Source organism: Paeniglutamicibacter psychrophenolicus (assembly GCF_030812255.1).
In the GTDB taxonomy this organism is placed as follows: domain Bacteria; phylum Actinomycetota; class Actinomycetes; order Actinomycetales; family Micrococcaceae; genus Paeniglutamicibacter; species Paeniglutamicibacter psychrophenolicus_A.
Map to the genome: position 1 here is coordinate 1 of NZ_JAUSSH010000022.1, position 55,862 is coordinate 55,862.

Consider the following 55,862-nt stretch of genomic DNA (forward strand, 5'->3'; position numbering starts at 1 on the left):
GTGAGAGTTTCCTCGAAGGACCCACGGTGGCCGCGCCCGTTTCAGGAACGTACAGGTCACCGGTGGGTGTTACACCACTCTACGGGGCACTACTGCTGCTGGTCCCCATCGGCAATATCACTGGCCCCAAAAGTGTCGAATATTCACTGAGGTCGGTGCTGCGCCAGAGCATTTGAGGCGTTGATCTAACGGGTGCGGTCCTGGCTCATGGATTCACGGGCGTTCACCAGGATCCGCAAGCCCTAGCGGAAGAAGAATATGTACCCAGCGGAACGCACGAACTGGTTCCGGGACCCCGCGGTTAACACTTCCGAGTGCCCCGGACGGGGTTGAGGACCGCGCCGTCCCAGGCCACTGGGAAGGATGATTTAGTGTCCGGGCCGACAATCAATTGCACATCGGGACCCGGGTGGAGCGCACCACCCGGGTCGTCATGCTCGTCGACCTGCCAGTGGACCACAGGCCCGAATCCGTGCGCGACGGCAAGATCAAGACCATGGGCATCCTGCCGGCGCACCTGCGCGGATCGCTGGCCTGGGACCGGGGTGCGGAGATATCCAAGCACGAGGCCTTGATCCTCGCACCCAACATGGACATCTATGTCTGCGACTCGGCCAACCCATGGAAACGAGGCTCCAACGAAAACACCAACGGGCTGATGCGCCAATACTTCTCCAAGTGCACCGACCTGAACGTCCACGGACCGCAGGCACTGGAATCCGTCGCGAAATAGCTGAACGCGCGTCCTCGCAAAATACTCGGCTGGTGTATCCCCGTCGAGCGACTTCTTGATCTACCAATCGACACCTGACATCAGGTTTTGCATCGACTCTTCGGCTTCAAGTAATGGTCAGCCTTCAAGTAATGGTCAGCGGGGATTGCCGCCCATCGTCACTTTAGAACTGCCACGGACAGCGCTCGAAGCGGATTGACTCGTGCGCCCTCGCTTACTCCCGGGCTTCCGTGTCCGTTAGTGCGACCGCTGCGTCGATGAATCGTTCCGTCGCCCGGCCCAAGGCCGGATCCCCAAACACATTGTTGCGCAGGGACCGTTGATCCTTGAGGGGCCCCGACGTGCCCAGGGCAGCAATAGCATTCAGCAGAGCGCTACCGTGATCGTCGTCGAGCAACTGGCGTACATGCTGAGTGGCCAGCGCTTGCCCGGGTGTAAGCTTTTGCGACATCGTAGTCGGCGCATTGTGGAATAGCAGGAGAGCCACATCCAATCCTACGCAATCCATCGCTATCGCGGAGATATCGCAAAGCACGATGTCGGATTCCAGAATGCTGGGTGTTGAATCGCCGGCCGTGTCGACACGATGCCCCGCCTCGGGCGATGTGTGCGTGGCGACGGCAATGGCCTTCTCAATGTGGACCAGCGCGCTCCGGGCCTTCGCCGAACAGCTTCCAGTCTTGGGGTGCGGTCGGAATATGACCGTAAAGCGCTTGTCGTTCAGCAATTCCGAGACTAGACTCTCCCCGATCGCGGTAATTGAGCTATATGCCATGTTTTGCCCATCCCCCTCCCAAGTTGGGGCGTAGAGGACCCTAATGCGTGATGTGGGACGCTCCGCTGCGGCCCGCTCGCATTGAACATCGAGCTGGGGTCGGCCAATCTCCACAAGATTGGTGGGATCAAAGCGTGGGACGTTTGACAGAATTCGATTCCGGGCAGCCTGGCCGGCTATGAAAGCAAAGTCGTACGCCTTTAGCTGGTTGGAAACCATCGATGACTTCTCACTCTCACCGTGGCTTAAGTGCACATGTGCGGGACCATTGACCCGCAGCATCGTGAAGTTAGCTTGTGAATTGTTGACGTAGAAGATGCCTGCCGTTCCCCAAGAAAGTAGGGCGGTTTCAATTTGGTCCATGGAACGCGTTTGAAGTATCGGGAGGGCGGTCTGTTTGGCCAATTGCCGAGCGCTAAGCGCGTTCATTGCAATCAGGCATACTCCATATCCGCGATTCCGAAGGGCCTCGAACGGCGCCGTCCATTGATTGAGCTGATAAATTTGGCTTGGCCCATCTGCGTAAAAGACCACGAAATCGATGGAGTCCGTGGACTTTGGGGAGCCTTGGCGCAGCTTGCTGCGGAACGCTTTTTCCACGGCCAACGTCTGAAGCTTGTTGAACATGAGGCGAAACTGTCGTATCAGTAGTTCGGAGTTGGTCACGAGACCATCCTATGTCCGTCCCCTTGTGGATCGTGGACGAGTTGTCTTCGGCCATGTAGAAAACTGAATAGACTGTTTGGGTCTCCTATGTAGCCATTCGTGTGGAGAGCGATACTTTGAAGGATGTGACTATGGGTCTTCTACCTCGTTGGAAAAGCCTTGTGGGAGGACTTGTTCCACCCCGGTATTGGCGGCAGGCCATCGAACTTGCTGACAGGAAGACCCCTGCTTCGAGCATTCCCATGGCTGATCTTCGAGTTCTTCAAGTGGAGGCCTTCGAAACCGGTTCGCTCGGTTTTGCACTCAAAGTCCAGTGGGTCGGCAACGAGGCGCGGGTTTATGTCGACCCTCGCGACTCACAAAGAGTAACCGAGTCCCTAAAATCGCAGGGATTCGTTCTGGTTCCGATTGCCAAAGATTCCCTCGACCCTGCAGCTATTGCAGGCTGGTCCTGTGCTACGAAGTCTCAGGTTGGTGCCCGCATGGATCTAGTTGAAGCTATCGGGGTACGCCTTTTGGTGATCCCTGGAGGTAGGCGACCGGCAAAGCAATCCATACTTGACGTATTGGAACCAATCGATTTGGTCTATACGTGGGTGGACGGCGCCGATGAAACGTGGCAGGCCCGACGACGTGAATCCGAAGCCTGCATTGAAGGAGAGCTTCCACCAACTGCAAACGATGCTGCACGCTACATGTCCCACGATGAGCTGCGTTACTCGCTTCGATCGGTCGAGGCGTTTCTTCCTTGGGTCAATCACATTTACGTGGTCACGGCGGGACAACGTCCGGACTGGTTAAACGAGGACCATCCAGGTATTTCGGTGGTGGACCATGAAGCTATTTTTGAAGACCTTGACGCACTGCCTACTTTCAATTCCCATGCCATTGAAAGCCAAATCCATAGAATCCCGAATCTGTCGGAGCGTTTTCTCTATGTCAATGACGACGTCTTTTTCGGGCATCTACTGGGCAAGCAGGTATTCTATACGGCCGCCGGATACCCCAAATTCGCGTTATCGGAGGGGCGCTTTGACCTCGAGAAGACCGCAAATCTTCCGGTAAATATCGCTGCGCAGAACAACAACCGGCTCCTGGAATCGATGTTTGGGAAGGCAGCGGCCCACAAGTTTAAGCACGTTGCCCATGCCCAGCTAAAAAGCACGCTTGCCCGCATTGCAGTAAATCATCCAATTGAAACCCAAGAAACAGCCAGGGCCAAGTTCAGGAGCGAAAATGATCTGTCGATCCCGTCAGCGCTTGCACATTACTATGGACTGGCCCTAGGCGCCGCTTATCCCGGAGATGTCGACTACCGGTATGTCGATCTTGCGTCGGGAGACGTTCACCTGAAACTCACGAAGTTGTTCTTCCAGAAACGTCCTCAAATGTTCTGCATCAACGAGGTTAGTGACGAACTTCGTGACCAGATCGAACGAACGTGCGTGATTCATGAAATTCTGCAGCGATTGTTTCCCTGGCCCTCCTCGTTTGAAATGCTGGGGAAGCAGCCCAAATAGGCCGCCGAGAAAGACTCGCTCCAGATCCAATGAAGAGTCGAACCGGCTTCCGAGCAGGTCTAAAAGGGGTCCCCGCCAACATTGAACGTCAAAGTTCCAGTATTGGCCTATTGCGGTGAATCGGTGGCTAATCAAGAGATGGAATACGGTGGGTTGGTCTACTTTTGCGTGGTTGGCTACGTGGTGTTCCCATTTGGTCCCTACGTGTCAATCGTCGGGCACCTCGATGGTGTGTTGTTGACGATCATTCCTGATGCTGCCAGCAGACAGAACAGAGCCATCAGGCTGATCCATGCCTCGTATCAGGGCGACTGATGAAATCACCGGTCTCTGCAGGGGTCCATCCATGGGCTTCGTCTGCTCGCAGGATGCACAGCGTTAGCAGTCCACTACCTCATACACGTTAACCCCAATTTCCGAATCTTTCAGTGGGATGTCTGAACTTCAGCCCCCTCTCGCCCCCAACCTCAATCCACGGCCGCGGACAGCTCTGTTCGTTGATGCCAACAGGGAAACGTGGCTTATTGAACCCCGTATGGCCCACTCCCTTCCAGTGGGCCGTCGTCTCTTTCAGGATGCCCACGCCGCCGTCTAGGTGCCCCCAAAATCAGCCTGCCAGAGCTCCGAATAGGAATGACCCGAGTCCTTTCCTGTGGCCGTACGAAAGCTAACGGCAGGGGAGAGCCTTAGGATGAAATGGGCTGCTCTTCAGGAAAAAGTTCACCTCTGAAAACATTCCTGTAGCTCGCTGCTATGTGTCCTATGTCGATGGCTTGGATCCCATGCACATTCAATCGATTAGCCACGATCGTTCCTGCTGGTCCCAGCGCGATAAGCGCGAGGTCCTTGCCTGTTTCCAGCGTCTTCTCAACCACTCGATCGATATCTGCAAATGCGTGTGCCGGCAAAGACTCGATGGTTTCGAAGCCTGCCAAAGTATCGAAGAGCTGCGGGATTAGCTCAAAGCGCGACCCCTGGCCTGCCAGAACTGCTGCCTCGCGTCCCGCCCAAACGGAGCGCCAAGCGTCAACGCCCTCATGTCCGTGAAAAGAGAAGAAAAGAGGGCGCGTTACGTGACTGTCCCCAAAACTATCAACGGCAGGAAGGGCGGGGGCGATGAAGTGCCAAAGTTCGGCGAAAACTCCAGACCAATGGGCATTGCCGAATATGTGTGGCATTCCGAGCAATAGGTTCTGTGATGGTGTGGAAAGAACTTCCTGCAATTCCGCGGTGAGTCGAGCACTGTTTTTTTGGAATTTAATGTCAAATTCCGGTCTGAACATCAACCGTAGTTCACCGTCGCCAAATCTGGCAAAACTTAGACGCTGATCTCGGATTCTCTCTACGGTCTCCAGTAGGCCAAGCTGACGTGTGCCGATCAGACTGGCGATTTCCTCGCGCAGCGGGAGCATTGACGCCAGTCGAATGTTTTCGAGTGCTGCCTGCTGCGCGTTGACGACACGCAAAATCTGTCGGTTGACTTCGAGCTGCTGCTCAGCCGTTTGAAGTCCCGAACGCAGGATGGCGTTTTGCTCGTCTATCCGGCGTAGCACTCCTTTTCGAAATTTTGGCGTATTTGCCAACGTACTTTTCAGATTTTCAATGGCTGCCAAGACATTCATCAGGACTCCGTTGGTAGGGGAGCTGCAAACACAATAATGCATCGTCAGGCAGCTGCGATCGGCACAAGGAGCATGAATCAAGGCCAGATCGTTTGACGGACTGAATCCACTATCTCCGAAATTATGTTCATCATAACTCGCGAACTTAATTTACGTTCAACCCGGAAGTCGGCAGTGGTCCTTTGACTGCATGCGCTGTAGAGGGCATTTGTTCGCTGACACCATTTGCCACAGTTGTGATCAGGATCGAATTTCCGGCTGGAGGGCCTTGAATAGGGTGTGGGTGTGTCTCAAGGCTCTGGTTGCGCGAGTGCCACAGTTTCGTTAGATTCCTCATGGCTGACGGTGGATAAGTCCGGGCTGATCTGGCTCGTCGGATGGCAATCGCCCGCCTTGGAAGGGGTGCCGCTCCCTTTCAGCTAATGAAGCGTCCGTAGGCTTCGTTGTAACGAGTGCTTGTTATCTGCGAATCGAATACAGGTTCATATGCCCGCGGCGATCAGTGGACGATACATGAACGGTTGGCCCGCCGAGGCGATATATGACTACCACGACGTGGATGTTAATGGTCATCAGGGCGGGGTAGAAGCCCGTCAACTGGGCGCCCACAACATATTCTCGCTGCATACGCCTGCGCCCAAACGCCTGCACCGGCAGTGCTACCCTTGGCCAGTCTCTATGGCACCATCAGGTCCCCGATGCCAGCACCTGCGGCCATCACCACTACAATCAATTACTGTGTATGCTGCATCAGAAAAACAGGTCAACCCGTTTGTGTCGAAAAGATCTCGAGTGGTTGGTGAGGAAGTCCCACCCAAGATTTCAGTTGTATCTGCCGTCTACAACGTAGAAGACTACATCGGCGAGTACTTGGACTCATTGGATAGGCAGACTACGCCCAGCACATTCGAGGTAATTCTGGTGCTCGACGGCTCGACGGATTCTTCCGAGCGCATCGTCCGCGAGTGGGCCGAACAAACTGCGCTATCCCACTCCATCCTCACCAAAGTCAACGGTGGACAGGCGTCGGCCCGAAATGTGGGCATACGGGAAGCTCATGGTGAGTGGATCACTTTTTGCGACCCGGATGACTACCTGGCCGAAGACTACTTCGAGAATCTCACCGCATTCATGGAGAAGGATCCATCTAACCACGCTTCGATGTATGCAACACGAGTCGTTGGATTCGACGAAGCGAGCGGAACGGTCTCGGCATCACATCCACTCAACGGGCGGTTCCGCGACGGAAATCGCTTTGTGAGCTTGGAACGATCCCCTAGCTTCTTCCACATGAGCGGGGCGACCGCTGTGGTGAGGAGTAGCGAACTAAAGCGCCTTGGTCATGAGTTCCAGGAGGAACTCACCTTCAGTTTCGAAGACGCACACTTCGTAGCGGCGTACTTGCTGCAACAACCAGAACCCGTAATAGGTGTTGTGGCCAACAGCGACTATTTCTACCGGCGTCGTGCCGCAGGCAATTCCTCAGTTCAAACGTCCGCATTCAAGGAAGAGAAATATGGTGCTGTGCTTTCGCATGGGCACCTGGACCTCCTTGCTCGCGCCAAGGCCATATCTGGAAGAGTTCCAATGTGGTTGCAGCTCATGCTCATTTATGATCTGCTCTGGTACTACCGAGGGGATCGAAGGGTCGGGGCACCCTCGCGAAGGATGGATACCGCTGTCCTAGAGAACTTCCACAAGCTCGTTACGGAAGTTATGGGTGATATTTCAGAAATCGCCATCCACTCTTTCGAGGTCATGCCAACGGACAATGACTTGCGTAACGCTTTGATACTGGGATACAAAAAACCGGAGCACAGACCACAAGAAATTTACGTGGAAAAGCTCGATATTGATCAGCAGATGACCCTCCTGCATTATGTCTATTCCGGATCGATGCCAGAAGAGACTATTACGTACAAGGGTAAGCAAGTCATCCCACGTCATGCCAAGACGAGAACGATGACTTTCTTGGGGAAGACGCTTTTCTCCCACAGATACATTTGGATTCCGGCCGACGGGACTTTTGACGTGGCGCTCGACGGTGTGCAACGGCAACTTATAATTGGGCGTCCGCGCCGCGAGCATTATAGTCTCAGGCCCTACACCGTGAGTAAGGCCTTGGCCGGCGTGGACCTAACTAGGCCTACATCCATCCCAAGGACCACTAGATCTAAGTATCTGCCGGTTCGAGCAGTTCGCAAGGCTCAGCGTATTGGGATGGATTATCGCCAGCGGTTGTTGGATGCCTGGAAGATGAAGTCGGACGAGGAAAGAAAACTTCTTCGGTTGGCCGATACTCCGAAGGTCAAGGCAAAGTACCGCAATTCCTGGATCTTCATGGATCGTATATATCGGGCCAACGACAACGCCGAGCATCTTTATCGGCATATCTCCAACAAATACCCGCGCGTCAATACATGGTTTGTGCTAGATCGGCACTCGCCTGACTGGGATCGACTGAGCGCAGGGGGATTCAAGCTCCTCGAGCACGGATCGGAAGATCACAAACTTGCGCTCATGAACGCCAAGATTTACGCTTCTTCACACTTGGACAAGTTCGTCACCGATCCGCTTTCCGGGCTTCTCGCCAGCAGGGCCCGCTGGAAATTCGTATTCCTTCAACATGGTGTTACAGACCATGACCTCTCTTATTGGTTCAATACCAAGTCCATAGACTTGCTGGTGACCAGTACCGTAGCGGAGCATGAATCAATTGTCGGGAACGATACCGCGTACCGTTTTTCCACGAAGGAAGTCAAGCTTACCGGTTTCCCAAGACATGATGCTCTGGCTAGCCGATCGACTAGACCTGCGAAGCAGTGGATCTTGGTTTCACCAACTTGGAGGCAGAGCTTGGTTGGGCCCTCAGATTCTCTTGGGCGACGTGGCCGCATACTTGGCTTTGCAGAGTCTGATTATGCGCTGTCGTGGGGGGCGTTTCTCCGTAGTCCAGAATTGGTTCGCTTCGCCGAGGACCACGGACTACGCATCGGGCTGCTTCCACATCCGTCGTTGGCAGAATATGTCTCTGAAATGGATCTGAGTCCGGATGTGTCAGTCTTAGATTGGGATGACAAGCCCTTTGCTGAATTCGTTCATGAGAGTGCGGTGCTAGTAACCGACTACTCGTCCACAGCATTTGAAGCGGCCTACTGTGGAGTCCCAGTCGTTTACTATCAATTCGATCAGGAAGCCATCAAGGCAGGATCCCACACATACGATGTTGGATACTTTGATTTTGAGGATCATGGCTTTGGTCCAGTCACAGTTGATGCGGATACTGCTGTAGCTGCAACCGTGACTTCCATTGCCGGTGATCCCGACCCAAAATTCGCTGCACTAACTAAACTGACATTCAAATACGTTGATGCCGGGAACTCAGAACGCGTTTACCGTGAAATGACTAAACTGATTCGACCTGCGAGACTGAAAGAAATTATTCAATAGCAGTTTGAATTTTATCTCCCTTTCAGTGTCATTCCAAACCCCGCAATCATCCTTGATTCTTATGTAAAGGGATAATTATGAACAATTTCTCAATTCGTTCCGTAATGCACCGCTTAGGAGCGAAGAGCATAATTGAACGTTCCTTGGGAGCGGACGTCTACCGGGCGCTGCGGGCGAGGGGGCTTAGGACCGAGAGAAGGGTCAATCGTCTGCAAGCCAAGGTGACACAGCGAATCGTTAACTTAGGCCAAAACGTTGCGGGGGAGGACATCGTCCGCAGAAACGGTGTCTCCTGGGTTGTAGTGCGCCAGATGACTCTTCCCCAAGCCATTGAGGCAAACTACCGTCTGGTTACTGACGCTCTCGACTCTATGAGTCTCTCCTGGTGGTTGATTGACAGCACCCCGACTCGGAATGCCGTGGTCGGGGTGCCCGAAGACTCGAGAGAACTCGTCTTACGTGCGTTGTCTGCCCTGGGCTCCAATGCCCCGGTATATACGGGGGTGATAAGCGCGCCCGTCGTTCTTCGACACATCACCAATGCCGCGGCGGCGAACGAACTAAAGACTGCCGAAGTGATCAGCGTATTGATGCCCAAGATAGTTGGCGATTCGCCGCTTCGGTTTGGCATCGAAACTGCTTGCCAAATTGAATTCTGGCAGTTTGACGAGACAGGCCAAGCTATGGCTCCTCGGGAAAACCGTGCATCTCGCGTGCTTTCACAGCAGGACTTTGCCCTCGTGAATGACGACGCCATGGTTTCAAATGTGCAGATTCCAAATGTACTGAAAAAGCGGATGCTGGACGATGTGAGTTTTCCCGTCGATGCTGTCTACACTTGGGTTGACGGTGAAGACCCTGAGTGGATTGATTCCAAACAGCGGGCGGAAGCGGAGATCTCTGGGGTTGAGTACCATGGCGAAGCCAATCATGTGGCGCGCTTTCGGTCCCGAGACGAACTCAAATACTCTTTGCGTTCGCTGGAGATGTACGCACCCTGGTTTAGGCACATATACATTGTCACGGCAGGGCAGGTCCCAGAATGGTTGAACACGGATCACCCGAAGGTCAAACTCATTGATCATCAGCACATCTATCCGGATTCCACATATCTGCCAACGTTCAACAGCAATTCCATCATCTCGCGGCTCCATCACATTGAAGGGCTTAGTGAGCACTACGTCTACATAAATGACGATGTGTTTTTTGGCAGGCCTCTGGCGAAGGACCGGTTCTTTTTGCCGAGTGGAATTGCGAAGGTGTCACCGTCCAGAAATCGGCGTCCGTTCGGATCCCCAACTGCCCATGACGAACCACACTTGAATCTGACCCGCAACATGAGGACCTTACTCGAGAAGGAATTTGGTGTGACGATTTCGCGGGCCATCAAGCACACCCCACATCCCCAGCTGCGGAGCGTCCATTTTGAAATGGAAGCCAAATTCGCAGACGCCTATGAACGGACGTGGTCGAGCCGCTTTCGCCACCACCAAGACATTGTGGCGGATCAACTCCACCATTATTATGCCCAGATTGTTGGGAAAGCCGTGCCCACAAACTTGCGATACAACTACATCAATATCCTCGATGACCAGTATCGGGGAACCATGGAAAACACGCTCCGGCTACGTCACCGAGACACTTTCTGCATCAACGATGCGCCAGTGGATGGGGCCGCGCCGATCCCCGACGAAGAAGTCAACAACTTCTTGGAAAATTACTTTCCCGTGAAGTCAACTTTTGAAAAATAGAAATATGTTTCGATTCATTGCAAGAAACAGACATTTGTTGAACTTATGTAAAGGATTGTTGTATGCGTAGTTTATTGAGGTCGCTGGCGAGGGTTCAGACGTCGAGAAAAGTCGGCCACGTAGAACGGTATGAAAAGCAGGGGATCGATGGACGCATCAGATTGCCCAAGGGTGTAGAGCCACCTGTCTATGTTGAGCTGTTCATCAATGAAACGCTGGTACTTAAGGCGCCGGTGGTTCCGAACGGACACGATTCTGGAACCTTCAAGATAGGTGTATACGATGTTTGGCGTTTTGCTAAACGTACCGACCGCGTATCGGTGAGGTACGCAGGCCATTCCTTGGTGATGCCAAATGGCGAGCTATTTAGCCACCCGGCCAAAGATGGTAAAGAAAACGAAGTAGCGCTCAAGAGAAGGCTTGCGTCAGGCCAGGCGTTCGACTTAGACGGCAAGGTTACGCATCTCCCTAAAGACTTGGATCATACCTGGCAAGATGGCGTGCTCTCGCTTTATCAAGTAGTAGATCGCGTCATACAAGAAGTTACAGGTTCCAAATCGTTCATTTATAGCGGCACGCTGCTCGGTTATGTGCGGAACAACGGCTTCATTCCTCATGACAAGGATATGGACTGCGCGTATGTCAGCAAGGAGGGTTCCCCATCCGAAGTGGCAAGCGAATTTGCTGCACTTGGCGAGGCCCTCATTGCGGCTGGATATCAAGTGACTCCGAAAGCCTCCTGCATCTCGGTGAGGGAATCGACCGGCTCTAAAGTCATGGTTGATATTGCGCATCTCTTTGTGAAGGCAGACGGCTGCATCGGATTCCCCTTTGGGACTGTTGGGATGGAAGCTGTGCCGCCACAAGACTTCGAGCCTGTGGGAACGGGTCAACTGAGTGGATTCAGCGTTGGGATCCCCGCGAGCCCGACGGCTGTCGTAGCGCACGTTTATGGTGAGGGATGGGGAACTCCCGATCCGGATTTCAAATGGTCTGAGCGGAGGCAGCGGCGCGACGCACAAGCCCTGCTTTCTTATGCCCAGCGTTCACGAATTGCCATGGATGACTTTTATTCGCGTCCGGCGGACCAAACACCGTCGACGTTTGCGCATTGGTTGGTGGGCTCAGGTCTGGTGCCAAAATTTGCTCGGGTCGTGGATATAGGGTGCGGTAACGGACGTGATTTGTTCCACTTGCAAGGGCTTGCCACCGAAGTCGTAGGCCTTGATCGGAGTGACTATGCAGTCCGCGCTGCACAAACGCGTGTTCACTCAGCAAGCGAGATTTTCGTTGAGCGAGGCGACGCTCTGGTGCCGGGCACCATCGGCGCACTGGCCACGAAGGACCGCAGTGAAGCGCAAGGTCGTGTGCTGTACTACCACCGCTTCTTCCTCAACGGACTAACCGCTTCGGAAGAGGACGTCCTCTTCGCTGAACTTGCTGCTTCATGTACGCCCGGCGATTACGTTGCATTCGAGCATCGGACGGATCAGGACAAAGACCTAAAGAAGGCACTGTTTCGGTCATACCGGCGATTTGTCTCCCCGGCTGAGACCGTTGCATCCCTCGAAGCGCACGGGATGGCTATCGTTCACTGCGAAGCGGACCGCGGGCTTGCGTCATACGGACGCGAAGACCCACATGTTGTGAGGATCATCGCAAAACGGGTCTGACACCCCGTCGTTGGGGGGCCCCGTTTGGGATCTCATGTTCGATCAGGCTAAGATGTAATGTCGGTCTATGTTCTACAGGAGTCATCATTAGCGAAAAGCGTTCAGATCGTTCGTCGTCACACGGCATCGATCGCAGTTCGCCCTTGGTTTTTCTAACCAAGGATCTCGGGCGCAGCCCGGGAAACATGACGACCCTTGATGAGGTGGTCGCCGCACCGGCTGAAATCGGTGTTGCACTCATCGGAGTCCGTGAAGGGTCAGAGATTGACCTTGATCTGAGATTCGAAGCCGTGCATGAGGGTATTCTGGTTTCCGGAATCGCCACCGTCGAAATCGACGGTGAATGCGGCCGGTGCTTGGAAGCTATCGCGTATGACTTCGATGCCGACATTCAAGAACTTTTCTACTACGAGGGCTTACACGAGTTCACCGAAGAAGAAGAGCTTGACCAGTACCAGGTTGTAGATGATCGCATCGATCTCGAACCTGTGCTCCGGAATGCAGTGGTGACCGCGCTGCCGTTCCAACCGGTATGCCGGGAAGACTGTGCAGGGCTTTGCTCCGAATGTGGAAAAAGCCTGAATGAGGATCCTGAGCATCACCATGAGGTCTTGGATCCTCGTTGGGCAGCGCTTGCCGGGCTGACCGACATCGTCGCAGAGGACGCGACACAGAGTACACATTCAGTCGAGAGAGAAGAGAAGTAGCCGTGGCTGTCCCGAAGAGGAAGATGTCCCGCTCAAACACTCGCGCCCGTCGCGCCCAGTGGAAGGCAACCGCGCCTACCCTGGTGAAGACCATGGAAAATGGTCGCGTCACCTACAGCCTGCCGCACCAGGCAAAGGTTGTCACGGATTCCGCAGGCACCGAGCTGTTCCTTGAATACAAGGGTCGCAAGGTCGCAGACGCGTAAGTCTGTCTGATGCCTTCAACAGAAGAGCTTTTGAAGCGTCTCGGGGTCGATATTGACCCCGAGACGCTTCGTCTTGCCCTCACACACCGTTCTTACGCCTACGAGCATGGCGGCATTCCCACCAACGAACGCCTCGAGTTCCTGGGGGATTCGGTCCTCGGCTATGCCGTCACCGACCATCTCTACAAGAACTACCCGGATCTGCCCGAAGGCGATCTGGCCAAGCGACGCTCAGCAGTGGTCAGCACCCGTGCCCTGGCGGGCATAGCCCGTTCCCTAGGCGTGGGGGAGTTCATCCTCCTGGGCCAAGGCGAGATTCTGACCAATGGCAAGGACAAGTCGTCCATACTTGCCGACACCATGGAATCCCTTATCGGCGCCACGTTCCTGAACCACGGCATTGAAGTTGCCCGGCAAATGGTCATGCGCCTGATCCTGCCGCTGCTGCACGACGTGGACGTCTTGGGCGCCGGCACCGACTGGAAGACTGCCATCCAAGAGATTGCCGCAGCCAAAAAGCTGGGCAACATCGAGTACCGGGTCACAGGTTCCGGCCCTGACCACCAACGCACGTACCAAGCAGTGCTGCACATCGGCGGAACTGCCTACGGCGCCGGAACCGGACCTTCAAAGAAGGAAGCCGAACAGGAATCCGCAGCAGTGTCGTGGAAGATGGTTCGCCCACATGACGATTCCGCCGAAGCCAAATAGGCAATGCCAGAGCTGCCTGAAGTAGAGGTGGTGCGGCGCGGCCTGGATGACTGGGTTGTTGGCCGCACCATCGAATCGGTCCAGGTCGTCGATCCACGCTCCGTTCGACGACACGTGGATGGTCCATCCGACTTCGCCGCGAGCCTCACCCACGCACGCATCGCAGCTGCCGTGCGCCGTGGTAAGTTCCTCTGGATGCCGTTGGACGGCTTGTCCATCCCCAGTGCCTTGGTGGCACATCTGGGCATGAGCGGACAGCTTCTGGTGGAGGAACCCGCCGCGCCGGATGAAAAGCATCTCAAGGTGCGCCTCGAACTCTCTGGAGAGCCCAACAAACCCGGCCAGTTGCGTTTCATTGACCAAAGGATCTTTGGTGGCATGTTTCTCTCGCCCATGGTGCAAACCGGTGACCAATTCCCCGGTGGAGTGGGGTCCGAGGATCCTTTTATCCCGGAGGCTGCCGCGCACATCGCTCGGGATGTGCTGGACCCGGCGTCCACTCCCGAAACGCTCCATCAAGCCCTGCGCAAGAAAAACACACAGCTCAAGCGGGCCATACTCGACCAGCAAGTGATCTCCGGTGTCGGCAACATCTACGCCGACGAGGCGCTGTGGGCCGCCAAGCTCCATGGGCTGCGCTCCACGGCCACGATCCGCCGCCCGGACGTTGCCCGGCTTCATGCCGCCCTTGTAGACGTCATGGGCAGGGCCCTGGACGCGGGCGGGACCAGCTTCGATGCCCTCTACGTCAATGTCAACGGAGCTTCCGGATATTTTGACAGGTCTTTGAATGCCTACGGTCGTGAAGGCAAGCAGTGCTTGCGCTGTGCCGAGCAGGACCTTGTCTCGCTGATTCGTCGCGATCCGTTCATGGGTCGATCTTCCTACAGCTGCCCTCGGTGCCAGCGCAAACCCCGCTAGACTAACCGCCCAGCGGGGCTGAATCTCTACCGACCCCTGATCTCGGAGACAACCTCGTCGTTGAACGGTGTCCACGCCTCGACGGCCCACGGACCGAACGGCTTGTCCGTCAACGTCACGCACGCGGCGTCCAACGCCGGGTCTACCCACAGGAAGGTCCCGGCCTGGCCGAAGTGTCCATAGGTCTCAGGTGAATTGAGCAGCCCGGTCCAGTGCGGGGACTTCTCGGAACGTATTTCGAATCCCAGGCCCCAGGTATTGTCAGTTTGGCGCCCGTATCCGGGCAGGATCCCGGGAAGGCCCGGGAACACCACATGAGTGGCTTGGGAATGGGTTTGTACGTCCAGGAGCGTGGGACTGTGCAATTCGGTTGCGAATTGGACCAGGTCGCCCAATGTGGAGGTTCCGTCCGCCGCGGCACTGCCGTCCAGTGACGTTGAATCCATACCCAGGGGTTGCAGGACCGCCTCACCCAAGTAGTCGGCGAAGCTCATTTCCGTGGCCTGTTCCAGGGTCTCTGCAAGCACCTCAAAGCCGACATTCGAATACAATCTCCGAGCACCGGGGGAAAAGCGCACCTTGCGTTCGGCAAAGTCGTAGCCGGAGGTGTGTGCCAAGAGATGCTTGACAGTGGACCCCTCGGGGCCGGCCGGGGTGTCAAGCTCAAAGGCACCCTCTTCCAAGGCCACCAGGAACGCATAGGAACTGAGCAACTTGGTGACCGAGGCCAGCGCAAAGCGACGATCCGCATCGCCATGCGATCCCAAGACCGTTCCGTCCGCGGCGACAATGGCGGAGGCCGCGTGTGTCGAAGGCCATGAATCGATGGCCAAAAGACTCTTCAAGGGGTCTGCTCCTAGCATTCGTGATGAAAATACCTGCATGCCGGGCTTGACCTACGCCATCGAGTCGGAGCGACTCGATAGGATGGAAGGCAGCCCACCGACCACTTTAGCCACCAAAAACCCAGGACGCCCCAACGTGCATTTGAAAACACTCACCGTTCGCGGATTCAAGTCGTTCGCCTCGGCGACGACCTTTGAATTCGAACCGGGTGTCACCGCAGTGGTGGGGCCCAACGGTTCGGGCAAATCAAACGTTGTTGACGCCTTGGCCTGGGTCATGGGGGAGCAGGGTGCCAAGACCCTGCGCGGCGGCAAGATGGAAGACGTCATCTTCGCCGGGACCTCCGGCCGGGCGCCCTTGGGGCGCGCCCACGTTTCGCTGACCATCGACAACAGCGATGGCGCGCTTCCTATTGAGTACGCCGAAGTCACGATCTCGAGGACGCTGTTCCGGGCAGGCGGCTCCGAGTACGCCATCAACGGCAATTCCTGCCGCCTGCTGGACATCCAGGAACTCCTGTCTGATTCCGGCCTGGGCCGCGAAATGCACGTCATCGTCGGCCAGGGGCAGTTGGACCGGATCCTGCATGCCACACCCGAGGACCGCCGCGGTTTCATCGAGGAAGCCGCCGGCGTGCTCAAGCACCGGCGACGCAAGGAAAAGACCGTACGCAAACTCGACGCCATGCAGGGGAACCTGAACCGGCTCGAGGACCTCACTGGTGAAATCCGCCGCCAGCTCACCCCATTGGGAAAACAAGCCAAGATTGCCCGCCGCGCGCAGGCCGTCCAATTCGATGTTCGCGATGCGAAGTCGCGACTCATGGCCGATGACCTGGTAGCCCTGCGAGCGGCCCTTGAAAAAGACGTCGCTGATGAGGCCAGCCAGCGAGCTGCCCAGCAGGTGGTCCAGGGACGGCTCGAGGAATCCAGGGCCGAATTGACCCGTCTGGAGGTGGCCGCCGCACATGCCACCCCGGCACTGAACAAGGCCCGGGACCTCTGGTTCGGGCTGACGTCCACCCGAGAGCGCTTCAGGTCCCTGGGTGCCTTGTCAGCCGAACGCTCCCGCCTGCTGGGTACCGACGGCCCCGAATTTGACCCAACCCGCGATCCCGACAGGTTGGAGTCGCAGGCCGAGCGCCTCGGCGACGAACTCGAGGAATTGGAAGAAAACCTGGAGATGCGCCAGGAACTTCTGGAAGAAGCACTTGAGGCCAAGACGGAGGCCGAGGAAGCCGCCCACGCGGAGCAACAGCGATTGACCAACGAATTGCGCACGGCCGCTGACCGCCGCGAAGGATTGGCGCGGCTGGCCGGACAGATCGGTGCATCCCGCAGCAAGGCCGAAGCCACAGAGGGGGAACTGGACCGCCTGAGGCAGTCCCTGACGGGCTGGGCCGAGCGCCGAGAAGGAACCGCGAACGAGTTTGCCGCCCTCGAACAACAGGCAGCCTCCGTCCAAAGCGGCGAAGAGGACCTCGACACAGCCTACGAGAATGCAGCCGACCGCCACGAGGCCCTGGTGGCCAAGATGGATGCCCAGCGGGCGGCCGAGCAGGAACTTGCCACCACGCTGGGTGCCTTGCGAGGAAGACTGGAGGCGCTGCGCATGGGGGCAGTCCGCAAGGATGCCTCCGAAGAAATCCTTGCCGGTGGGCACGAAGGTTTGATGGGTCGTCTTTCGCAATACCTTGAGGTCGAAAACGGCTATGAAGTCGCCGTTGCCGCTGCCTTGGGTCCGGTTGCCGAAGCCATTGCCGTGGAGGAACTTGACCACGCGTTGGCAATCCTTGGGGACCTGCGGGAAACCGACGGCGGCCGGGTGCACTTGGTCAACGGCAACCTGGATGCAGCAACACGGCCCAATGCCGCAGCTACCCTTGGAAAGCACGTCCTTGAGGTCATCGGAACCCCCGAGGCGCTGGCTGGAACGCTTTCGCACCTGCTTCACTCCACGGTGGTCGTGGCCGACCTATCCGAAGCCCGGCACCTGCTGGAGAACGACCCACATTTGAGGGCCGTGACACTGGCCGGAGACCTCCTTACCTCGGGCACCGCCAGCGGCGGGACCACAGCCGCCCCCTCATTGATTGAACAGAACGCCGCCATCAGTGAAACCGAGGCCGAGCTGTCAGTGGTTGACGAGAAGCTCGTAGCCATGCGCCTCGAAGCCGCCGAGCTCACCGCCCAGCTCATGGCGGCGGAGGAAGCCGCGGATGCGGCGCTGAGCCGGCTGCACGATTCCGATGCCAGGATCTCCGCCGTGGCCCAGCGCATGGAACATCTTGGTTCCTTGCTGCGCCAGGGCCACGGTGAGCGTGAACGCCTCGAACAACAGATCGCAGTGGCGCAGGAAAAGCTCGAAGTGGAGCAGGAAAAACTCGCCGAACTTATCGAACGCCTGGACATGGCCCAGGAAACACCTGAGGACCACGAACCCGAAACGGACCAACGCGACGAGCTTGCTGCGGCCGCCTCCGCGGCGCGGCAGAAGGAACTCGAAGCCCGGCTGGCCCTGCGCAGTGCGGAGGAACGCGCCAACGCACTTCGTGGCCGCGTCGAGTCGCTGAAGCGGGCGGCTCAGACCGAACGCCGGGCACGTGCCGAGGCACAGCGCCGCGCCGAGATTCGCCGAAGCCAGGCATCAGCTGCCCGAAAAGTCTCGGCCAAGGTCCAGCGCGTCATTTCGTTCATGGATGTGTCGATCGAGCTTGCCGACAGGGAACGCGAGCAGCTCCAGCAGCGGCGCGAAGAACTGGAATCAGAGTTATCGGTGGTTCGCGCGCGGGTGAACAAGCTGGGCCACGAATTGGCCGAACTGACCAATTCGGTGCACCGCGATGAAATGGCTCGCGCCGAACAGCGCCTGCGGATCGAGACGCTCGAGAACCGGTCCATTGAGGAACTCGGGCTCACGAGTGAACACCTCGTTGAAAACTTTGGGCCACATTTGCCGGTGCCACAGCCACCCCCCGAAGACGACAAATGGGCAGCCCTTCGCCAGGAAGTCGACGACGAGGGCAACTCGGTTCCTGAGGGAATTGCCTTTGACCGTGCCGAGCAGGAAAAACGGTTGAAGAAAGCCGAAAGGGACCTTGAGGCCTTGGGTCGGGTCAATCCGTTGGCCTTGGAAGAGTTCGCCGCGCTCGAGGAACGGCACACGTTCCTGACCTCGCAGTTGGAGGACTTGAAAAACAGTCGCAAGGACCTGTTGGACATCATCAAGGACGTTGACGAGCGGGTCGAGCGGGTCTTCACCGAGGCCTACAACGACACCGCAGCACAATTCGAGCGGGTCTTCGGCCGTCTCTTTCCCGGGGGAGATGGACGCCTCGTCCTTACCGACCCGGAGAACATGCTCACCACCGGAATCGAGGTTGAAGCACGCCCCGCGGGCAAGAAGATCAAACGTCTCTCCCTGCTCTCGGGAGGGGAAAGGTCCCTGACGGCGGTCGCCTTGCTGGTAGCCATCTTCAAGGCCCGGCCATCACCCTTCTACGTCATGGACGAGGTGGAAGCGGCACTGGACGACACCAACCTGGGTCGGCTGATCACGATCTTTGAGGAGTTGCGCGAGTCAAGCCAGCTCATTGTGATCACCCACCAGAAGCGCACCATGGAAGTTGCGGATGCGCTGTACGGGGTGACCATGCGTGGAGATGGAGTTTCCATGGTGATCAGCCAACGCGTGGAGCGCGAGGTAGTTCAAAGCGCATAGATGCGCCGAGTCAGTGCCGGGAAATCCAGTTCTGACAGAAGCAAGCATTTATTCGGGGATCGGCGATTCCTGGGTGAAGGCGTCACGTTTCTCCTTGACCAGCAACCAAGCCAGGACGCCGAAGAAGCCCAAGGCGCCGCTGACGGTAAAAGCCCAGCCGAAGCCCACCTGGTCGGCAATGAGGCCTGCAAGGATTGGGCCAATGATGGAACCAAAGTCGGTGGCCATCTGGAATGTTGCCAAGACCTTGCCTCCGTTTCGACCCTGTCCCACCACGTCGGCAATGGCTGCTTGTTGGGCCGGACCCATGAGACCGGTGCCGATGCCTCCAATGACGGATAGGGCAATGAACCACGGGATGTTGTCGACCCAGCCGATTGCGGCAGTGGAGAGCGACGCGATTGACAGTCCCACCAGAATCGGAAGTCGTCGGCCGTAGGTGTCGGTCAGCCGGCCGGCAACAGTCAACGCCGCACCGTTTCCCACCGCGAATATAGCCAGCGCGAGGCCCGCCAGCAAGGTTCCCTTTGAGGCAAATGCGGCGACAGCAAAGAGTGGGATCAATGACATCCGGACTCCAAAGGCCATCCAGCCATTGGTGAACCCGGACACCAGAGCCGCCTTGAAGGAAGCCGCGCCCCAGGCCTCCGACAGCGGGATGCGTTCAACAACGACGGCTTCTTCAGCTGCGCTCTTCTCGGTGGCCCCGCGCGAATGTGACAGGGAGAAATACACGATTGATGCGGCAACAATTAGCGCACCACCGTAGATGAAAAACGGAATCCGGAATCCCATGCCGGCCGCAAAGGAGCCAAGCACGGGCCCTGCGACATTTCCCAGCAGGAACGAGCCGGAATACAATCCGGCGATCCGGCCCCGTATCTCCCGCGGTGACATCCGGGCAATCAGGGCCATGGCCGAGACCGTGAACATGGTCGATCCCAAGCCTCCCAGACCGCGGAAGATCAGCAGTTGGGTGTACGACTGCGCAAAGCCGCACAGGATCGTCGAAGCGGCGACAATCAACACACCCGTGACATAGACGGTGGGTTCCCCCAGCCGATCGGTCAGCTTCCCGCTGACGGGTGCAAAGATCAGCCGGGCAAAAGCGAAGATGCTGACTATGACGCTGGCGGCGGCAACACCGACGTTAAAGCTGGTGGCAAATTGGGGAAGGATCGGAGCAATGAGCCCAAATCCCAAGGCAACAACAAAGGCGGCCGCGACAAGGACGCGGATTTCTCGGGGGACCGACGGCAATTTCCGTAAATCCGGATTAACCGGTTTTTCTGGGAAATCGGAAGTCGAAGCATTCTCAGGCATAGGTAAGACAAGTTTAGTCTGTGAGAAGCTAGGACAGTGTCAGAACAACTTAACTTGATCATTGTCCTCGTTGCAGTGGTTGCCGTCATCGGTATTGGTGCTGCCTTCTTCCTTGTGCGTGGCCGTAGGGCACCCAAGGGAACGTACACCGGTCCGCGCGACGCCAACGACCCAGCACCCACGCTCACCACAGATGCACCGTCCACCGAAGCCCCTGAGGCATTGGTCCCGGCCGAGGCCGCGGAAATCGAAATTGTGGACGAAACCGCCGGCAAAGTGGTCGTCCCCACCGATGTCCCCGAACCGGTCCAGGGTCGTCTGGCACGGCTGCGCGCCCGCCTGAGCAAGTCCAACACAGTCCTGGGCAAGGGCCTGCTGGCCCTTTTGAGCCAGGACAAGATCGACGAAGACGTCTGGGACGAAATCGAAGAGACCTTGCTCTTGGCAGATTTGGGCACCGAACCGACCCTTGAGCTCGTGGACGCCTTGCGGGAACGAGTCAAGGTTGAAGGCAGCCGGGACCCGCAGAGGGTCCACGACATGCTCCGTGAGGAACTTATCAAGCTGGTCGACCCGACCATGGACCGCAACTTCATCCCGGTTCGCCATGCGGATCGCCCGAACGTGATCATGGTGGTTGGCGTCAATGGCGTCGGCAAGACCACCACCATCGGCAAGATGGCCCGCGTCTTGGTTGCCGAAAACAAGGATGTCATCCTTGGTGCAGCAGATACCTTCCGTGCCGCTGCAGCCGAACAGCTGGCCACTTGGGGTGACCGCGTGGGTGTACCCACCGTCAAGTCCGACGTCGATGGCGCCGACCCGGCATCCGTTGCCTTTGAGGCAGTGACCGCGGGCATCGAGCAGGAGGTCGACATTGTCATGATCGACACCGCCGGCCGCCTGCAGAACAAGGTCGGCCTGATGGACGAACTTGGCAAGATCAAGCGAGTCATTGAAAAGAAGGCAACCGTAGACGAGGTCCTTTTGGTCCTGGATGCGACCACCGGGCAGAACGGCCTGAACCAGGCCAAGGTCTTTTCCGAAGTCGTCAACGTCACCGGTATCGTCCTCACGAAGCTCGACGGCACCGCCAAGGGCGGCATCGTCGTGGCCATCCAGCGGCAGCTCGGTGTTCCGGTCAAGCTGGTCGGCTTGGGCGAAGGCCCAGACGACTTGGCACCGTTTGATGCCGAAGCGTTCGTCGACGCACTACTTGACTAGGCATTACCTTGGGAATCGAACCCGCTAGCTAACCAAAAGGCGGCCACGCAAAGAGCGTGGCCGCCTTTTTTGATTTGTAAGGCTACTTTCTTTGCCGTCTTTATGACCAGTTTATTGTGGTTCTTCTCAATCGACAGCTATGGTTTTGCCCGGAAACACTCGTAGAAATTTGGAGATTATGAAGAAAATTCTTCTTGGAATTGCTTCTGCTGTATGCGTTCTTGGGGTTGTTGGTTGCTCTACTGGTGATGGAGCAACAACCAGCGATGTGTCAGCTCCAGTCTCGGCGGCCGCTGTGAATACCGAAGAAGCTGCAGCATCTGCTGCTGCCGCTTTGGAAGCGCAAGCATCAGCTGAAGCATCGGCAGAAGCGGCTGTAGCTTCGTTGAAGGCTGAAGAGGAGAAGGAGGCCAAGGAAGCAGCTGCTGAAGAAGCAGCGGCGAAGAAAAGGAAGGCTGCCGCTAAAGAACGGATAGCGAATGCGAAGCCGATGAGTAAACGCGATCTCGCCCGATTGGTAAAGAAGCCCGATAGCGCCACTGGAGACGTTGCCGTCTTCTATGGCACCATCACCCAATTCGACGCCGCGACCGGTGAATGTATATTTAGGGCCAACATCAGTCACGCAAAGATGTATAGCTCATGGAAATACGAACACAATTCTATTTTCGTTGGTGGCGACGGCCTTTCTGACTGTCCGAAGCTTGACGACTTCATTGCGGATGACGAGGTCAAGATAGTTGCTACGTCGATGGGCTCGTATAGCTACGACACGCAAGCGGGCGGCAATACAACCGTACCGAAGTTCAAGGTAGAGAAGATTTCCCTGCTCAAGTAGAGGACCCCTCTGTACTAGAACCGGTGATGAAGGCGGCCACGCAAAAAGCGTGGCCGCCTTTGTCATGCCACCAAGACCCGGAAACAAGCACGCAATGTGCCAGACACGAGCCTTTTACTTCAAGGCCGATTCGGTAACCACCGCGAAACGGTTGGTCGAATCGCACGTAACACCGCCAAGGAATTCTTGAATCAGGCGAGAAAGACTCGCGAGCGATTCAGGGAGGCGTTAGACATGGAGCTAACAACGACTCAGGTGTGGATGATGGTGTGTGCCGCGCTCGTCCTGCTGATGACCCCGGCACTGGCATTCTTCTACGGCGGAATGACCCGGGCCAAAAGCGTACTGAACATGATGATGATGAGCTTTTCGGCCATCGCCCTGGTCACCGTGGTGTGGGTGCTCTGGGGAAACTCCATGTCGGGCGGCGGCGCAAACATTGGCGGCTTGTTCGGAAACCCCGCTGACGGGTTCGGGATGGGATCGATGCTCGGCACCGACGGCTTCATTGCCGCCGGTTACGGAGCGACCTTCGCGATCATCACCGTTGCGCTGATTTCCGGGGCCGTGGCAGACCGCGCAAAATTCAGCGCTTGGATGGTCTTTGTTCCCGTCTGGGTGACCGTGGTCTACGCACCGATCGCCTTCTGGGTCTGGGGCGGCGGCATCCTCGGAGCCGATGGCGCCATCGGCTCGGTGGTGGGCGAAGCCATTGACTTCGCCGGAGGCACCGTGGTGCACATCAACGCCGGCGTTGCCGGATTGATCTTGGCGCTCATCCTTGGCAAGCGCCGCGGATTCGGGAAAGATCCGAGCCAGCGTCCTCACAACATCCCCTTCGTCATGCTTGGTGCGGCACTTCTTTGGTTCGGATGGTTCGGGTTCAACGGCGGCGCCGCCAGCACCGCTGAGGAAGCAGGGTTGATCTGGGTGAACACCCTGGCAGCCCCCGCTGCAGCATTGCTGGGCTGGATCCTGGTCGAGCGCCTTCGCGATGGCCACAGCACGTCCTTGGGCGCTGCCTCCGGTATCGTGGCCGGTCTGGTGGCCATCACCCCGGCCTGCGCCAACATCACTCCGGTTGCCGCCATTGGATTGGGCATCGTTGCCGGCGTCGCCTCGGCCCTGGCCGTGGGGTTGAAGTACCGCTGGGGCTACGACGATTCACTTGACGTGGTGGGTGTGCACCTGGTCTCCGGCATCATTGGAACCGTGGCGCTGGGATTCATTGCCCTTCCCGTTGACGGGGTGGGTGGCGGACTCTTCTACGGCGGCGGGTTCGGGCAGCTCTGGGCACAGATTGTTGCCTGCCTGGTGGTCATGTCCTTCACCGCCATCATGACAGCCATCATCGGCCTTGCCATTCACAAGACCATGGGCTTCCGCATCACCACCGAGCACGAAATCGCCGGAATCGACCTGATGCAGCACGCCGAGACCGGCTACGAGTTCGGTGGCTTGGGCACCGGCGGGACCTTCGTCCCGCACCCGGCCACCTCGGCACACCTGAAGTCCACCGCCGCCGACAAGGATGCGGATCGAGTCAAGGAAGAGGTCAACGCATGAAACTCGTGACAGCCATCATCCGGCCCGAAAAGACCGACCAGATCCGGGAGGCACTCGAGTCCTACGGAGTCCAGGGCATGACCATCAGCCAAGCCAGCGGTTACGGTCGGCAGCGCGGACACACGCAGGTCTACCGGGGCGCCGAATACACGGTCGACCTCCTTCCCAAGGTCCGCCTCGAAATCCTGGTGGAGGAGGACTCCTGCGACGACATCCTGGATGTCTTGATCTCCACCGCAAACACCGGCAGCGCCGGTGACGGGAAGATCTGGGTCACCCACGTGGAGGAAGTGATCAGGGTTCGAACCGGGGAGCGCGGCATGGCCGCGGTGTAGCCCGACCAATACGAGAATGCGGGTTGGTCCATTCTGAATGAATGGACCAACCCGCATTACTACGTGTCGGCTTATTTGAACGGTGCGGAGCGTGTCAGTCGTCGTCCCCGGAGTCCACGGCGCTGGCGTGCTGCTCGTATGACTGCAGCTGCTGTTCCCGGCCCTTGATCAGCGTGTCGATCGCCGCGATGAAGTCCGTTGTTGAGGAGTCTCGCTGACGATCCCCAAAATAGAACGCACGCATCTGCAGGCGTTCCTCACTCGGAGCCGCGTTGAGATGCGTGGCCATTGAGGCCAGCAAGGAATCTTGGGTTGAATCGCTGATCACCGGGCATGCCCTGCTGACGGGAACTTCCCGATTCAGCTTCTCCAAATTGTTTCGCCGATCGGTAAGAATCAACGGCTTCTCTGGGTGTAGATACAGGAAATCCAGGCCCACGCTCGAAACATCGGTGACCAATGCGTCAATGTCTTCGAAGAGCGCCAGGATGTTCTGGGCTTCAGCGATCACGTGTTGGGCGCCGGCGGTGTTGTGTTCCTCAAGGATTTCATTGATCCGCGTGTGTGCACTTGCGACTGCGGCTGTCGTTGACGTCAGGATGCGTGGATGGGGCTTGTAGATGACTCGCGTGTCCGGGAGGGCCACCAATGCCTCGATGATGCTCTCGCCAAAGAGATCCATTGAGGTGTAGTTGTTTGCATCGTTCTCACCCTCCCACGTGGGCGCATACATTACGGTCCTGCCGGTGAATGCGGGAAGTTCGGACTCAAAACGCGAGTCCAACTGTGGCCTGCCAACGCTGAGAAGTTTGTCCAGGTCGAAATCCAGTAGGACCGCCTTGTGGCGTTCAATGGCGGCCGGGCCGGCAACAAAGATCTTGTCGTAGGCCTTCGCCTGGTTCGAGACCATGGAAAGTTTGTCGCTCTCACCATGGTTGACATGGACGTGCACCGGTCTTGAGGCGCTCAGGGACTGGAAGTTCGCCATACCGTTGTTGACGTAGAGGCAAAGCTTGAAGTCATTGAAGTCGTAGAAGTTCACGAGGTCGTCCAAACGGCGGACGTAGATCTTGGGAAGGTCGGTCAACTTCCTGAAATGGCGCATTGTGGGCACCTTCCGGAAGACGAGTACGACGCGGTGGAGCTCGTGGAGCTTTTCCAAGGTGGGGATCCACTGTTCAAGTTGGTAGGCCTTGTTGACCACGTCGCTGAAGTAAACAACTATGTCTCCGGCCACTGGAATATGGTCCAATTCGTGATTGGCAACGGTCGCCGTGCCCAGGCCAAGCCATCGTCTGGTCTTGAGGCCCGGTTTGGAGCTGATCGCTGCCTTGAGCTGTTGGCTCAACCAATCCTTCATCGTGCCGGTCACCTGCTTCCGTCATTTCATGCCCGTTCTCCGGCCGGCATGACGGCCGGCGAGAAGCGGGAAACCCGATATGTTCGTTGCCCTTAAAGCTGGCAGTGCAACCTGTGTGCTTGATGAGGATTAGCTTGATGGAACCAATCTTCCGGCACGCAAGCGCGTATTGATAGGGCGGGGCTGTTGGCCGCGGTCCACGGATCCTGGTGCACGAGGACGGGGATTCCTCTCGCTATTTGAAGCTCAGGTTTCCGTAGGCCGTGAAATAGGGCACAGAAGCCGGTTTGGGCGTGGCACCGAGGCGTATGGTGCGTGTCAGACCGCCAACGTCAAGGACGGCGTTGATGTCCAACGCATCGGATCCCGGAAGCTGGGCGCGCAAGGAGGCGGGAATCCTGAAACCGTAGATGCCGTCCGATTCGTTGTACGGTTCGAACGTCGTTCCTTGGCTGGCGTCGGTTCCCCGTTCGGTGACAACGAGCGTGAGGCCCCCAAGCTGCCCGGAGCCGGTGTTGACGGCGACCTCCAGGTCGGTGTCACCGTCCGCATGGAAGCGCAGCCCGGCCAGCCGGACCGTGGCAGCCGCGAGGACCTCGCGGTCTTTCTTGTTCAACCGGGCCATCTTGAGGGCGTCCTTCCATTGGGTGAAGATTTGCTCGCTGCTGTATTGCCTGGCCGATTCAAACGCCCGGGCAGACATCCCGGCGCACAGCGGATCGTCAGTCAGGAGCCGTCCCAAGGCCATGGCCGCGGCTTCCTGGTCGCCAAACGGGACCAGGAACCCGTTGCGTCCATCCTGTACGACATCCCTGGGGCCGAAGTCCACGTCATAGGCGACCGGTACGCAGCCGTGGGCCTGGGCTTCAAGGATGGCCAGCGACTGGCCCTCGAACCTGCTGCACAGCAGCAGGACGCGTGCCCTGGACAGTCGCCGGGCCACGTCGTGGACGTGCCCGTGGAAGTTCACCAGATGCCCAATGCCGAGCCGATTGACTTGTTCTTCCAGGACCGGGCGTTGGTCCCCGTCTCCGATCAGGTCCAGGTGGACGGGAACGTTCGCTGTGGCCACGGCGTTGACGATGTCAATGACCGCGCCGATGTTCTTGCCCTTGGTGAACCGCCCCACGTGGACCACCGTGCCGGGGCTCCGGTCCTCGAAGGACGGCAACGTTTCCGGCCCGTCCACGGGGTTGCTGATGACCACGGTGTTGGAGCTGTCGCCGAACCTCTGCACAAAGGCGGTGCGCTGTGATTCGGTCAGGAAGGTGATCCCGTCCCAGGCGTCGCGGTTGTCGATGATCTTCCGGTGGGCGGGCGACAGCTTCCCGGTGAGCGTGTCTTGCCCGGCGGCGACATGCGTGCTGTGGAAGTTGACGAACTTCAGTGCCGTGGGGTGCTGCCAGGCAAAGAGGAACCCGGCCGAGAACTTGCTGTCAATGATCACATCGGCATTGCTGCGGTCCACCAATTCGGTGAGCCAATGTCGGTAGAGCCGTGCGGCACTGGTGAATTCGAATTGGACGCTGCCATCGGCGGCCAGCAGCTGCAGCGTCCTGACTGCTTCGTCGGGATCGTGCGGCGAAGGGAGCATGGCATCGACCAGGTACACGCTGCCGTCTCGCCGGTGGTATTCACGCTTGGACAACTTGTCGTTGCCGGGGAAAGCGTAAACAGTGCAGTACAGCGACCCGTCAACCGACCGATCGAGCCGCGTGGCCCCTTTCCAGGGAATCCCGGTGCCGCGCAACTTCAACTCTGGGCCTGTTGCCGTTGCCGGCGCCTGCTCGGCGTAGTACTCGTGGAGATTAAGCAGCGGAACCCCGGAGTGGAGCTTTCCGTTGGCCGTCAGAGTCGTGCGAATTTCGTCGAGCCCGGGGTTTGCGTCGAAGGTCACCACTGCGCTGGGAACGCCGCGCTCGTGGAAGAGCCCGGCACGCTTCAAGCACATGGCGGTCATGCCGCCGAAACCCAGTTCGACCGCCCACGTGACCATGAGCACCGACCTTGGTGTCTGGTGGGTTTGTGCCGGCTGGCTGACCACGCGGCCCGAAGGCCCTGACGCTTCATCGGTTGGCATCGAAAGGCTCTCCTTGGGTCGGCGAATCGGCTTCGGGGCCTCGTCTTGGTCCACCTTAACGCCTGATCCTTGACGCTACCCGCATACGGGAGCTCCAGTTGAAACTGAGTCGAAGGCCAACGGAGGCGGCTGTTGTTGGTTGCCGCGTAGTGATCGGGCAGGTGCTGATCATGGCACGGATAGCCGTCACCGCTGTTAGCCGTGGCCACGGGCATAGACGGGAAGTCAACGCTACGTCCGGCGAAAGGGAGCTGAGTTTCCAGGCGTGTTTTCTCACGCTCGGGCTGCTTCGTATCAGGTAGCGGGGGAGACGCATTTGCCGGTAGGGGACAAATGCCTAGGACCAACTGGAACTGTCGGCCTTTCACGAGCGCGGGCGAGCTGTCGAGGATGCTCCGGTTCGGTCCAACGTTAGAGAGCCGGATGGAAAAGACAAAAGCGGAGCCTCTGCAAGTTGGTGAACACCGATGAAAGCTTTTGGCCATTGGCCCACTACGATCGCGAGAGCCGGAAACAGGACGACGAATGCCACCGAGCGCAACGTGCTGCCCAGGGCGATTGCAAAGTCGTGAACGAGCCCATGAGTCTTAAAATATGAGACAAACCGGTCCCAGCTTTTAAAGTGCAGGAACTCCCGGTAAGCATGTGAATATCAGCCCACATGTTTCACCAAGAGTTCCTCCGTGCAATCTTCCCACCTGCAGGCCATTGTTGACCAATTTTCCGTTCCCGAGCCTGTTGTCCTCGATCCGGCCAGCGTGCTGGCGGCACTGTCGGTTCTTCCGGATCCCCGCGCGCGGCGCGGGGTCCGCCACCAATTCGCGCACATGGTGCTGATCATGCTTTGCTCGGTTCTCGCCGCCTCAAAGACGCTGGTGGAAATGGCCGAGTGGGCCGCCGACACCGCCCGGACCGAGCTGGCCGCCTGCGGGATCGGAACCCCGCACGCGACCACCTTGGCCCGGGTGCTGGAACGCCTGGATTCCGATGCGTTTGACCTGCTGGCCGGTGACTGGACCCAAGGCCTGGGACGGTCGGTGGCCTTTGCCGTGGACGGGAATGAAATGCGCGGGGCGAAGAACGGCCAAGGAAGCAGGGTCCACCTGCTGTCGGCGATCGACCAGGACACCCACGCGGTGCTGGGACAGGTTGCTGTCGGGGAGAAAAGCAACGAGATCCCGCAGTTCCCGGTATTCATGGACCATTTCCCGTCGCTGCCCGGGGTGGTCGTCACCGCCGACGCGATGCACACCCAGACGGGCCACGCCCGTTACCTCGCCGAATGCGCAGGCGCACTACATCTTCACCGTGAAAGCGAACCAGCCCACGCTGCTCGAGCAGCTTTCCACCATCCCGTGGGGCCGTGTTCCCGACGGGGACAAAAGCACGGCGAAGGCAAACGGGCGGCAGAACATCCGCACCGTCAAATGCGCCACTCTGAGCCCGGGCATCAGGTTTCCCCACGCCCTGCAGGCCCTGCGGATCACCCGCAGGTCCCGGCCGATCGGCACCGGGAAATGGCACCTGGAAACCGTCTACGCGGTGACCTCGCTGCCGACCTACCAGGCGAGCCCGGGGCAGCTGGCGGGTTGGGTCCGCGGCCACTGGGGCATCGAAAACGGCCTGCACTGGCGTCGGGACGTCCTTTTCCAAGAGGACGCGCACCAGGCCAGAAACGGCCAAACGCCCAGGGCGTTGGCCATACTGAGAAACATCGCCATCACCCTGCTCAAGAACCGGGGCCACAGGAACCTCGCCAAGGCCACCCGCCACCTGCGGAACCACCCCGGCAGGATCCTCGAAATGATCGGATTCAGCTCAGACTGAGGACTTTGCAGACGCCCTGACGTGCTGCCAGGGGTTTCGTGGAACCGGGAAGGCGCCCCGGGATATGCCGCCAGATGCGCCCAGGCTGATCCTTTTATCAGCCTGACCTGCAAAGATCCTGTGACGTCACCTGTTCACAGTTGGTTCAACCGACGGTTCCTGAAACTATTACTTTCAATGGAATTTCCATTTCGAACTTTAGGAATCCGATGTTGAAGACCAAAGCACCTTTCCGTTTGCTGGGCATGGCAATAGCTGGAGCGTTGCTGCTCACATCCTGCGCAGCTGTTGCAGGAACCCCGGCCCCGAATAACGCATCGGCCTCAGCGTCTGCCGAAAAAACAAAATCCCCCATTGAACTCGTCCGTGAGGCGGACCCGGATCGGATCGGTCCGGGCCTGGCGTACAGCGAGCTCAGCAAGAATGCTGCGGGACCATACGTCCGGATTGGTGTCGACAAGGATTCCGCATTGGGCAAATTCGACAATGCCCGGTGGACGGCAACTGGCAAGAACTGGACCGAGGCGGACCTGGCCCAGGGGCAACTTGCGGCGGTTGACTTCGTCTACGCTGAACTCTTTTCCGGCACCACGGTTGGCGGAAATACTTCAGACGTAAAAGCGCAAGTGACGCGCATGACCAAGCTCTTTGGCAAGGACGCACGGAAGGCGGGAATTGAAGAGCAGCTGAACGGGTTGTTTGAGCAGCCCGTGTCGAAAAACATGGTCGTGGCCTGGACCGATCCTGCCACCAATAATTTCCAGGGCTACGACTTCTACCAGTCCAAGGACTCCTCGCGATTCATGAACCCCCAGGTAACGATCGCCAAAGCCAGTGCCTACGATGAGGGATCGACCGTGGATTCCCAAAAGGCCGGAATCGATGGGGCCACTGTCACCGTCGTCGCCAAGTTCGATTGGAAATTCTCCAAAGGCAAGAAGCGGTTCCTCAAGCCCACCGAGATCGAATACGACGTCTACCTCATCAAGACCGATGAAGGGGTCAGGATCCACGGAGTAGGCCTTCAGCGTGGCGAAATCGGTGCAGCACCCGAGGAAAGCACCAAATTCTAGGGCTGCCGCAACGCCAGCCACGGCCGGGCCCACCATGGGCCGGAAGGGGGCAGGCCTTGTCGGCCGGGCTCCTTGCCGCTTTGAAGCGGGGTCTGGTGTCGAGTGGTGATAAGCCGGATGCAGATTTCACCTGCAGTCGATTGCGTGTTCCAGGAGGTAGCTGAGCAAGCAGCGTTGCGTAGCTGATGTTTTGAAAGGGGCTCGCGATTGTGGTTCACAGCTTCCAAGTTCCAACGTCACGCGCGCGGCATGGCCCGGACACGGTTTGGTTCGTCAGATGTGACAATCTCGGGAAGACTTTCCCGCCGACTGCTGGCCCGCTCATCGCGGATGAAAGGCCATAAATGGCGGACATTCCTTGGCAACTTCGATGTCTTGCATGTCGCGGTGGGAGCGGCGGGACCCGGAAGAGGCCACCGAACCTGTCGTGGTGAGCTGGGGTGAACCTGGTTGCCGAGGTGGCCCGGCCGGTGCACGGGGTCATGAAGGACCCCCCCGAGATTCCGTGGAAGCATCGCAATTTGTGTTCACGACTAATTCTCAGTCCCACCCTTTGGGATTCGCCATGGACCGCGGTGCTCCTTGTGGAGCCGGGATTTGGACAGGCGGGATCAAACGCTGGGAGTTCCCTGGAAAGGGTGAATGTCGTGCCTGTCCAACGCCAAAATATGAGGTAGATTCCTTTCGGCGCTGTAATGCGCATTCGCTCGCACTCTTTTCTAATTTCTGGGGGAAACTTGAACCGTCTGAGACCAATTGCTGCCGCGGTTGCAGCTGTATTTGCACTGGGGCTCGTGAGCGCAACACCTGCCGCTGCCGCCGCGCCGCCGCCGGCCGGGTGCAAGTTCGAGTTCAGCGACACCCTGTACTGTCCTACCGCGACAGACAAGATCACCGATCTGAGCAAATACAGCTCGGTCAAGTACCTGACCCTTGGGGATGGATTCGACTACTCGTACTGGTCCGGATATGCCAAAACCAAGTCGACCATCACTCGCCTGCCCAAGCTGCCGCCGAAGTTGGAGTCGCTCACCGTCATCTCGAACAAATTCACGAACCTCTCAAACATCACCAGTGCACCACTGTTGGTTGATCTCGATATTCGAAGCACGAACGTCTTTCCTTCGCTTGCTCCCGCGGCCAAGCTGACACGGCTCAAGTCCTTCAACTACGACGGGGCAGGCAACGCCAATCTTTCGCCGCTGGCCAAGATCAAGGCGCTGCGTTCGGTGGAAGTGAGTGCGATGTCGAATCGCACATCTCCCAAAATCACTGTGGGTTCCTACCAAAACGTGGGGTCCATTGTCGGCATCAATGGCAAGAAGCTCAAGCCGATATCCGTTCGAAACACCGGCGTGGTCTTCGGCGGGGGAAAGAACAAAAAGCCCGTCATCGGCAGCGACGCTCGCGTCAAGCTCGGCCAAGTTGGATTCTACGAGGTGGATTGGAAGACATCCTCCAAGCCAACGGGATTCGCACACCTGAACAAATACAAGGTCGAGGGCCTGAAATCCATTACCGGGTATGACTACGTTCCCTGGAAGACCAACAAGAAGCTTTTTGCCTGGATTGGCGGCGACATGGTTGTCGGGAATGAACTTTGGGCCAACATGTCCGGGACAGGCAAGAAGAGCGGGAACGGGAGCTCTCCGTATTTCCTGGAAGGATTCCAGTGGATGCGCAACGGCAAAGCCATCAAGGGCGCCACGGAGCGAAACTACACACTCAGAAACGCTGACGCCGGCAAGAAGATCAGCGTCAAGGTCACCGACAAGGTCGGTGACATCCAACTGATGAACGTTTCGGGCCAGGGCTGGTACCCGGTCTCCAAGGTCCTGAAGTCCAACAAGGTTGTGCTGAAGTCAATCAAGAACACGAAATACCCCACCATCAAGGGCTCCCCGCGTGTTGGTAAGAAAATCATGTCAACCAAGGGCAGTTGGACCGGTTCTCCGACCAAGTTCAAGTACCAGTGGTACCGCTCCAACATGACGATCAACCACGCCATGAAGGGCAACTGGTTCTACTCGGTCAAGCCCATCAAGGGTGCCACCAAATCCACCTATGTCCCGACTAAGGCAGACAACGGTCGCAGGCTCCAACTGAAGGTCACCGCCACGCGAAAAGGCTCGAAGACAGCCTCCGAAACGAGCCATTTCACGGACTTCGTTTACAGGCCGTGAGCTGACTGACGAACGCAGATGCCTCCGGGCGGAGCAGGACACAAAGTCCAACTCCGCGCGGAGGCATTTTGCTTTTCGAGATGCTTAAAGCACAACACAGTCCTGAACAACAGCTGCCGCTTTGGGATCGCACCGGAGGCGCGCCAGCGCAACCAGAAATGAAACCGTCCCCCGCTGGAATCAAACGAAGGGCAAAGGCCGTTTGGTGCTCAAGGGTTCTGCCCCGCGCTGGTTTCCGGTCAGCTGCCGCCATAGTAGGCGGCAAGTCGTTCCAATCCCTCGTCAAGGCTTACCGTCGGAGTCCAGTCCAGCACCTCGCGAGTTTCGCGCTGGTCGAACCAGTGCGCGGTGGAGAGCTGTTCGGCCAGGAACTTGGTCATGGGCGGTTCGTCGTGCACCAGGTTCCGGGACCCGGCCGCGAGCCACAACCGCTCAATGACCGAGCCCGCGCCGCGCGCAAGCCAGCCCGGGACGCTCATCCGCGGTGCCGGCACGCCGCCAGCCCGGCAGATCCCGGAGATCAGCTCGCCCACGGGGCGGGGCTCGCCGTTGGTGACCACCAGGGCGCGCCCGTGGGCGTGTTCCATGCGCTCGAGACCGCGCACGATGGCACCGGCGGCATTGTCGATGTAGGTGGTGTCTATCAGCGCGGCACCGTGGTCCAGCAACGGAAGCCTGCCGTCCCGGGCCCGCTCGATCACGCGTTCCACCAGCTGGGTGTCGCCCGGACCCCAGACCACGTGCGGCCTGATGGCCGTCACCCGGAAACCCGGTGCGTCCTGGGCCAGCGCGTTGTGCTCGGCGGCTGCCTTTGACCGGGCGTAGTTCCCGCGGGCCCGGTCTGGATCGGCAACCCCGGCCCCGGCTCCGGCCAGCGGCTCGCCGAAGTGGGCGACCGAGGGGGAGGAGACAAACACGAAGTCCCTGGCTCCGGCGTCCTTGGCCGCTTCGAGCAGGGTTTTGGTTCCGGTGATGTTGGTGGCCACGAAGTCGTGCCAGGAACCGGTGAAGGAGACCTTGGCCGCCAGGTGGATGACCGCGTTCATGCCGTGCACGGCAAGCCGGACCGCGGCAGGGTCGGTCAACGAGCCGAGCACCTCGTCCGTGGCTGCCGTGGAGGCCCGGCGCTGGAAGGTGCGCACGTGGTGCCCCTTGGCCCGCAGCAGCGCGGCCACGGCCCCGCCGAGCAGCCCGCTGGCCCCGGTGACCAGCACGCGGCGCTGGGACTCGAGATTCAGCTCGCTGCTCATGGGTTGCGGATCCTTCCGCCAGCTAACGTGGTGGTGGCCCATGCGGCCAGTGCGGCCCGGTCGATCTTGGAATTGTGCCGGATATCGGTGGGCAGCACCGGGACCACCATCACCGCGGAGACCTTGGTCCCGGTGCGGGCGACCGCGGCACGCACGGCCTGGGCCAGTGCCTCGGGTGCGGGGGCCGCGTGACGGGCCGGCGGCACAGCTTCCATGACCACCACGGAGGCCTGGGTCCCCGTTGGGCCCACTCCGACCAGTGCGGCACGTCCCGCGCCGGTCACGGATTCGGCGGCCTGCTCGGCCGCCACCGGGGTCTTGGGCCCGGTGGGGGTGTTGAGCACGTGGCCCAGCCGTCCCTCGACCCAGAGGCGTCCGGCGTCATCGAGGTGTCCCACGTCCCCGGTGCGGTGCCAGCCGGGGATCGAGGTGCTGAGCTGTTCGGTGATCCAGAGCCTGTCGTAGCGGTCCTTCACGTGCGGGGCACGGACCAGGATCTCACCGGTGAGGTTGGGCGTTGTTTCCGGCGTGTCGCCCGCTTTCCCGCTTGCGTCCAGGGGCGCAATGGCAACCTGCGCCCCGGCGACCGGGGTGCCCACGCAGACCCCGTTGCCCGATCCGGCGGCACGGATGGACTCCAGGTCGATGTCGGTGACCGGAAGGGCCTCGGTCATGCCGTAGGGGGTGTGTACCCGGGCATTGGGGACCAGGTGTTGGACCTTGGCGAGCAAGGGCTCGGGGATCGGGGCCCCGGCCGAAAGCATCAGCGAGATGCCTTCCAGGACAAGGCGCTGGGATGCGTCCAAGGAATCCCGGGTTTCCAGGACATTGGCCAGGGCCGCGGGGGAGGCAAACACCGTGGTGGCATCCACGGCGGCGGCGGCATCCGCCAGGGCGCCGGCGGTGAGCGTGCGCGGTGCGGTGACATCCATGTCCGGGGTCACCGAGGTGGCACCCAGGGCCGGGCCCAGCAGCGCGAACGGGGCGAACCCGGCCACCAGTGCCGAGCCGGCCTTCAGGTCGTAGGTCTCGCGCAGGGTGTCCCGCATCGCGGCCAGCTGCCGGTGGGTGTACACCACGCCCTTGGCCGGTCCGGTGGAGCCGGAGGTGAAGAGCACCGCGGCGTCCGCGTCCGGGTCCGCCGGGGTGAAGTCCGTGAGCGTTGGTGTTGCGTGGTTTCCCGCCTCGAGCAGCTCCGGGATGGTGTGTGCCACGCCGAGCAGCTTGCGCTTGGCGCTTGGCATGTCCTCGACGGCGATCCGGGTCCCGGGCCAGCCCAGGAACCTGGCGCCGGTCAGCGCCCGGTCGATTCCAATGAGGTAGCTCGGTCCCGCGCCGCGGATGGCCCGTCCCAGTCCCTGGGTGCCAAGTCCGGCGTCGGCCACGACAATGACCGCGCCCAGGCGCAGGCAGGCATAGATCAGCGAGGTCAGCTCGATGCCCGGGGGCACCAGCAGGTTCACCCGGTCCCCTGGCTTGACCCCGATCCCGGCCAGGCCGCCGGCCAATGCGTTGACCCGTTGGCCCAGCTGCGACCAGGACAGGGACCTCGGAGGGTTGATGTCAACGACCGCGGTGCTGTCGTCCTCGGTGCGCTCGTCGAGCTCGGCCAGCATCGGCCGGTAGGCGGCCAGGGCCTCGGCCCGGTGGGCGGTTTTCGACTCCGTGTTGTGGCCAAGGAAGTCAAAGACCGGGGTGGCGATGTCGCGGTCCTCGGGCAGCAGGTGGCCGGCTCCCTCGAAACGGTGGACCGCGGCGTGGGGGAGCCGGCCCACCAGATCGCGCAGGTAGCGATCGGAGAACACCGGGTCCTTCGGGCCCCAGAGCAGCAGGGCAGGGACCTTCAGGGATTTGATGCCCTCGGCGATTGCTTCGAGCGCGGGCCGGCTGGGGTGGTCCTCGGTGAAGGGGATGTCGGCCACGAAGTTGCCGACCCCGGTGCGCCGGTTGGCGTTGGTGTAGGGGGCCATGAAGGCCTTCCGGACCTCCGGCTTCAGGGCCGGGTGGGCCAGCGAGTGTGTGGTGCGCAGGAACGCATCGGTGGATTTGGTTCCCCAGCCGTGCACCGCCGGGTGGGAAGCCAGGCGCAGGGCGGCGGGCAGCTCGAAACCGGCCGGGTGAACCGCGGTGTTGGTGAGCACCACGTTGGCCAGCTGCTCCCGGTGTGCCAAGGCCCAGCCCAGGGAGATGAGTCCTCCCCAGTCGTGTCCCACCGTGGTGACCGGGCCGGTGATCCCCAGCGTGGTGGTCAGGTCGTCGAGGTCGTTGACCCGGTCCGCGAGCCGGCGGAACACGCCGGTGCGGGCGGAAAATCCCATGTCCAGCTGGTCCACTGCCACCACGCGCCAGGGCAGTTCGTGGGCGGAGACGTGGTTCAACAGGCCGCGCCAGAGGTAGGACCAGGTGGGGTTGCCGTGCACGCACAGCAGGGTGCCCACCGGTTCGATGCCCTGGTCCCTGAGCTCGGAGTCGTTGTCCAGCAGGTGCCACTGGTGGCTGGTGCCCGGTGCATCCACGACCGAGGTGGAGGGAACCTGGACGCGGCGGGAGTACCTGCGATCGACGCCGGGGAAGATCTCGGTCACCAGGCAAGCTCCATCATGGCGGTGTTCAGGCCCGAGCCGACACCCATGCACAGCACCCGGTCACCGGGCTTCAACGTCTTGGCTTCCTGGGAAAGCGTCATCGGCAGCGAAGCCGGCCCGACATTGCCCCACTTGGGGAACGTGATCGGCACCCGGTCCCGGACCAGGCCCACGGCCTTGATGATGGCATTGGTGTAGGAATTGGATACCTGGTGGGTCACGTAGCGATCCATTGACCGCCAGTTCCAGCCCGCTTGGTGCGCCTCGTCCCAGGCGTTGACCACCAATTCCAGTCCGTTGTCCAGCAGCCCCTTGGTGTCGGTGTACATGCCGTTCAGGCCGCCCACACACAGTTCGTGGTGTTCGGTCCCGGCGCGCGAGACGCCGCCCACGATCCGGTGGGCGCCGGGATGCGCGTCGGCCGGGCCGATCACCGCGGCGGCGGCACCCGAGCCCAGAGTCAGGGTGGCGAACTGGTTCAGGTAGTCCTCGCGGGTCGAATCCTCGGCGTTGAGCCGGGCAAAGGTGGTTTCCTGGGTGGTCTGGGCGTCCTCGCCGGCCACCACCAGCGCGTACTTGATCTGCCCGGAGTCGATCATGTTCGCGGCCAGGGTCATGCCGTTGACAAAGCCCAGGCAGGCATTGGTGATGTCAAAGTTCATCGCCGAGGAAGGCAGGCCGAGATCGTTGTGCACCTTCGAGGCAACCGAGGGCTCGAGGTTGCGCCGGGTCACCGAGGTGTTGATCAGCAGGCCGATCTGGCCCGCCTCGATGCCGGCCTGGGCCATGGCCTTTCCGCCGGCCTCCACCGCTGCGTCGTCGAAGCTGGTGCCCTCGGACCACCAACGGCGTTCCACGACACCGGAGACGCGTTCCAGCAGTTTCTTGGACAGGCGCAACCGCTTGAGGCTGGGGGCCAGGCGTTCGTCGAATTCGGCCGAACTCAGGACCCTGGGGGCCTGCACGCTGGTGACGGCCAAAAGGGCCGCGTTTTCGTGCCTAAACGTTGCATTGCCGTTCAAAATCTAGCCTTTGTGTCGGGGCTGTCGTGCCGGTGCCGGCCGCGCAGAATATGGTCGTCGGGGTCATCGGGGAATCCAACGATAAAGGTTGTCCTCCTCCTACCGTATTCCCTGCCGGTCCCTGCGCCACACACGGGCGCGCCCTTTGTTGTATGCGGTGCGCAACGGAAGGGGCCTCCCTGTGGCCGGGAGGCATGCGCAATCAGGCCGGAATCCGGGGGCTGGAATCAGCAGTTCCTTCGCGGGAAGGCCGGTGCCGGTTTCCCTAAGAGCCAAGCGCAAAGCGGGCCAGGCCGCAAGGAACTGCGGGCGGCTAAGCGGCAGGCAACGAGCCCCGCGCAAGGAATAGGGCACCCACCGCCATGGCCACCGCCGCGGCTGCGGTCGACACCGCCATCACCGTCTCGGCCCACCGGGCGTCATAGGCCTTGAGCGCAATCAGTGGCGAGATCACGTAGATGGCCGCGAGGTAGCCCGCGAAGCCGGTGCCGAGCAGGAACAGGCATGCGGCGCCGGCGGCCGGCAGCCTGACGCGCCACAGGGCAGCAAGGATCAGCGGAGACACCACCCCGGCCACGAGCACGCCCCAGGACAGCCCCGTGGCATCCGGCATCCCGGACGCGGCTCCGGCGAGGCCGGAAATGAGCGCATGGGACCCGATCACGGCGAAGGAGGCCGCGAAGAGGACGGCAAGCAGTGCCTCGCATGTGGCAGCGGCGATCCCGACGATCCTGAGGTGGTCCACCGTTGGATCCGGCAGGAACATGACGCCGGCGGCCATGGCCAGGACCCCGATCGCCTGCAGCAGCATGGCGAGACCGAACAGCTGCGCGGTCGTGCCCAGCGGGACCCAGTTCTCCACGGGGAAGTAGTAGTCGTAGCGGTGGTTTTCGATCAACAGGCCCCTGGGCCCACGGGCGCCGGCGGGGACCACCCAGCGCTGCAGGACCGCGACCAGCTGCACGAGGCAGGAGACCAGGAACAGGGCGGCGGCAATGGACAGCCACAGGATCCTGGCCCTGCGAAAACGCAGGGCTTTGAGGCCCGTTCCCAATGGCTTGCTGCCCGACATGGCCCAACCGTAGCAACGTGCCCGCACGAGTCAATGGTTGCGCTGGTTTCCGCCGCCGGGCGAGGCTGGCCGGGGCCCGGATCAATCCGGTTCGGACACTATGCGGGCTCCACGCGGGCGGCCGCGCGCCGAACCACGTCCCTGGCGCCGAAGGCCGCGGCCACCGCCGCGGCGGCGGTGGATGCGGCGACAACCGTCTCGGTGAAGCGCGCGGTGTCGTGGGACATGCCAAAGAAGAGCGGTGCCACCATGTAGGTGGCCAAGAGGTAGCCCGCCATGGTCGATCCGATCAGGAACACGCACGCAACCCCGGCCGCCGGCAACCTGTTTCCCCAGAACAGGGCCAAGGCCACCAGCCCCACCAGCGCGACCAAGAGCATCGGCCAGAACACCCCCGGTCCGATCTCCAGCCCGGTAGGCGTCCCGTTGAGCCCGGCGACCAAGACCAATCCGCCATGGAGCGTGAAGGCGGCCGCCACCAGGAGCACCAAAACGACTTCGACCACGGCGATGCCAACGGTGGCGGCCCGGCCGAACACCTTTGACGCGGCCGGCAGCAGCATGACCGCCAGCGCCATCGCGAGCAGGCCGAGCACCTGGATGAGCAAACTCGCTCCGAGGAGCTGGGCGGCGTTGCCGATGGGCTCCCAGCCCTCAAACGGCAGGAAGTAGTCATAGGCGTGGTCTTCGACCGAGCGGTCAGTCGTCCCCCGGGTGCCGCTGAAGGTGACCCAGCGCTGCAACGAGGCGATCAGCTGCAGCGTAAAGGACACCAGGAGCAGCACCGTGGCGGCGAGCATGAATAGGAACGATGTCTTGCGGAAGCGCACTTCCCGGGCATACCCACCGGTTTCGTTTAACCCCAACATGGCCCAACCGTAGCAATGTGCCTGCAGGAGTCAATGGTTGCCCGGGCAGCCGGCCAAGGTCCCCGGTGCTCAGTCGGTAGGGCTGGCCCTGCGCACCTGCGAACCGACTGCGAAAAGCATCGAGATGCCGGCCGCGGCTGTGGTTGCAATGACCACCATTTCGGCGACCGGGAAGAACCCGTCGCCGGCAAACATGAAGAGCAGGGGCGTGATGACGATGGAGGCCACGAAATCGCCCAGCACGGTGGAGCCGAGCAGGAACAGGCACCCGATCATGGCCGGCAGCGAGCTGCCCCGCCACCAGATGGCCGCGGCCACCAGGCCGACCAAGGAGAGAAGAAATATCATCCGCACCGGCAACTCTGGATCCATCATGAGGGTCTGGATGCCGGTGGAACCCTGGTCCCCGGCGAGCATTGCGTGGATTCCGAATGAGACGGCCACGAGGACCACTGCCACCGACCCGGCAACCACTGCCTTGCGTTTTTGCGCCACCCGCGGCAGTGCCAGCACCCCCGCGGCCATCGCCAGCATCCCGAGCACCTTGAGCCAGTTGGCCACACTGTACAGCCGAGCCGTGGCGGCGAACGGATCCTGAGGGTCGACCCCCGGCCCGTCGCCGGACAGCTCGCCGTTGAAGACCTCCCAGCCCTGGATCGAGGCCCGCTGCTGTATGACGGCCGAGGCGAGAAACAGTAGGGCGGCTCCGATCAGGAGCGTGAACGAAGAAGTGCGGAAGCCGACGCTCCGCGTGACCCGGGACGAATCGTTGACGGCCGACATGGCCCCACCCTAGCCAGCGCACCGCCGAAGTCAATGGCAGTGGACCTGCGCCGGTGCGTGGGCTTGGTCTTATCCCGCGCGCCGGTAGCGGCGCACCACGGTGCCGGCTGCGAGGACCATGGCCAGGGCGGCCGCGGCGCTCGTGCCGGCGACCACGCTTTCGAGCCAGGGGGTCGTGTCGTGCGAGACGTAGCCGGCGATCATGGCAGCGACCGTGAAATTGGCGATCGCGGCCCCGAACATGTTTGAACCCAGCAGGAACACGCACGCCACCGATGCCGCCTTCGACATGCCCGCCCACAGCCACGCCAGGGCGATCATGCCGCCGAGCCCGCCCCAGACCATCAGCGGGAGCAACACCCGGGAGTGCTGCAGGTCGGAGGGAGCGGCGTTGGTCCCCGAGATCAGGGCATGGGCGCCCAGGACCGCGAAAGCGGCGGCAACCAGGAGTGCGAGCACCGGCTCGGCGATGATGCCGATCTTGTTGGGTGCCACCCGGGGCACGGCCAGCACGCCCAGGGCCATGGCCAGGACACCGACGGCCTGCAGCAGCGTGCCCGCCCCGAAGAGCTGGGCCGCTGTCCCGATCGGTTCCCAGGGATCGGCGGGGAAGCTGTAGTCCAATTGGTGGTCTTCGACCGAGAGCTCATAGCCGGGCCGTTGTCCCCGCAGCCCAACCCAGCGCTGGATCGAGGCCAGGTGCTGCAGCACCGCCGAGGCCAGGAACAGCACGGCGGCCGCAAGGAACCCGAAGACCGAGGCCCTGGGGAGGCGAACGGCCAGTTCGGACTGGCCTGTTTTGCTGGTGGCCGACATGGCACCACAGTAGCTGTGCCGTGCGGCAAGTCAATGGTGGTGCTGGCGGTTCACCGGCCCGGGGTGCCCGGGGTCGTTCCGGGCTTGCCAAGGCGCTGCAGCTCGGTGCGCAGCTCCTCGATCATGGCCGATTCCTGGGCCTAAGCGGAGAGCGCAGTTCAACGACCGCCGGCTCGTGGTTCATGGCAGCATCTCCCGCTAATGCGTCGGCAATCCCCGGCGGGACCTGCCCGAACACTTCGGTTCGAGGATGAGCTTGTGGAAGGGCCACCGCCGGTACGCCGCCGACTGCATCTGGAACATCGTCTCCTGGAACACCGTGGTGGCGGCCATGCTGGGCCAGGCCGAGAGTCGCGGCCTGATCGACTGGGGCGTGTCGGTGGACTCCGCGATCAACCGTGCCGACCAGCACTGCACAACCTCCCGCGCCGCGCAGGGGAGCGTGTCGATGGACAAGAATATGCCCGGCGAGCCACCTGGCCGCGCCATCGGCACGTCCCGCAGCGGCCTGGGGATCAAGATCCACTGACTGGTCGACGGGAAGCAGCGCCGGTTGGTGATGCCGATCTGACCCGGGCAGCCCGATGATTTCCCGATGTTCGAAAACCTCCTGGACGCCCTGAGGGCCAAGGCCGCCTTGCCTGGCCGCTCAGGACCCGTCCGAAGACGACCCTGGCCGACAAGGCCTAATCCTCGAAGGACAACCGGGAATACCTCCGGGACCGCGGCGTCCAATGAGTGATCCCCGAAAAGGCGACCGGGCAGGACTCAAGCATCGCAATGAAAGTCGAGCGCAGCTTCAACGCCCTGCGGCAGTGGCACGGCATGGCCACCCGGTGTGCCTGGTCCGCTCTGGCCTATCGCTGAGCTGTCTACCTCCACGCCGTGCCTATCCGGAGAGCCGCCCCCCAAAAAAACACCATGGGGGGACTCACCCTGGTGCGTCTCGAAGTCGTGCCCCACGACATGGATGGTCCGTCTCCCGGCCGGAACCGGCCTTGCCCACCGGCGGTGCTGCAGGCCGCCTGTCGACGGATGCCAAAATCCTTGTCGGCCAGGAATCGGTGAATTACGGTTGGTGGGGGACGAAACCCTGCAGACGGCAACGAGGACCATGGCAGCCCAACTCAAGCGCAGCTGCCTGGCCGGATTTCCAACTGCACCAATTCACGAACGGAGCATCATGCGAGTACTTCCCACGGAACGTGGACCGCTCAGTTCCGCCCTGTTGGCGACACTCATCCGCACGGACCTGCCCCCGGACCTGGGCCACCTCGAGGAAACGCTTCAGGAGGCCTTCGGAGCCGATGCCGACATCCTGTTCAACGAGGACCTCCAGCTGACCCTGTTTGTCCTGTACGAACTGCACTACTCGGGCTTCGATGCCATCCGCGAGGACTGGGAATGGCATCCGCCGCTGCTCGCCCTGCGCAGGCGGATCGAAGAACGCTTCGAGCAACACCTGAAGGACGCCGTGGGAGGCCTTCCCCACCCGGCCCCGAACGTGCAGGCGGTTGCCGACGCGCTATTCGAGATGACCCGGGCGGCGACGGGCCCCTCGGTGTCCTCGTTTGTGGCACGCCATGCAACCCTGGAACAGGCGCGCGAATTCCTCGTCCACAAATCCATCTACCAGCTCAAGGAGGCCGATCCGCACACCTGGGCGATTCCCCGGCTGAGCGGACGGGCAAAGTCGGCGCTGGTGGAGATCCAGGCCGACGAATACGGCGGCGGGGTCCCCGGCCGAACGCATGCAGAGCTGTTTGCCAGGACCATGGAGGGCTTGGGACTCGAGCACGACTTCGGGAGCTACATCGAGGCCATCCCGGCCATCACCCTGGCTTCGGTCAACGCCATCTCCCTCTTCGGGCTCCACCGGCGCCACCGCGGAGCGACCTGCGGCCACCTCGCGATCTACGAGATGACATCGTCGTTGCCCAACGCCAAGTACGCCCGCGGATTCCGGCGCCTAGGATTCGACTCGCCCGTCACCGACTATTTCGATGAACACGTGGAGGCGGATGCCGTCCATGAGCAGATCGCCGGTAGGGACCTTGCCGGCGGACTCATCGAAGCTGACCCCCGGATGATGCAGGACGTGTTCTTCGGTGCGGCGGCCGTCATCCTGCTCGACACGTTGGCCGGGACCTGGCAGATGAACGCGTGGCAGTCGGGAACCAGCTCCCTGCGCGCCCAACTCCAGGGCGCATCGTGAGCGGTTCCGGGCCGACCAGCATCACCGTGTGTCCGCGCGGCCCGCTGATCGTGCGGGGCAGCTTCGACATCCTCGACGGCGACAACCAGCCGGTCGATCCGCGGCGCGGGACCGTGGCATTGTGCCGATGCGGCGGGTCGAGGATCAAGCCGTTTTGCGACGGCACGCACAAGCTGCTTCGCTTCGACGAGCCCCAGCAGCAGAACGCCGGCCGGGACGGCGGCGTTCGACTGAATCCTTCACAACACAACAACAAGGAGCACGACACCATGAATGAAAACCAGGAACCCACCAACGACGTTTCGGATGAAGCCAAGGACCGGGACACCAGGAAGGACCACGTCTCGGACCCGGCATTGTCCACCGACACGGGCCATGACTGGACCGACGAAGGCGGAGCCACCGAATCCGGACCGGCTCTCGACGCCGACGGCAGCAAGTAGGACTTCGGCACCAAGGCCGTTGATCCGTGGTCCCGGGCGTCGCACGTCGCCCGGGACCACTCAAGCCCGGCATCCCCCGAGGGGATGCCGGCGGGCCTTCCCTGCCACCACGACCCGAGCGATCGTCCGTCCGGCCGTTGGCCGGCCACGCCACAAGCACCTTGCCTCGTCCACACATCGTCCGGGAGGACCCCCATGAGCACGTTCGGCATCGAAGAAGAGTTCTTCCTGCTCAACCCGGACACCGGGATGCCCGGCGTTCCGGATCCCGTGGCCTCCGCCGCACTGATGGACATCCGGGCTGGGGGGAATTCCACCCAGTCCGAGCTGTTGGCCTGCCAAGTGGAGACCGCCACGCCGATCTGCAGTGACGGACCGGCGGCGCTTGCCTCGTTGCGCGAGTACCGCAAGGAACTGGCCCGCACCACCCAGGAGCTGGGCCTGCTGCCCGTCGGACTCGGAGCGGCACCGGTGGTCCCCACCGGTCCGGCGGTCATCGCCGACCAGGAACGCTACCGCAGGCTGCACGAGTACCTGCCCGGAATCAGCTCGGAGCAATACGTCTCGGGTCTGCATGTCCACGTCTCGGTGCCCGATGCGGATGCCGGTGTCACGGCCCTGAACGCCCTGCGGCCCTGGCTGCCGCTGCTGCTGGCGATCGGATCGAACTCCCCGTGGTGGCACGGTGCCGACACCGGCTTCGCTTCCTGGCGCAGCATCCATTACCGGCGGTGGTCGGTGCAGGGCATCCAGCCGCATTTTGCCGACGGGCACGAGTACCGGACCCGGTTGGACACCCTGTTGGCTTCCGAGGTGGTCGTGGACCAGGGCCACATCGGCTGGGCCGCGCGCCTGTCCAGCCGGTATCCGACCGTTGAGGTCAGGATCGCGGACGCGCAGCTGCGCGCCGAGGACTCGGTGTTGCTGGCACTGCTGGTGCGCTCGCTGGTCGACACGAGCCTGCGTGCCCCCGCCATGGCCGCTCCGCTGTTGCCCGAGGTCCTGGACCTCGCCTTCTGGCAGGCAGCCAAGCACGGCATGGTCGGCAACCAGGTGGACCCCGGCAGCGGGCGGACGCTGGGGACCGGCCTGTTGCTCGAGGCGTTGCTGCAGTTCATTGGCGAGGCGTTGTCCCTGAACGGCGACACGGCTTTTGTCCACGCGGGCCTGGAACGCCTGGCACGGCACGGCAACGGTGCCCAGCGCCAGCGCAACAGCTTCCAGCGTGGAGGCCTGGTCCAGGTGGTCGGCGATGCCGGTGAGGAGCTGACGGCCTGAGCCAACGGCCGGTGAGCAGGGGCCGGCCGGTGCCCGGGCACAGCCCGGCGAACCCAAGCGCGGAGGTGCCTTTTTTACCGGAAGGCGGCACGATCCGCTGCAGGTTGCCCAGGCGTCGTGTCCCCGAGGCAAACGGGCCATCATGCACTTTGTCCGGGTCCCGGGCCCCGCCTGTTTTTTGCCACCGGAGATCGTCGCCCACCCGCCGGCATCAACGGGAATCGGGTCCAAGGTCAGGCCAAGCCGCAGGCAGGGGCGAAAACAAACGCGACTGGAGTACTGCCGGTCCTGCTGATCCCGTCCGGCCCGGGGTGGAAGGACCGACCGGTGTATCCCCGGTGCGCCGTCCTCGTCGATGCGAGGGGAACCGATCTCCCCGATGATGAGCGATTCCTCGGGCAGGGCGGGGAGAACAGCCCAGGGCCACCGGATCGTGGTCGAGGGCGGCATCCACCGCTACCGTGTCGGCATCGCCTGCCGGGACCTGCCCGAACACCTCGGTTCGTGGGGGACCGTGCAACCGCGGCCGCCGCGTGCCCACCGGCGGTGCCGGGGAGGACACGCCGGTATCTTGCCGGGCCACGGCAACGCGTAATTCCTGCTCAACCAAGAGGTGTCGTGGACTCCATGAACAGCGGTGCCCACCATCACCTGACCAACCTCCCGCCGCCCACGGGTAACCACCATCGCGAGACCTCCTGGCTGTGCCGCGCGGCAAATCAACGGTGGTGGTGGAGGCTCACCGGCCTGGGCTGCCCGGGATCGTTCCGGGGCTGCCCAGGCGCTGCAGCTCGGTGCGCAGCTCCTCGATCATGGCCAGCTGCGCCCGGTTCATCTCCATCAGCAAGTCCAGGTCCCGCTTCGAGCCCATGTCCGTGTCCAGGTCGTGCTGGGCCATGGCCGCGGCGATCGCGTCCTGGCGCTTGGCCGCGATCAGCAAGATGGCGCCCTGGAGCCCCGCCAGCATGCTCAAAAACAGGTTCAGCAGGATGTACGGGTACGGATCCCAGACCTGGCCGGGGCGGATGAAGCTGTTGGCCGCCACCCAGAGCAGCATGAACAACACGAAGCTGCCCACGAACGGCCAGCTGCCCATGGAGTTGCGCAGCACGTCGGCCGAGCGCTGGCCCAGGGTCAGGGAGTCCCGGTGCTGCTGATGCCACGTTTTCTGGTGTGTACCCTTGGCATCAGCGTAATGCCCGGTCGGGCACCTCGGTTCGGCATTCCTTGCATGGCCTGCCCAGGCTCAGCGGGCGCCTACGGCTACAGCGTGCAGTTGGTGGCCCAGCCCGCCGGTCCGTTGCCCCCGGCCGGGTACTCGTCCAGGTCCACCATGTCATCGGCCCACGCGGTGAGGATCGGGTCCACGATCCGCCAGCATTCCTCCGCGGTGTCCCCGCGCACCGAGAGGGTCGGGTCCCCGGAGAGCACCCCGAGCAGCACTTCGCCGTAGGGGAGCAGGTCCGGGGAGTTCAGTTCCGCCGCCAGGGTCACGTGGTCAAGCGTGTACAGGTCGCCGGGGCCGTTGACGTCCAAATCCAGCGAGAGGGTGTCGGGGCCGAACCCGATACGCAGCTTGGTGGGCTTGTCGGTGCCCTTGAATCCGGTGGGCAGGTGGGAGACCGGGCGGAAGGTGATGATCGCTTCCTTCCGCGCGGTGCCCAGCGCCTTGCCGGCGCGCAGGATGAACGGCACCGACGCCCAGCGCGAGTTGTTGATGTGCAGCGTGACCTCGGCCAGCGTCTCGGTCTTCAGGGCCGGCTCCACGCCCTTCTCCGCCGCGTAGTCCGGCACCGGGCGTCCCTTCGAGGTGCCGGCGGTGTACCGGGCCCGCCGGGTGAACTTCCCCGGGTCACCGGCCAGGGCCGTGGCACGCAGCACCGAGCCCAGGTGGTCGCGCACGTCGCGCTCCTTCAGGGTGGCCGGCGCGTTCATGGTCAGCAGGCCCAGGATCTGGAGCAGGTGCGACTGGATCATGTCGCGCAGCGCCCCGGCCCCGTCGTAGTACCCGGCCCGGTCCTCCAGGGCCAGTTCCTCGTCGTAGAAGATCTCGATCTTCTCCACGTGTTCGGAGGTGAACAGCGGCTCGAGCAGCCGGTTGGCGAAGCGCAGGCCCAGGATGTTGAACACCGTGCCCTTGCCCAGGAAATGGTCGACCCGGTGGATGTTCTCCTCCGGCACCAGCCGGATCAGCGTGCGGTTCAGCCCCTGGGCGGACTGCTGGTTGGAACCGAAGGGCTTTTCCATGACCAAAAGCGTGGTTTCGGGCAGTTGCCCGGGTTCCAGGACCTCGCAGGCCCTCTGGCTCACCGCCGGGGGCAGGGCGAAGTACAGGGCCACCGGGCCATCGAGGGTCTTCACCATGTTGGCCAGTTCGTTCGGCTTGGTGACATCGAGTTCGGTGAATGAGGTGTGCTTGGCGATCTTCGCCAGTTCCGCCCGGCCCGCCTCGGTGGCGTGCTCCATGGCGGCCTCGCAGGTCTCGGTGACGCGCTGGGCCCATTTTTCCTGGCTGTAGCCCGGGCCCCCGGCCCCGGCCAGGTGCAGCCCGGTGGCGCGACCCGATCCGATCAGCCGGGCCAGGCCCGGAAGCAGCAGCCTTCCGGTCAGGTCCCCGGAGGCTCCGAGGATCAACAATGTGCGTACGTGGGTGCCGCCGGGATGGCCAGTTTCAATGCTCACTCCTCTACATTGCCACGTGTTGCCCAAAACGCTCAGTCTTTCTTGGTAATCTTGGATGTTGAGTCCAGCGGGTTAGACCGCGCCTGAATCCCACAACGAAAGAAGTGCACGGCACGTGTTCAATTCACTCTCCGACCGCCTGACATCCACCTTCAAGAACCTGCGCGGCAAGGGCAGGCTGTCCGAGGCCGATATCGACGGCACCGTACGCGAGATCCGCCGTGCCCTGCTGGACGCCGACGTCGCCGTTCCGGTGGTCCGTGCCTTCGTGGCGCAGGTCAAGGAACGCGCCCTGGGCGAAGAGGTCTCCGCCTCGCTGAACCCGGGCCAGCAGATCGTCAAGATCGTCAACGAGGAACTCGTGGGTATCCTCGGCGGGGAGACCCGCCGGCTGAACCTGGCCAAGAACCCGCCGACCGTGATCATGCTCGCGGGCCTGCAGGGCGCCGGCAAGACCACGCTGGCCGGCAAGCTGGCCAAGCACCTCAAGGCCCAGGGCCACACCCCGCTGCTGGTCGCCTGCGACCTCCAGCGCCCCAACGCCGTCAAGCAGCTCCAGGTCAACGGCGAACGTGCCGGGGTGCCGGTGTACGCACCGCACCCGGGCGTCTCCTCCGAGTTCGAGTCCGCCACCGGCGACCCGGTCGCGGTGGCCCGCGACGGCGTCGCCGAGGCCCGCACGAAGCTCCACGACGTGGTCATCGTCGACACCGCCGGACGCCTGGGCATCGACGCCGAGATGATGGCCCAGGCAGCCGACATCCGCGCCGCCGTCAACCCGGACGAGGTCCTGTTCGTCATCGACGCGATGATCGGCCAGGACGCGGTCAACACCGCCCAGGCGTTCAACGACGGCGTGGGCGTCACCGGCGTGGTGCTCACCAAGCTCGACGGCGACGCCCGCGGCGGCGCGGCCCTCTCGGTCGCCTCGGTGACCGGCAAGCCGGTCATGTACGCCTCCACCGGCGAGAACCTGGACGACTTCGAGATCTTCCACCCGGACCGCATGGCCTCGCGGATCCTGGACATGGGCGACATCCTCACCCTGATCGAGCAGGCCGAGCAGAACTGGGACAAGGGCGAAGCCGAGCGGATGGCGAAGAAGTTCGCCGACCGCGAGGACTTCACCCTCGATGACTTCCTGGCGCAGATGGCCCAGATCCGCAAGATGGGATCGATGAAGAAGATCCTGGGCATGATGCCCGGGTCGCAGATCTCCCGCCAGCAGCTCGAGCAGTTCGACGAGTCGCAGATGGACCGCATCGAGGCCATCGTCCGCTCGATGACCCCGCACGAGCGCGTGGCCCCGAAGATCATCAACGGCTCGCGCCGCGCCCGCATCGCCAAGGGCTCGGGCGTGCACGTCTCCGAGGTCAACTCGATGCTTGAGCGCTTCGGCGAGGCGCAGAAGATGATGAAGAAGCTGGCCTCCGGCGGAGCGATCCCGGGCATGCCCGGCGGGCGCGGCGGCGCCAAGAAGGGTGCCAAGGGCGGAAAGAAGAAGCCGGCGAAGTTCGGCAACCCGGCCAAGGCCGCCCAGCTTGCCGCGGCCGAGGCCAACAAGGCCAAGGCCAAGGCGCCGGCCGGTGCCGCGTTCGGCGCCGGGCCCAAGGACTTCGACCCGTCGGAACTGAACCTGCCCAAGGGGTTTGAGAAGTTCCTTGGCAAGTAGCCCCCACCCCGGGCCGGGAGGCGGGAGCCCGCCGTGGCTGATCGCCTCCATGGCCCTGATCTTCGACGAGCCCACCGGGAGTGATGCACACCGGCGGATCTCCGAGACGCTGCGCGCCAGGCAGTGCATTGCGCTGCTGGCCGAGCCGGTCTCCTGGGGTGAGCTCTGCGTGATCGAGATGGTCCTGGCGGTGAACCCCGAGGGGTTCATCGTCATGGCCGATGCGGAGGGCAACACCAGCTTCGGGCAGCAGATCGAGGGATTTGCCATCGCCCTGAAACGGGGGACCGGGGCCCGCTGGGCCGACTTCGACGGGGTGGATGCCGAAAGCGGCGAGCCCATCGACGACGCGGCGCTCGAGTATCCCACCGGCGGGCGCTCGGTGCTGCTGGGCACCTTCAAGGGCTCGGAGGTCGCGCTCTTTGCCGGGGCAACCAAGACCGCCTGGCACCACTTCTCCACCGCCCACGGCGACGTGGCGGTGCACGAGGGCTACATGCCCGAGATCATGCTCTCCCGCGCCACCTTCCCGGCCATCATGCTTTCCCGCCTGGGCCCGCGCTTTTCCATGGTTTTCTGGTTCGAGGGACAAAATCGCAAGCTCCACGGCTACCCGGGCTTCGGCCACGGCTGGTCGGTTGCCGCCGCACCGGTGCTGGACACCGCGCCGGGAACCGATGCCGCCGAGGTCGCCGACTTCCTGTCCCGCGAATGGCTGGCCCCGGACCTGGAGTCCATCGCCGAGCTGACCGAATACGGCATCGGCGAGGACGTGATCGCCCAACTCAACGAGGCCTTGGGCGGTAGCGGGTCGCTGGACAAGCTGCGCACCGTGCTGAAAATCTTTGGCCGCGATGAATCCCTGGCCGACTACGTCGAGGAAGACACCCTGCCCGAAACCGCCGTGCTGGTGGAGCCCAAGTCCCTGGGCGGCACGATTGCCAGCGGCATGGGCGCCGACGCGCGCGAGGCCACCGGCATCCGCAAGTTCTTCAACGTGCTCTCGTGGCGCCCCCGCACCCAGGTGATCTGGGGCGTCGTCGAGGCACTGGTTGCCCTGGCGCTGGTGATGCTCACCGACTGGCAGCAGCCGTGGCTGCCGTTCTGGGCGGTGGCGCTCATTGCCGCGTTCTGGGGCATCGATGCGTTGACGAACCTGGTCATCGGCGGCTGGCGGCTGGCCAAGGCACGCCGCTCCGCACGCTAGCTTCGCCATCCCTGCGGGGACGGCGGGATTCTTCCCCCGCATCGGGCCCCCGGGCCCGCCACCCGACCCGTCCGACGCTGCCGCCAAATGCCTCTCGGGCGGCCGCAAGTGCATCTTGCCAGGTCTTAGACGGCTCTTGGTCGGCGGCTTTTCAACGATGTCCCGTGCCCGGGCGCCGGAGGTTTTCGTGGATCGCCTTGCCGTGCCGCTGCCCGGCCAACCGGGGGGTGGCGCCCGGCCCGGTGGCGGAAAGCGAAACGGAGGACCGGACGGGCGACGGCGAGCCGCTGCCTCCCGTTCCCGCGTTGGATCGCCCGGCTACCGTCCTCCGGGACGCGTGGCAACGGCGCGTGGCGATCATCCCGTTTTGTTTTGCCTTCCGTTCCGTTATCGTCCGGCACCCCGGATACCGTTGCCTGGTTCCTGCCCGGTGGCAACAACACCTGCTGTCCGCGCCCGGCCCGGGGCTCGCGGCGGAAGAAATCGCCGCCGCAGAGCACATCCGGTTCACCGGCAGCCCGGCGCGGAAGCCGTCTGCGGCGCTGCAACCCGTCTGAGGCCGGCAAGCCGGCGGCGGCAGCGGCCACTACGGCGCCCGTTGCGGTTTTTTTGCGCGGGCGGATGTCAAAAAGGTTGTGCCCGCACGCTTCTCTTGGTTTGCTACTTAAACAACACCGATTCCCAAGAAGACCGGGAACCGGAGGGACATTTTGGATCGGTCAACCCGCGCCCGACCCGGGATGGCGGGCGCGGCACGCCTCATCCGCCAAACCATTCGATATCGACACAAGTTCATTGATCCGCGCCGGCACACCGGACGCGGCCCGACACACAGGACAATCCCGCCAAGCATGCCGCGGGTCCCGAATTCCGACGAATACAGCCCAGATATGGGCATGGATCAACTGGAGGCAAACAATGAGTGAGAACGATTTCAACGCGGAATACCCGACCGGGGAAAACGTCGGCCGGGACGGGCGCGTACCGCCGCCGAAGCTTTCACCGGGTGTGCCACCCATTGCCGGTACACCCATGTCCTCCGACCCGATCGAGCCGCTGGACCCCATCGAGCCGCTTGAACCGATCGACCCACCGATCCTGGGTGGGCCCGGAGCCGTCGGTGGCGATCCCTCGCTGACCGGGCACGGAGCCTTCGCTTCAGACACCGATGCGGTTTCCGGCTCGGGCAAGGGACAGCAAGCCAAGGATGAGGCACTCGGGTTGGCCCAGGACGGCAAGGAATCGGCACGCCAGGTGGGCAACACCGCCAAGCGCGAGGCCGAGGCCGTCGTGGAGGATGTCAAGGCGCAGACCTCGAACCTCCTCGATGAGCTTGGCTCCGACGTCCGGGCACAGGCAGCAACGCAGCAGGAGAAAATCTCCCGGAACCTGCGCGAGATCAGCGAGGAGCTGCGGGGGATGCTGGCGAACTCCGATGCTTCGGGCACCGCATCCTCTCTGGTGGACCAGGCAGCACGGCACAGCGGCAACGCCGCCGAATGGCTGGGCAACCGCGAACCGGGCGATTTGCTCGACGAGGTCAAGGACTTTGCCCGACGGCGTCCCGGGGCCTTCCTGGGAATCGCGCTGGGGGCGGGACTGCTTGTTGGCCGTATCACGCGCAACGCGGGAAGCGGACCGGATGCGGCCACGAAGAACGTCAAGACCACACCCGACCTCCCGGAAGGGGGCGTGCCGCGCACGGCAAGCCAGCTTCCCCCGACCGTGAACCAGACCATTGGCTCCGGCGGGGCCGGAGGCACCGGCACCGATCCGGGAGTTGACTACTACCCGTCGGCGTTGCGGGACAACGAACAGGGATACACCGGGCCATGAGCGAATATCCATCGACAACGGGTGCACACAGCGCCGGAAACCCGCCGACAGCCGAGCAGGCCGACGCCACGTCGGGCTCCTCGCTTGGAGAGCTGTTTAGCGACCTGAGCCAGAACGTCTCGGAACTGGTTCGCCAAGAGGCCGAACTGGCCAAGGCCGAGATCCGGGAAACCGCACGCTCAGCAGGGAAAGGGGCAGGGCTCTACGGGGGTGCCGGCATCGCCGGGCACTTCTTCTTGCTGTTCCTGTCGCTGGCCGCCGTGTTCGGGCTCGCCAACTGGGTCGGCTACGGCTGGGGCGCGGTGATCGTGGCGGTGGTGTGGGCGATCATCGCCGCCGTCATGGCCGTTGTGGCCAAGAAGCAGTTCAAGTCGGCCAAGGGCATGCCGCAGACCGCGGAAACCATCAAGGAAATTCCGCCAACATTCAATCCTAGGGAGGAAACCCCATGAGCAGGGAACCGCAAGAGATTCGCGAGGACATTGAACGAACCCGTGGAAACCTCAGCTACGACGTAGATGCCATTGCCGACAAGGTCAGCCCCTCAAGCATTGCCCACCGGCAGAGCGAGAAGATCAAGGGCACGGTCCGCAGGGCCAAGGACGCGGTCATGGGAGGCATGGAATCAGTCGGGGAAGACGCCAGCGACAAGATGCATGACGCCCCCCGGACCGTCGCCTCGCAGACCCGCGGAAACCCGCTGGCGGCGGGCCTGATTGCCTTCGGCGCCGGCCTGCTCGCCTCCTCATTGATCCCGGGGAGCGACAAGGAACGCGAAATGGTCGACACGCTCAAGGACAAGGCCGAACCGCTCACCCATGAAGTGGCCGACGCGGCGAAGTCCATTGCGCAAGACATGAAGGAACCGGCGGCCGATGCGGTAGAGGCCATCAAGTCCTCGGCCCAGGATTCCGTCCAGACGGTGAAGTCCGAGGCAAGCGACGAGGCCAGCCACCTGCAGGACCAGGCCGGCGATGCCGCGTCGAACATGAAGGACGATTCCGGCGGTCCGACCGGGCCCGGTGTCCTACCGGGCGATCCGGCGCACCCCGCCGACGGCCTGTAGAAGCGGCAGGGACGGTGCGAGGGGCCAGGATATTTCCTGGCCCCTCCGTACTTTGCGCCCGGGCCCGGGCCCCCGCGCGGGCGTCCCCCCGGAAAACACCTTCACCATGCCCGCGACGGTGAAACCAAGGGCCGTGACGCCCTTGGAATCCTTGGATGTGCCGTTCACCAGGTGGCTTCCCGTTGCGCCGGCTGCCGCTTCGGCAGCGGCGGGACACGGGATTGAAGGCGAAGCCACCACGTATTGCCGTGCCCGTTGCGGCCGCGATGCGGCCCCACCCACCCACCCACCACGCCACCGGAGGAAACCATGAAGGCATTGACTTGGCAGGGAAAACGCAAAATTGAATTTACCGAGGTACCCGATCCGCGCATCGAGGATCCGGGGGACATCATCATCAAGGTGAGTTCCACTGCGATTTGCGGATCCGACCTGCACCTCTACGAAATGATGGGCCCGTTCATGCATGCCGGCGACATCGTCGGGCACGAACCCATGGGCATCGTGGAGGAAACCGGCTCCGGGGTCGTGCGGGTCAAGGTCGGGGACCGGGTGGTCATCCCCTTCAATATCTCCTGCGGCCACTGCTGGATGTGTGAGCGCGGACTGCAGTCCCAGTGTGAAACCACCCAGGTGCGCTCCCAGCACAAGGGCGCGGCATTCTTCGGCTACTCGGAACTCTATGGCCAGGTTCCCGGGGGACAGGCCGAGTACCTCAGGGTCCCGCACGGCGATTACGGGGCCATCGTGGTCGGCAGCGAATTGCCCGACCACCGCTACCTCTTCCTTTCCGACATCCTGCCCACCGCGTGGCAGGGCGTGGCCTACGCCGATGTGCCGGAAGGCGGAACGCTGGCGGTATTCGGACTCGGGCCCGTTGGCCAGCTGGCGGCGCGCATCGGTGCACACCTGGGCCACCGGGTGATCGGGGTGGATCCGCTGCCCGAACGGCGCGCCATGGCCGGACGCCACGGCATTGAAACCATGGACTTCGACAAGCACATCGCGGACAGATTGCGCGAGAGAACACGCCGCGGTCCCGACGCCGTGCTGGACGCGGTGGGGATGGAGGCCCACGGTTCGCCCGGGGCGCAGCTGTTGCAGCAGGCCACCGGCCTGCTGCCGGACAAGGTAGCGCAACTGGCGATGAAAAATGTCTCGGTGGACCGCACCGCGGTGCTGCACACGGCGGTGCGCACGGTGCGCCGCGGCGGCACGATTTCACTCAGCGGGGTGTATGCGGGGGCGGCGACACCCATGCCGATGCTCGAGATGTTCGACAAGCAGATCCAGCTACGCCAGGGCCAATGCAATGTGCGCCACTGGACCGATCAACTGATGCCGCTGGCAGAGGACCCGGCCGACCCCTTGGGCCTGGACGACCTGGTGACCCATACCGTGCCGCTGTCCCGGGGTCCCGAGCTCTACGAGACATTCCAAAAAAAGCAGGACGGATGCATCAAGGTGGTCCTGCAGCCATAGGACGAACCACTGCGGGCGGAGGCAGGGGAAGGAAGCAGGCCGCCTTGGCTGGCCTCGTCAACGACTCCCGGGGCCGCGAGCGTGGATGGGTGGACTCCTCAGGCCGCGAGGACCGGCCGTTCCCCGGCCAGCTCGCGGTCGTCGCGGAGCAGCGAAGGCTGGCTGGCCTCATTCACTTTTGTCTCGGGGATCCCGTGATCCAGCGCGGTCCGGACGATGGCTTCCAACGCCTCGATCCGCTTCTGGAGCAGGACGCGCGCGGAGGCCACGTCCGCGGCTGCAGCTTGGATCAAATCCAGTTCGTGCACGTCAAAGGCTTTTCGTTGTCGTTGACATGTTCTAACAATGAATTCTAATGGACCCTCATTTTGCATTCAAGGAAAAGGGGTATCCATTTAGATGCCCAAACTGTACTCACCGGTCTACTTTGGTGTCGGTGGCTCGCCACGGGCGATCTACCGGCCCAAGGTCCAA

At 61.8% G+C, this 55,862-nt stretch carries 44 protein-coding genes and 1 pseudogene; 29 read left to right on the forward strand and 16 right to left on the reverse strand.

From position 1 onward, the window contains the following. Window positions 1-409: 409 nt before the first annotated feature. Window positions 410-733, forward strand: a complete 324-nt coding sequence (locus tag J2T21_RS19915) for an IS30 family transposase (RefSeq protein WP_444939673.1) — start codon at window positions 410-412, stop codon at window positions 731-733. A 214-nt stretch (window positions 734-947) separates the two neighbouring features. Here the strand turns inward: J2T21_RS19915 and J2T21_RS19920 are convergent, their stop codons facing one another. Further along, window positions 948-2,174 carry a CDP-glycerol glycerophosphotransferase family protein gene (locus J2T21_RS19920; RefSeq protein WP_307583876.1) on the reverse strand — a complete coding sequence of 409 codons (1,227 nt, stop codon included), beginning with the start codon at window positions 2,172-2,174 and terminating at the stop codon, window positions 948-950. A 131-nt stretch (window positions 2,175-2,305) separates the two neighbouring features. Between J2T21_RS19920 and J2T21_RS19925 the strand changes: the two genes are divergently transcribed. Next, window positions 2,306-3,694: a stealth family protein gene (locus tag J2T21_RS19925; protein ID WP_307583878.1), complete on the forward strand. Its 1,389-nt coding sequence runs from the start codon at window positions 2,306-2,308 to the stop codon at window positions 3,692-3,694. An 81-nt stretch (window positions 3,695-3,775) separates the two neighbouring features. Continuing rightward, window positions 3,776-4,009 carry a hypothetical protein gene (locus J2T21_RS19930; RefSeq protein ID WP_307583879.1) on the forward strand — a complete coding sequence of 78 codons (234 nt, stop codon included), beginning with the start codon at window positions 3,776-3,778 and terminating at the stop codon, window positions 4,007-4,009. A gap of 371 nt (window positions 4,010-4,380) precedes the next feature. Here the strand turns inward: J2T21_RS19930 and J2T21_RS19935 are convergent, their stop codons facing one another. Continuing rightward, window positions 4,381-5,316: a GT-D fold domain-containing glycosyltransferase gene (locus tag J2T21_RS19935; protein WP_307583880.1), complete on the reverse strand. Its 936-nt coding sequence runs from the start codon at window positions 5,314-5,316 to the stop codon at window positions 4,381-4,383. Between the two features lie 486 nt (window positions 5,317-5,802). Here J2T21_RS19935 and J2T21_RS19940 point away from each other — a divergent pair, with 486 nt between their 5' ends. The 7 genes from J2T21_RS19940 to mutM all read left to right on the forward strand — a co-directional run bounded on the left by J2T21_RS19940 (window position 5,803) and on the right by mutM (window position 14,735). Beyond that, complete coding sequence (locus tag J2T21_RS19940) at window positions 5,803-8,766, forward strand: bifunctional glycosyltransferase/CDP-glycerol:glycerophosphate glycerophosphotransferase (protein ID WP_307583881.1); 2,964 nt, start codon at window positions 5,803-5,805, stop codon at window positions 8,764-8,766. A gap of 77 nt (window positions 8,767-8,843) precedes the next feature. Next, window positions 8,844-10,517 carry a stealth family protein gene (locus J2T21_RS19945; protein ID WP_307583882.1) on the forward strand — a complete coding sequence of 558 codons (1,674 nt, stop codon included), beginning with the start codon at window positions 8,844-8,846 and terminating at the stop codon, window positions 10,515-10,517. A 62-nt stretch (window positions 10,518-10,579) separates the two neighbouring features. Then, a complete protein-coding gene (locus J2T21_RS19950; RefSeq protein WP_307583884.1) occupies window positions 10,580-12,190 on the forward strand; it encodes a methyltransferase domain-containing protein in 1,611 nt (536 codons plus the stop codon). 143 nt (window positions 12,191-12,333) lie between these two features. Continuing rightward, complete coding sequence (locus tag J2T21_RS19955) at window positions 12,334-12,897, forward strand: YceD family protein (protein WP_083411287.1); 564 nt, start codon at window positions 12,334-12,336, stop codon at window positions 12,895-12,897. Between the two features lie 2 nt (window positions 12,898-12,899). After that, window positions 12,900-13,103, forward strand: coding sequence for a 50S ribosomal protein L32 (gene rpmF, locus J2T21_RS19960; RefSeq protein ID WP_007273166.1), 204 nt, complete (start codon window positions 12,900-12,902; stop codon window positions 13,101-13,103). 9 nt (window positions 13,104-13,112) lie between these two features. Then, entirely contained in the window at window positions 13,113-13,814 is a 702-nt protein-coding gene (rnc, locus tag J2T21_RS19965; protein ID WP_307583885.1) for a ribonuclease III, read from the forward strand. A gap of 3 nt (window positions 13,815-13,817) precedes the next feature. Then, entirely contained in the window at window positions 13,818-14,735 is a 918-nt protein-coding gene (gene mutM / locus J2T21_RS19970) for a bifunctional DNA-formamidopyrimidine glycosylase/DNA-(apurinic or apyrimidinic site) lyase (protein ID WP_307583886.1), read from the forward strand. 26 nt (window positions 14,736-14,761) lie between these two features. Here mutM and J2T21_RS19975 read toward each other — a convergent pair whose 3' ends face one another. After that, window positions 14,762-15,580 (reverse strand): serine hydrolase domain-containing protein, encoded by an 819-nt coding sequence (locus tag J2T21_RS19975; protein WP_307583887.1) that lies wholly within the window; start codon window positions 15,578-15,580, stop codon window positions 14,762-14,764. A gap of 136 nt (window positions 15,581-15,716) precedes the next feature. Here J2T21_RS19975 and smc point away from each other — a divergent pair, with 136 nt between their 5' ends. Further along, on the forward strand, window positions 15,717-19,301 hold the full coding sequence (smc, locus tag J2T21_RS19980) for a chromosome segregation protein SMC (protein WP_307583888.1): 3,585 nt from the start codon (window positions 15,717-15,719) through the stop codon (window positions 19,299-19,301). Window positions 19,302-19,349: 48 nt separating this feature from the next. Here smc and J2T21_RS19985 read toward each other — a convergent pair whose 3' ends face one another. Beyond that, on the reverse strand, window positions 19,350-20,624 hold the full coding sequence (locus J2T21_RS19985; protein ID WP_307583889.1) for an MFS transporter: 1,275 nt from the start codon (window positions 20,622-20,624) through the stop codon (window positions 19,350-19,352). A gap of 36 nt (window positions 20,625-20,660) precedes the next feature. On the opposite strand from J2T21_RS19985, the gene ftsY reads away from it, so the two are divergent. The 4 genes from ftsY (at window position 20,661) to J2T21_RS20005 (ending at window position 24,587) form a co-directional block, all read left to right on the forward strand. Further along, a complete protein-coding gene (gene ftsY / locus J2T21_RS19990; protein WP_307583890.1) occupies window positions 20,661-21,848 on the forward strand; it encodes a signal recognition particle-docking protein FtsY in 1,188 nt (395 codons plus the stop codon). Between the two features lie 178 nt (window positions 21,849-22,026). Further along, window positions 22,027-22,686, forward strand: a complete 660-nt coding sequence (locus J2T21_RS19995) for a hypothetical protein (protein ID WP_307583891.1) — start codon at window positions 22,027-22,029, stop codon at window positions 22,684-22,686. Between the two features lie 234 nt (window positions 22,687-22,920). Further along, window positions 22,921-24,252: an ammonium transporter gene (locus tag J2T21_RS20000; protein WP_307583893.1), complete on the forward strand. Its 1,332-nt coding sequence runs from the start codon at window positions 22,921-22,923 to the stop codon at window positions 24,250-24,252. After that, window positions 24,249-24,587 (forward strand): P-II family nitrogen regulator, encoded by a 339-nt coding sequence (locus tag J2T21_RS20005; RefSeq protein WP_209907510.1) that lies wholly within the window; start codon window positions 24,249-24,251, stop codon window positions 24,585-24,587. The genes J2T21_RS20000 and J2T21_RS20005 overlap by 4 nt, the downstream gene beginning before the upstream one ends. A gap of 94 nt (window positions 24,588-24,681) precedes the next feature. Here J2T21_RS20005 and J2T21_RS20010 read toward each other — a convergent pair whose 3' ends face one another. Together J2T21_RS20010 and J2T21_RS20015 are read right to left on the reverse strand one after the other, a co-directional pair. Next, window positions 24,682-25,935 (reverse strand): CDP-glycerol glycerophosphotransferase family protein, encoded by a 1,254-nt coding sequence (locus J2T21_RS20010; RefSeq protein WP_307583894.1) that lies wholly within the window; start codon window positions 25,933-25,935, stop codon window positions 24,682-24,684. Between the two features lie 247 nt (window positions 25,936-26,182). Next, window positions 26,183-28,027 (reverse strand): glycosyltransferase, encoded by a 1,845-nt coding sequence (locus J2T21_RS20015; protein ID WP_307583895.1) that lies wholly within the window; start codon window positions 28,025-28,027, stop codon window positions 26,183-26,185. A gap of 827 nt (window positions 28,028-28,854) precedes the next feature. Here J2T21_RS20015 and J2T21_RS20020 point away from each other — a divergent pair. From J2T21_RS20020 to J2T21_RS20030, 3 genes and pseudogenes are all read left to right on the forward strand, one after another. Beyond that, window positions 28,855-29,851 (forward strand): annotated as a pseudogene (locus J2T21_RS20020) (ISAs1 family transposase); the annotation flags it as partial. Between the two features lie 212 nt (window positions 29,852-30,063). Next, window positions 30,064-30,927 carry a hypothetical protein gene (locus J2T21_RS20025; RefSeq protein WP_307583896.1) on the forward strand — a complete coding sequence of 288 codons (864 nt, stop codon included), beginning with the start codon at window positions 30,064-30,066 and terminating at the stop codon, window positions 30,925-30,927. Between the two features lie 794 nt (window positions 30,928-31,721). After that, a complete protein-coding gene (locus J2T21_RS20030; RefSeq protein WP_307583897.1) occupies window positions 31,722-33,110 on the forward strand; it encodes a hypothetical protein in 1,389 nt (462 codons plus the stop codon). A gap of 239 nt (window positions 33,111-33,349) precedes the next feature. Here J2T21_RS20030 and J2T21_RS20035 read toward each other — a convergent pair whose 3' ends face one another. The 7 genes from J2T21_RS20035 to J2T21_RS20065 form a co-directional block, all read right to left on the reverse strand. After that, window positions 33,350-34,360, reverse strand: a complete 1,011-nt coding sequence (locus tag J2T21_RS20035; RefSeq protein WP_307583898.1) for an NAD-dependent epimerase/dehydratase family protein — start codon at window positions 34,358-34,360, stop codon at window positions 33,350-33,352. Next, window positions 34,357-36,945 carry an alpha/beta fold hydrolase gene (locus J2T21_RS20040; protein WP_373458082.1) on the reverse strand — a complete coding sequence of 863 codons (2,589 nt, stop codon included), beginning with the start codon at window positions 36,943-36,945 and terminating at the stop codon, window positions 34,357-34,359. The genes J2T21_RS20035 and J2T21_RS20040 overlap by 4 nt, the downstream gene beginning before the upstream one ends. After that, window positions 36,942-37,967, reverse strand: a complete 1,026-nt coding sequence (locus tag J2T21_RS20045) for a 3-oxoacyl-ACP synthase III (protein ID WP_307583899.1) — start codon at window positions 37,965-37,967, stop codon at window positions 36,942-36,944. Before J2T21_RS20045 ends, J2T21_RS20040 begins: the two co-directional genes overlap by 4 nt. Before the next feature lie 313 nt (window positions 37,968-38,280). Continuing rightward, window positions 38,281-39,039, reverse strand: a complete 759-nt coding sequence (locus J2T21_RS20050; protein ID WP_307583900.1) for a hypothetical protein — start codon at window positions 39,037-39,039, stop codon at window positions 38,281-38,283. A gap of 98 nt (window positions 39,040-39,137) precedes the next feature. Continuing rightward, window positions 39,138-39,908 (reverse strand): hypothetical protein, encoded by a 771-nt coding sequence (locus J2T21_RS20055; protein ID WP_307583902.1) that lies wholly within the window; start codon window positions 39,906-39,908, stop codon window positions 39,138-39,140. A 69-nt stretch (window positions 39,909-39,977) separates the two neighbouring features. Beyond that, window positions 39,978-40,691 (reverse strand): hypothetical protein, encoded by a 714-nt coding sequence (locus tag J2T21_RS20060; RefSeq protein WP_307583903.1) that lies wholly within the window; start codon window positions 40,689-40,691, stop codon window positions 39,978-39,980. 69 nt (window positions 40,692-40,760) lie between these two features. Continuing rightward, a complete protein-coding gene (locus J2T21_RS20065) occupies window positions 40,761-41,507 on the reverse strand; it encodes a hypothetical protein (RefSeq protein WP_307583904.1) in 747 nt (248 codons plus the stop codon). Between the two features lie 250 nt (window positions 41,508-41,757). Between J2T21_RS20065 and J2T21_RS20070 the strand changes: the two genes are divergently transcribed. The 4 genes from J2T21_RS20070 (at window position 41,758) to J2T21_RS20085 (ending at window position 45,443) form a co-directional block, all read left to right on the forward strand. Next, window positions 41,758-42,036, forward strand: coding sequence for a hypothetical protein (locus J2T21_RS20070; protein ID WP_307583905.1), 279 nt, complete (start codon window positions 41,758-41,760; stop codon window positions 42,034-42,036). Between the two features lie 654 nt (window positions 42,037-42,690). Continuing rightward, window positions 42,691-43,722 (forward strand): iron-containing redox enzyme family protein, encoded by a 1,032-nt coding sequence (locus J2T21_RS20075; protein WP_307583906.1) that lies wholly within the window; start codon window positions 42,691-42,693, stop codon window positions 43,720-43,722. Beyond that, window positions 43,719-44,165: a CDGSH iron-sulfur domain-containing protein gene (locus tag J2T21_RS20080; protein WP_307583907.1), complete on the forward strand. Its 447-nt coding sequence runs from the start codon at window positions 43,719-43,721 to the stop codon at window positions 44,163-44,165. Before J2T21_RS20075 ends, J2T21_RS20080 begins: the two co-directional genes overlap by 4 nt. 195 nt (window positions 44,166-44,360) lie before the next feature. Continuing rightward, window positions 44,361-45,443 carry a carboxylate-amine ligase gene (locus J2T21_RS20085; protein WP_307583908.1) on the forward strand — a complete coding sequence of 361 codons (1,083 nt, stop codon included), beginning with the start codon at window positions 44,361-44,363 and terminating at the stop codon, window positions 45,441-45,443. A 739-nt stretch (window positions 45,444-46,182) separates the two neighbouring features. On the opposite strand, the gene J2T21_RS20090 is transcribed toward J2T21_RS20085, so the two are convergent. After that, window positions 46,183-46,554, reverse strand: a complete 372-nt coding sequence (locus tag J2T21_RS20090) for a DUF1003 domain-containing protein (RefSeq protein ID WP_307583909.1) — start codon at window positions 46,552-46,554, stop codon at window positions 46,183-46,185. Window positions 46,555-46,706: 152 nt separating this feature from the next. Further along, window positions 46,707-48,125 (reverse strand): glucose-6-phosphate dehydrogenase, encoded by a 1,419-nt coding sequence (locus J2T21_RS20095; RefSeq protein ID WP_307583911.1) that lies wholly within the window; start codon window positions 48,123-48,125, stop codon window positions 46,707-46,709. A gap of 115 nt (window positions 48,126-48,240) precedes the next feature. On the opposite strand from J2T21_RS20095, the gene ffh reads away from it, so the two are divergent. The 7 genes from ffh to J2T21_RS20130 all read left to right on the forward strand — a co-directional run bounded on the left by ffh (window position 48,241) and on the right by J2T21_RS20130 (window position 55,388). Beyond that, entirely contained in the window at window positions 48,241-49,797 is a 1,557-nt protein-coding gene (gene ffh, locus J2T21_RS20100; protein WP_307583912.1) for a signal recognition particle protein, read from the forward strand. Continuing rightward, window positions 49,787-51,004 carry a hypothetical protein gene (locus J2T21_RS20105; protein WP_307583913.1) on the forward strand — a complete coding sequence of 406 codons (1,218 nt, stop codon included), beginning with the start codon at window positions 49,787-49,789 and terminating at the stop codon, window positions 51,002-51,004. Before ffh ends, J2T21_RS20105 begins: the two co-directional genes overlap by 11 nt. 242 nt (window positions 51,005-51,246) lie before the next feature. After that, entirely contained in the window at window positions 51,247-51,561 is a 315-nt protein-coding gene (locus tag J2T21_RS20110; protein ID WP_307583914.1) for a hypothetical protein, read from the forward strand. A 361-nt stretch (window positions 51,562-51,922) separates the two neighbouring features. Next, window positions 51,923-52,840 carry a DUF883 family protein gene (locus tag J2T21_RS20115; RefSeq protein ID WP_307583915.1) on the forward strand — a complete coding sequence of 306 codons (918 nt, stop codon included), beginning with the start codon at window positions 51,923-51,925 and terminating at the stop codon, window positions 52,838-52,840. Beyond that, a complete protein-coding gene (locus J2T21_RS20120) occupies window positions 52,837-53,292 on the forward strand; it encodes a phage holin family protein (protein ID WP_307583916.1) in 456 nt (151 codons plus the stop codon). The genes J2T21_RS20115 and J2T21_RS20120 overlap by 4 nt, the downstream gene beginning before the upstream one ends. Then, on the forward strand, window positions 53,289-53,906 hold the full coding sequence (locus J2T21_RS20125; RefSeq protein WP_307583917.1) for a DUF3618 domain-containing protein: 618 nt from the start codon (window positions 53,289-53,291) through the stop codon (window positions 53,904-53,906). Before J2T21_RS20120 ends, J2T21_RS20125 begins: the two co-directional genes overlap by 4 nt. 309 nt (window positions 53,907-54,215) lie before the next feature. Further along, window positions 54,216-55,388, forward strand: coding sequence for a zinc-dependent alcohol dehydrogenase (locus J2T21_RS20130; protein ID WP_307583919.1), 1,173 nt, complete (start codon window positions 54,216-54,218; stop codon window positions 55,386-55,388). 98 nt (window positions 55,389-55,486) lie between these two features. Here J2T21_RS20130 and J2T21_RS20135 read toward each other — a convergent pair whose 3' ends face one another. Continuing rightward, a complete protein-coding gene (locus J2T21_RS20135) occupies window positions 55,487-55,696 on the reverse strand; it encodes a hypothetical protein (protein ID WP_307583920.1) in 210 nt (69 codons plus the stop codon). Window positions 55,697-55,862: the final 166 nt, after the last annotated feature.

Coding starts and splice junctions, on each gene's coding strand:
- J2T21_RS19925 (WP_307583878.1), top strand. CDS start 2,306: ATGGGTCTTCTACCTCGTTGGAAAAGCCTTGTGGGAGGACTTGTTCCA.
- J2T21_RS19935 (WP_307583880.1), bottom strand. CDS start 5,316: ATGAATGTCTTGGCAGCCATTGAAAATCTGAAAAGTACGTTGGCAAAT.
- J2T21_RS19940 (WP_307583881.1), top strand. CDS start 5,803: ATGCCCGCGGCGATCAGTGGACGATACATGAACGGTTGGCCCGCCGAG.
- J2T21_RS19945 (WP_307583882.1), top strand. CDS start 8,844: ATGAACAATTTCTCAATTCGTTCCGTAATGCACCGCTTAGGAGCGAAG.
- J2T21_RS19950 (WP_307583884.1), top strand. CDS start 10,580: ATGCGTAGTTTATTGAGGTCGCTGGCGAGGGTTCAGACGTCGAGAAAA.
- rnc (WP_307583885.1), top strand. CDS start 13,113: ATGCCTTCAACAGAAGAGCTTTTGAAGCGTCTCGGGGTCGATATTGAC.
- mutM (WP_307583886.1), top strand. CDS start 13,818: ATGCCAGAGCTGCCTGAAGTAGAGGTGGTGCGGCGCGGCCTGGATGAC.
- J2T21_RS19985 (WP_307583889.1), bottom strand. CDS start 20,624: ATGCCTGAGAATGCTTCGACTTCCGATTTCCCAGAAAAACCGGTTAAT.
- J2T21_RS19995 (WP_307583891.1), top strand. CDS start 22,027: ATGAAGAAAATTCTTCTTGGAATTGCTTCTGCTGTATGCGTTCTTGGG.
- J2T21_RS20000 (WP_307583893.1), top strand. CDS start 22,921: ATGGAGCTAACAACGACTCAGGTGTGGATGATGGTGTGTGCCGCGCTC.
- J2T21_RS20005 (WP_209907510.1), top strand. CDS start 24,249: ATGAAACTCGTGACAGCCATCATCCGGCCCGAAAAGACCGACCAGATC.
- J2T21_RS20015 (WP_307583895.1), bottom strand. CDS start 28,027: ATGCCAACCGATGAAGCGTCAGGGCCTTCGGGCCGCGTGGTCAGCCAG.
- J2T21_RS20025 (WP_307583896.1), top strand. CDS start 30,064: ATGTTGAAGACCAAAGCACCTTTCCGTTTGCTGGGCATGGCAATAGCT.
- J2T21_RS20035 (WP_307583898.1), bottom strand. CDS start 34,360: ATGAGCAGCGAGCTGAATCTCGAGTCCCAGCGCCGCGTGCTGGTCACC.
- J2T21_RS20050 (WP_307583900.1), bottom strand. CDS start 39,039: ATGTCGGGCAGCAAGCCATTGGGAACGGGCCTCAAAGCCCTGCGTTTT.
- J2T21_RS20055 (WP_307583902.1), bottom strand. CDS start 39,908: ATGTTGGGGTTAAACGAAACCGGTGGGTATGCCCGGGAAGTGCGCTTC.
- J2T21_RS20060 (WP_307583903.1), bottom strand. CDS start 40,691: ATGTCGGCCGTCAACGATTCGTCCCGGGTCACGCGGAGCGTCGGCTTC.
- J2T21_RS20065 (WP_307583904.1), bottom strand. CDS start 41,507: ATGTCGGCCACCAGCAAAACAGGCCAGTCCGAACTGGCCGTTCGCCTC.
- J2T21_RS20070 (WP_307583905.1), top strand. CDS start 41,758: ATGAGCTTGTGGAAGGGCCACCGCCGGTACGCCGCCGACTGCATCTGG.
- J2T21_RS20075 (WP_307583906.1), top strand. CDS start 42,691: ATGCGAGTACTTCCCACGGAACGTGGACCGCTCAGTTCCGCCCTGTTG.
- J2T21_RS20085 (WP_307583908.1), top strand. CDS start 44,361: ATGAGCACGTTCGGCATCGAAGAAGAGTTCTTCCTGCTCAACCCGGAC.
- J2T21_RS20115 (WP_307583915.1), top strand. CDS start 51,923: ATGAGTGAGAACGATTTCAACGCGGAATACCCGACCGGGGAAAACGTC.
- J2T21_RS20120 (WP_307583916.1), top strand. CDS start 52,837: ATGAGCGAATATCCATCGACAACGGGTGCACACAGCGCCGGAAACCCG.
- J2T21_RS20125 (WP_307583917.1), top strand. CDS start 53,289: ATGAGCAGGGAACCGCAAGAGATTCGCGAGGACATTGAACGAACCCGT.
- J2T21_RS20130 (WP_307583919.1), top strand. CDS start 54,216: ATGAAGGCATTGACTTGGCAGGGAAAACGCAAAATTGAATTTACCGAG.